The sequence below is a fragment of the Nitratireductor sp. StC3 genome (assembly GCF_003015025.1).
GTDB classification, from domain to species: domain Bacteria; phylum Pseudomonadota; class Alphaproteobacteria; order Rhizobiales; family Rhizobiaceae; genus Mangrovimarina; species Mangrovimarina alexandrii.
Genome location: NZ_PYBP01000018.1, coordinates 1 through 42,690 on the forward strand (window position 1 = coordinate 1; position 42,690 = coordinate 42,690).

Annotated in this window: 40 protein-coding genes; 24 read left to right on the forward strand and 16 right to left on the reverse strand. The window is 59.5% G+C overall.

The genetic code is table 11. The features are described 5' to 3' along the window. Positions 1 to 377: 377 nt before the first annotated feature. Complete coding sequence (locus tag C7T96_RS22475; RefSeq protein ID WP_106573498.1) at positions 378 to 2,879, reverse strand: heavy metal translocating P-type ATPase; 2,502 nt, start codon at positions 2,877 to 2,879, stop codon at positions 378 to 380. A gap of 158 nt (positions 2,880 to 3,037) precedes the next feature. Next, positions 3,038 to 3,505 (reverse strand): Fur family transcriptional regulator, encoded by a 468-nt coding sequence (locus C7T96_RS22480; RefSeq protein ID WP_106573499.1) that lies wholly within the window; start codon positions 3,503 to 3,505, stop codon positions 3,038 to 3,040. Between the two features lie 356 nt (positions 3,506 to 3,861). Between C7T96_RS22480 and C7T96_RS22485 the strand changes: the two genes are divergently transcribed. Further along, positions 3,862 to 5,166 (forward strand): cytochrome b N-terminal domain-containing protein, encoded by a 1,305-nt coding sequence (locus tag C7T96_RS22485; RefSeq protein WP_106573500.1) that lies wholly within the window; start codon positions 3,862 to 3,864, stop codon positions 5,164 to 5,166. Between the two features lie 112 nt (positions 5,167 to 5,278). Continuing rightward, the gene (locus C7T96_RS22490) at positions 5,279 to 6,007 is read left to right on the forward strand and encodes a universal stress protein (RefSeq protein WP_245414221.1); all 729 of its coding nucleotides are present in this window, start codon (positions 5,279 to 5,281) and stop codon (positions 6,005 to 6,007) included. Positions 6,008 to 6,084: 77 nt separating this feature from the next. Here the strand turns inward: C7T96_RS22490 and lspA are convergent, their stop codons facing one another. Beyond that, positions 6,085 to 6,582 (reverse strand): signal peptidase II, encoded by a 498-nt coding sequence (gene lspA, locus C7T96_RS22495; protein WP_106573532.1) that lies wholly within the window; start codon positions 6,580 to 6,582, stop codon positions 6,085 to 6,087. A 201-nt stretch (positions 6,583 to 6,783) separates the two neighbouring features. On the opposite strand from lspA, the gene C7T96_RS22500 reads away from it, so the two are divergent. After that, positions 6,784 to 7,386: a transglutaminase-like cysteine peptidase gene (locus C7T96_RS22500; RefSeq protein ID WP_106573501.1), complete on the forward strand. Its 603-nt coding sequence runs from the start codon at positions 6,784 to 6,786 to the stop codon at positions 7,384 to 7,386. Here C7T96_RS22500 and lnt read toward each other — a convergent pair. After that, entirely contained in the window at positions 7,370 to 8,884 is a 1,515-nt protein-coding gene (gene lnt / locus C7T96_RS22505; RefSeq protein ID WP_106573502.1) for an apolipoprotein N-acyltransferase, read from the reverse strand. The two genes, C7T96_RS22500 and lnt, sit on opposite strands and share 17 nt — an antisense overlap. A gap of 97 nt (positions 8,885 to 8,981) precedes the next feature. Beyond that, complete coding sequence (locus C7T96_RS22510) at positions 8,982 to 9,710, reverse strand: cytochrome c biogenesis protein CcdA (RefSeq protein WP_106573503.1); 729 nt, start codon at positions 9,708 to 9,710, stop codon at positions 8,982 to 8,984. Between the two features lie 202 nt (positions 9,711 to 9,912). Here C7T96_RS22510 and C7T96_RS22515 point away from each other — a divergent pair, with 202 nt between their 5' ends. The 7 genes from C7T96_RS22515 (at position 9,913) to C7T96_RS22545 (ending at position 15,172) form a co-directional block, all read left to right on the forward strand. Next, positions 9,913 to 11,064: a cell wall hydrolase gene (locus C7T96_RS22515; protein WP_106573504.1), complete on the forward strand. Its 1,152-nt coding sequence runs from the start codon at positions 9,913 to 9,915 to the stop codon at positions 11,062 to 11,064. A 4-nt stretch (positions 11,065 to 11,068) separates the two neighbouring features. Next, on the forward strand, positions 11,069 to 11,689 hold the full coding sequence (locus tag C7T96_RS22520; RefSeq protein ID WP_146149226.1) for an isoprenylcysteine carboxylmethyltransferase family protein: 621 nt from the start codon (positions 11,069 to 11,071) through the stop codon (positions 11,687 to 11,689). Between the two features lie 304 nt (positions 11,690 to 11,993). Next, positions 11,994 to 12,554, forward strand: coding sequence for a manganese efflux pump MntP family protein (locus C7T96_RS22525; protein WP_106573506.1), 561 nt, complete (start codon positions 11,994 to 11,996; stop codon positions 12,552 to 12,554). Positions 12,555 to 12,708: 154 nt separating this feature from the next. Beyond that, positions 12,709 to 13,068 (forward strand): zf-TFIIB domain-containing protein, encoded by a 360-nt coding sequence (locus tag C7T96_RS22530; protein ID WP_106573507.1) that lies wholly within the window; start codon positions 12,709 to 12,711, stop codon positions 13,066 to 13,068. A gap of 21 nt (positions 13,069 to 13,089) precedes the next feature. Further along, positions 13,090 to 13,833: a DsbA family protein gene (locus C7T96_RS22535; protein ID WP_106573508.1), complete on the forward strand. Its 744-nt coding sequence runs from the start codon at positions 13,090 to 13,092 to the stop codon at positions 13,831 to 13,833. A 174-nt stretch (positions 13,834 to 14,007) separates the two neighbouring features. Beyond that, the gene (locus C7T96_RS22540; protein WP_245414222.1) at positions 14,008 to 14,697 is read left to right on the forward strand and encodes an rRNA adenine N-6-methyltransferase family protein; all 690 of its coding nucleotides are present in this window, start codon (positions 14,008 to 14,010) and stop codon (positions 14,695 to 14,697) included. A gap of 19 nt (positions 14,698 to 14,716) precedes the next feature. Further along, the gene (locus C7T96_RS22545; RefSeq protein ID WP_106573510.1) at positions 14,717 to 15,172 is read left to right on the forward strand and encodes a pseudoazurin; all 456 of its coding nucleotides are present in this window, start codon (positions 14,717 to 14,719) and stop codon (positions 15,170 to 15,172) included. Positions 15,173 to 15,300: 128 nt separating this feature from the next. Here the strand turns inward: C7T96_RS22545 and C7T96_RS22550 are convergent, their stop codons facing one another. The 9 genes from C7T96_RS22550 to C7T96_RS22590 all read right to left on the reverse strand — a co-directional run bounded on the left by C7T96_RS22550 (position 15,301) and on the right by C7T96_RS22590 (position 23,834). Continuing rightward, complete coding sequence (locus C7T96_RS22550; RefSeq protein ID WP_245414226.1) at positions 15,301 to 16,341, reverse strand: NAD(P)-binding domain-containing protein; 1,041 nt, start codon at positions 16,339 to 16,341, stop codon at positions 15,301 to 15,303. Positions 16,342 to 16,358: 17 nt separating this feature from the next. Beyond that, on the reverse strand, positions 16,359 to 16,967 hold the full coding sequence (locus C7T96_RS22555; protein ID WP_245414223.1) for a L,D-transpeptidase: 609 nt from the start codon (positions 16,965 to 16,967) through the stop codon (positions 16,359 to 16,361). Beyond that, complete coding sequence (locus tag C7T96_RS22560) at positions 16,957 to 17,832, reverse strand: peptidylprolyl isomerase (protein ID WP_106573512.1); 876 nt, start codon at positions 17,830 to 17,832, stop codon at positions 16,957 to 16,959. Before C7T96_RS22560 ends, C7T96_RS22555 begins: the two co-directional genes overlap by 11 nt. Before the next feature lie 10 nt (positions 17,833 to 17,842). Then, positions 17,843 to 18,475: a DsbA family protein gene (locus C7T96_RS22565; RefSeq protein ID WP_106573513.1), complete on the reverse strand. Its 633-nt coding sequence runs from the start codon at positions 18,473 to 18,475 to the stop codon at positions 17,843 to 17,845. A 65-nt stretch (positions 18,476 to 18,540) separates the two neighbouring features. Continuing rightward, positions 18,541 to 19,257 (reverse strand): L,D-transpeptidase, encoded by a 717-nt coding sequence (locus C7T96_RS22570; protein ID WP_106573514.1) that lies wholly within the window; start codon positions 19,255 to 19,257, stop codon positions 18,541 to 18,543. 452 nt (positions 19,258 to 19,709) lie between these two features. Further along, entirely contained in the window at positions 19,710 to 20,717 is a 1,008-nt protein-coding gene (locus C7T96_RS22575; protein ID WP_199190556.1) for a murein L,D-transpeptidase family protein, read from the reverse strand. A gap of 525 nt (positions 20,718 to 21,242) precedes the next feature. Further along, positions 21,243 to 22,354 (reverse strand): IS3 family transposase gene (locus tag C7T96_RS22580; protein ID WP_106573515.1). Its coding sequence is split into 2 segments (ribosomal slippage): positions 21,243 to 22,102 and positions 22,102 to 22,354, totalling 1,113 coding nucleotides; the frame shifts between segments, so codons are not numbered across the junction. Between the two features lie 163 nt (positions 22,355 to 22,517). Continuing rightward, positions 22,518 to 23,174, reverse strand: coding sequence for a transglutaminase-like cysteine peptidase (locus tag C7T96_RS22585; protein ID WP_106573516.1), 657 nt, complete (start codon positions 23,172 to 23,174; stop codon positions 22,518 to 22,520). Positions 23,175 to 23,321: 147 nt separating this feature from the next. Next, a complete protein-coding gene (locus C7T96_RS22590; RefSeq protein ID WP_245414227.1) occupies positions 23,322 to 23,834 on the reverse strand; it encodes a copper chaperone PCu(A)C in 513 nt (170 codons plus the stop codon). A 147-nt stretch (positions 23,835 to 23,981) separates the two neighbouring features. Between C7T96_RS22590 and C7T96_RS22595 the strand changes: the two genes are divergently transcribed. Together C7T96_RS22595 and C7T96_RS22600 are read left to right on the forward strand one after the other, a co-directional pair. Continuing rightward, a complete protein-coding gene (locus C7T96_RS22595; protein ID WP_106573518.1) occupies positions 23,982 to 24,395 on the forward strand; it encodes a helix-turn-helix domain-containing protein in 414 nt (137 codons plus the stop codon). 149 nt (positions 24,396 to 24,544) lie between these two features. Next, positions 24,545 to 25,891 carry an Nramp family divalent metal transporter gene (locus C7T96_RS22600; protein ID WP_106573519.1) on the forward strand — a complete coding sequence of 449 codons (1,347 nt, stop codon included), beginning with the start codon at positions 24,545 to 24,547 and terminating at the stop codon, positions 25,889 to 25,891. Between the two features lie 11 nt (positions 25,892 to 25,902). Here the strand turns inward: C7T96_RS22600 and C7T96_RS22605 are convergent, their stop codons facing one another. Together C7T96_RS22605 and C7T96_RS22610 are read right to left on the reverse strand one after the other, a co-directional pair. Continuing rightward, entirely contained in the window at positions 25,903 to 26,400 is a 498-nt protein-coding gene (locus C7T96_RS22605; protein ID WP_106573520.1) for a hypothetical protein, read from the reverse strand. A gap of 70 nt (positions 26,401 to 26,470) precedes the next feature. After that, positions 26,471 to 27,451 (reverse strand): endonuclease/exonuclease/phosphatase family protein, encoded by a 981-nt coding sequence (locus C7T96_RS22610; protein ID WP_106573521.1) that lies wholly within the window; start codon positions 27,449 to 27,451, stop codon positions 26,471 to 26,473. Positions 27,452 to 27,668: 217 nt separating this feature from the next. Here C7T96_RS22610 and C7T96_RS22615 point away from each other — a divergent pair, with 217 nt between their 5' ends. The 12 genes from C7T96_RS22615 to C7T96_RS22670 all read left to right on the forward strand — a co-directional run bounded on the left by C7T96_RS22615 (position 27,669) and on the right by C7T96_RS22670 (position 41,925). After that, the gene (locus tag C7T96_RS22615) at positions 27,669 to 28,397 is read left to right on the forward strand and encodes a response regulator (protein WP_199190557.1); all 729 of its coding nucleotides are present in this window, start codon (positions 27,669 to 27,671) and stop codon (positions 28,395 to 28,397) included. Further along, complete coding sequence (locus tag C7T96_RS22620; RefSeq protein WP_106573522.1) at positions 28,394 to 29,830, forward strand: ATP-binding protein; 1,437 nt, start codon at positions 28,394 to 28,396, stop codon at positions 29,828 to 29,830. The genes C7T96_RS22615 and C7T96_RS22620 overlap by 4 nt, the downstream gene beginning before the upstream one ends. A gap of 348 nt (positions 29,831 to 30,178) precedes the next feature. Further along, positions 30,179 to 31,726: an FtsH protease activity modulator HflK gene (gene hflK / locus C7T96_RS22625; RefSeq protein ID WP_106573523.1), complete on the forward strand. Its 1,548-nt coding sequence runs from the start codon at positions 30,179 to 30,181 to the stop codon at positions 31,724 to 31,726. A gap of 23 nt (positions 31,727 to 31,749) precedes the next feature. Next, the gene (locus C7T96_RS22630; protein ID WP_106573524.1) at positions 31,750 to 32,712 is read left to right on the forward strand and encodes a protease modulator HflC; all 963 of its coding nucleotides are present in this window, start codon (positions 31,750 to 31,752) and stop codon (positions 32,710 to 32,712) included. Beyond that, positions 32,709 to 33,836: an FtsH protease activity modulator HflK gene (gene hflK / locus C7T96_RS22635; protein WP_106573525.1), complete on the forward strand. Its 1,128-nt coding sequence runs from the start codon at positions 32,709 to 32,711 to the stop codon at positions 33,834 to 33,836. The genes C7T96_RS22630 and hflK (C7T96_RS22635) overlap by 4 nt, the downstream gene beginning before the upstream one ends. Positions 33,837 to 33,838: 2 nt before the next feature. Next, on the forward strand, positions 33,839 to 36,016 hold the full coding sequence (locus C7T96_RS22640; protein ID WP_245414224.1) for a peptidylprolyl isomerase: 2,178 nt from the start codon (positions 33,839 to 33,841) through the stop codon (positions 36,014 to 36,016). An 81-nt stretch (positions 36,017 to 36,097) separates the two neighbouring features. Continuing rightward, entirely contained in the window at positions 36,098 to 38,776 is a 2,679-nt protein-coding gene (locus tag C7T96_RS22645; RefSeq protein ID WP_106573527.1) for a heavy metal translocating P-type ATPase, read from the forward strand. A gap of 89 nt (positions 38,777 to 38,865) precedes the next feature. Then, entirely contained in the window at positions 38,866 to 39,372 is a 507-nt protein-coding gene (locus C7T96_RS22650; RefSeq protein WP_245414225.1) for a copper chaperone PCu(A)C, read from the forward strand. After that, complete coding sequence (locus C7T96_RS22655; protein WP_106573528.1) at positions 39,369 to 39,989, forward strand: SCO family protein; 621 nt, start codon at positions 39,369 to 39,371, stop codon at positions 39,987 to 39,989. Before C7T96_RS22650 ends, C7T96_RS22655 begins: the two co-directional genes overlap by 4 nt. A 3-nt stretch (positions 39,990 to 39,992) precedes the next feature. Further along, complete coding sequence (locus tag C7T96_RS22660) at positions 39,993 to 40,442, forward strand: disulfide bond formation protein B (protein ID WP_106573529.1); 450 nt, start codon at positions 39,993 to 39,995, stop codon at positions 40,440 to 40,442. Beyond that, positions 40,439 to 41,095, forward strand: a complete 657-nt coding sequence (locus tag C7T96_RS22665) for a thioredoxin domain-containing protein (RefSeq protein WP_106573530.1) — start codon at positions 40,439 to 40,441, stop codon at positions 41,093 to 41,095. Before C7T96_RS22660 ends, C7T96_RS22665 begins: the two co-directional genes overlap by 4 nt. 95 nt (positions 41,096 to 41,190) lie before the next feature. Then, complete coding sequence (locus C7T96_RS22670) at positions 41,191 to 41,925, forward strand: heparan-alpha-glucosaminide N-acetyltransferase (RefSeq protein WP_106573531.1); 735 nt, start codon at positions 41,191 to 41,193, stop codon at positions 41,923 to 41,925. Positions 41,926 to 42,690: the final 765 nt, after the last annotated feature.

Genomic DNA, 42,690 nt, shown 5'->3' on the forward strand with positions numbered 1-42,690 from the left:
AGGCCACAGGCAAAAAGAAGGAGAAAGCCGCGCCCTTGACCACAACCTGAGACCCAAACCATACATGAAGGCGGGTCACTTCTCGACGAAAATCCCGGGTCAGCTCTCAGCGGAAATCAACATCCCTTCATTTGATCGTTACCTGCTGGGGAGATGAGACAAACTTGACCTTTCCGGACCATCTCACAGTACGATCCGCCCGGAAGCAGACCGGCAATGACGATCACGAGAATGGCAAGCCGAAACACCAGGCTACCCCAAGCCCTCCGTGTCATACGCCTTCTTCCACGTGTCCGGCGGCACCCGCGAGCGTTCCAGCCCCGCACTGACTACCGGCATCACCGGCCGTCGAAAGAGGTGCGCCGCATCTTTGGGGTCTAAGCCGCCGCTCGATAGGGATCACGATAAGCGAGCAGCCGCAAGGCGTTGAAGACCACGAGAAGGGTTGAGCCTTCGTGCACCGCAACGGCCGCGCCAATGCTCAATCCGAAAATCGTCGCTGGTACGAGCACGGCGACGATGCCCAGGCTGACGACGACGTTCTGGAGGATGATCGAGCGGGTCTGGCGGCTGAGCCCGACTGCGAAGGGCAGGTGCGACAGGTCATCAGCCATCAGCGCCACATCGGCTGTCTCCAGCGCCACATCGGAGCCGGCCGCGCCCATGGCAATGCCGACCGTGGCGCTCGCCATCGCCGGTGCGTCGTTGACGCCGTCGCCGACCATGGCGACCTTGCCTTCAGACCTGAGCTTCTTGATCGCCTCCACCTTGTCTTCGGGCATCAGGTCGCCCCAGGCCTCGTCGAGCCCGACGTCCTTCGCGATCGCGTCGGCGACCTTCTGATTGTCCCCCGAGATCATGATCATGCGCGTGATGCCGATCTCGTGCAGCTTCTTCAGCGTCTCGCGCGCCGCGGCGCGCGGCGTGTCCATCAGGCCGATCGCGCCGAGATCGCGGTCGCCCTGGCGGACCACCATCGTCGTCCGGCCGCCGTCCCTCAGACGCGCGACGGCCCCGGTCATGGCGGCGCTGAGAGCCGGGACGCCGTCGCTTCCGAACATCTCGGCTTTGCCGATCCACACCGTCTGCCCGTCGAGCGTCGCCGTCACGCCCTTTCCGGTGAGGCTTTTGAGATCGGACGCGTCGTCGACGACCTTTCCGCTCAACTTTTCCCTGCCGTCGCGCACGATCGCCTCGGCCAGCGGATGGTCGCTCAGGCTCTCCACGGCGATAGCCACCTCCAGCAGTTCCTGCTCGGTGACGCCGTCGGCGGCGACGATATCGGTGATGCGGGGCCTGCCCTCCGTCAGCGTCCCGGTCTTGTCGAAGGCAATCGCCGTCAGCGAGCCCAGGTTCTCGAGCGGTCCGCCACCTTTGACCAAGACACCGCCGCGTGCCGCACGAGCGACACCCGACAGGACGGCGCTTGGCGTCGCGATCGCGAGCGCGCAGGGGCTGGCAGCCACCAGCACGGCCATCGCCCGATAGAAGCTGTCGCGGAACGGCTCGTCTATGACGACCCAACCGAACAGCATCAGGATCGCGAGCACCAGGACCGCTGGCACGAAGATTCGCTCGAACTTCTCGGTGAAACGCTGCGTCGGCGACTTCTGCGCTTCCGCTTCGCTCACCATCTTGACGACCTTGGCAAGCGCACTTTCGGTCGATTTTCGCGTCACCTCGATCTCGATCGCACCCGCACCATTGATCGTGCCGGCAAAGACGCGCGAAGCGCCGTCAACGGAATCAGGCCGCGCACGCGCCGCTGCGACATCGGCAACCGGACGCTTGTCGACCGGGATACTCTCCCCTGTCACCGGCGCCTGATTGACGCTGGTCGTACCCTTGCTAAGGAAGCCGTCGGCGGGAAGACGCTCATTCGGGCGAACAACGACGATGTCGCCGACCACGAGCTCCTCAACCGGAATTTCTGCCGTCTCGCCCTCGCGCCTGACGGTCGCGACCGATGGAGCAAGCTCCGCCAAAGCCTCGATGGCGCGCTTGGCGCGGCCCATGGCGTAGTGTTCAAGCGCATGGCCTAGGCTGAACAGGAAAAGCAGTAGAGCGCCTTCTGCGAACGCGCCGAGCGCGGCCGCGCCAGCGGCCGCGACCAGCATCAACGTGTCGATCTCAAATCGCTTGAGGCGGAGATTGTCGATAGCCTCGCGCAAGGTGAAGAAGCCGCCGAAGAAGTAGGCCGCGATGTAGCAGGCGGTGGGGAGCCACCCTGGCGCGCCTGACACCAACTTCTCGATCGCGTAACCGATCCCCAACAGCGCACCGCATGTGAGCGCAAAGATCAGTTCCGTGTTGGGCCCGAGGAATTCACCGTGCGAATGATCATGGCCATTACCTTCGGAGTGTCGCTCCCCAGGCCCATGATCATGGCCGGCATGTGGATCCTGTTTTCTCGCCAACGCCGGCGAGGCGTCGCCCACCCGCTTGACGCCCAAGTCGCGCATTGAAGACGCGATTCTGTCTTCAGAGATCGTGCTGCGATCGAATTCGATATGCACAATGCCGGCAGCACTCGCCTCGGCTTCGAGAATTCCGTCCAAAGACCGCAGCTTTTCAGTGACGGTGCGGGCCCGACGTTCGTGACCGATCCCGGAGACATTCCAGGTCAGATGCCCGAAGCGAGCCGAAATCTGCACTCCGGCCGTCCGAGCGATCTCGCGGATCCGGGCCAGCGGCAGGATCTCCGGGTCGTAATGGAGGCATAGTTTCGCAGGCTCCGCGCCTTCACCTGCCACGATGTGGACTCTCTCGACACCCGGTCGAACCTCAAGGTCATCAGTCAGACGCTTGACGCAAGCATCTGCAACGTCGTCGATCTCAGGGAGCAGGACCGGAATGTCCAGACGAAGCTTGCTTGTCATCTAGAAATGCTCCCATGTAAAATATTCCGTGTCCGGCCAGCCGATGACATCCCCAGACTGTTCAGTAGTCGTAGCTTCGCCCCTAACACTGAAACCTGCTTGTTGAGGGGCCTTTGCGTAGCCCAACCAATACTGAAGATTGCGAGAGTGTCGAACGCTTATTTGCTCCGGTCGCGACCTCGCGGCGCCTCTTCAGGTTTCCGCTTTCGCGCTTTCGCCGGTTTTACATAGATTTCCAGCCTGTGGCTGATGATCTCAAAACCGTGCTCCTGCGCAATTTGTTGCTGAAGCTGCTCAATCTGATCAGAACGAAACTCGACCACCCGGCCTGACTCGACATCGATGAAATGGTCATGGTGTTCAGCGTCGGCACGCTCGAAGCGAGCAGGCCCGCTGCCGAAAGTGTGCCTCTCAAGGATTCCTTTCTCCTCGAGAAGGCTGAGTGTTCGGTATATCGTTGAAAGCGCTATCCGTGGATCGACTTTCGTCGCACGCCGATGAAGTTCCAAAGCGTCGGGATGGTCCCTCGCTTGCTGAAGAACCTCGACGATCACGCGCCGCTGGCCTGTCAAGCGAAGACCGCATTCTTTGCAGATCTTGACGATATCAATTGGATCGATCTGCATCGCAATCAGCCAATCCTGCCGGATATCATTCTATACACCAGCTCCCAAACCCCTCATTTCCCCGCCCCGTGATGTCGATCGTTCCAAAATAGCACAAGTTCAGACTCATCTGCCAACGCATGGCCTGATCGACGCTGCGGCTTCCTTATCTGGTTGAAATCGTCGCCCTCGCCGATGACAAGGCGCCTAGCGGGTCGAACGGGCTACGCTCAGCGACCATGAATGCGTCGGACATCGACACTTCTGCATGTCCTTTTGTCGCATCGAAACGGGAATGTCGGCGCTTGAACCTCAAGCAACCTGAGATGTTACCGACGAAGAAAACCTACGCCATCTGACCGTCGAGAGGGAAGTAGATGTCGCGATCGCCGTCAGCGTATAGCCCCAAAACGCGCCTCGGACGATGGATCGATGCGCGGATGCCACTTCCCCGGTTGGTCCACGATTCCTTTGTCTCCTATCCAGTTCCCCGCAATCTCAATTATCTCTACACGTTTGGTGGCATCCTGACGCTGATGCTCGGCCTCCAGATCCTCACTGGAGTCGTGCTCGCCATGCACTACAGCACGAATACGGCGACCGCATTCAACTCCGTTGAGAAGATCATGCGCGACGTCAATTCGGGGTGGCTGCTCCGGTATCTCCATTCAAATGGCGCATCGTTCTTCTTTATCGCAGTCTACATCCACATATTCCGAGGGCTATACTACGGGTCATACAAAGCCCCCCGTGAGCTTCTCTGGATATTGGGATGCATTATTTACCTGCTGATGATGGCGGCGGCGTTCATGGGGTACGTGCTTCCATGGGGCCAGATGAGTTTCTGGGGCGCGACCGTCATCACCGGCTTCTTCACGGCGATACCCCTTGTGGGGGAGTGGATACAGCAGCTGCTTCTCGGCGGTTTTGCCGTCGACAATCCCACACTGAACCGATTTTTCGCACTGCATTATCTGCTTCCATTTATGATTGCAGGTGTTGTGGTGCTCCATGTCTGGGCATTGCACGTCACGGGTCAAACCAACCCGACAGGCATCGAAGTCAAGCACGAGACAGACACCCTGCCATTTACACCATACGCAACCGTGAAGGACGCATTTGGAGCCATAGTGTTCCTACTCGTATTCGCATACTTCGTCTTTTACATACCGAATTACTTGGGCCACCCAGACAACTACGTTGAGGCTGACTCTCTTAAGACGCCGGCGAAGATCGTCCCGGAATGGTACTTTCTTCCATTCTATGCGATCCTCCGCGCCGTGACGTTCAACATCGGACCGATCGACTCGAAGCTGGGGGGCGTCCTGGCAATGTTTGGCGCGATCGCGGTGCTCTTCTTCGTGCCATGGCTCGATACATCGAAAGTGCGATCCGCAGTGTATCGCCCGTGGTATAAAGTGTTCTTTTGGTTGTTTGCCGCAAACGCTCTTTTCCTGGGATGGCTCGGGGCCAAACCGGCGGATGGCATTTATGTGGTGCTGATGCAGATCTCGACGGTCATCTATTTCGCTTTCTTTTTGGTGGCGATGCCTGTGCTGGGCTTGGTCGAGACGCCTCGACGGTTGCCCAACTCGATAACCGAAGCGGTGTTGTCCGCCGCTGCGCGGAACCGTGGCGGCACTTCCAGGCAGGGTGGGGAACGCAAGTCCGCAGAACAATAAGTATATTGTTTGAACAGGCCATAGGAGTTCTACCGTGACTGACTTCCGCTAAATCGTTGTCGATGCATGTCCGCGGAGCAACCTAACCAGGACCCTCGAATTCGCCCGCGAGATGGCCAAGGCGTTCGACGCAAGAATCTCCGTCGCTTCCTACGCATGGCCGAAAACGTCGATGAAGGACGTCTTAGCTCCGAACGTTTTCTGGGCCGAAGAGCAGACCAGATTGATGGAACGCGCGTTGGCGTCCAGTCGGAGCATCGTCGACAAGGTCTTTGGCGCCGATTCTGACAAGGTCCACTGGTGTTCGGGAATTGGCGAACCAACCGCTGCAATGCGGGCGCACCTCCTGACCGCAGACTTGCTGATCACGGATTCATCCGATGAAGACGAAAGCGTGTTGCCAAATCCGGCTCACGTCGCCCTTGGTTCCGGCGTGCCCGTGCTGCGCCTAGGGCGCTCGGTTGCAAACGCTCGCTTCCCCCGCATTCTGGTCGCTTGGAAGGACACCGCGCAAGCCCGACGCGCGGCTCATGATGCCCTCCCTCTGCTTGTCCGCGCCGAAAGTGTTTCCGTCGTCGGGGTCGGCGATGAGGTTTCGAGCGAACGGCTCGATGCTGTTGCGACGCACCTGCGTTCCCATGGCGCAAAAGCGCAGTATTTGCACGTTCCAAACACCGCAGGAGACGCCAGCTCGAGCTTGCTTGAGCAGGCCGGTCGGGAGGGATCCGACCTGATTGTGACTGGCGTTTTCGGACGCAATTCACTCGCCGAACGCATCTTTGGGGGCGTAACCACAGAAATGCTGAAGAGCACCGAAATCGGCTGGTTCATGGCGCACTGACTTTGCGTTCACTGACCATCGAGGATGGTGTGAGCTATCGAACAAGCGCTCGATCCGGATCGTAGTGCGCAACGGCATCATCCAGCAGGGTGCCCAGGCTTGGAGCGGAAAGAATCAGCAATCAAGATTGCCGCTCCAACGACAATAGCTATATCAGCAATATTGAATGTCGGCCAATGCCAGGCACCTAAATGAAAGTCGATGAAATCAGTAACAGCGCCTTGCCGCATTCGGTCGTAGATATTCCCGCTCGCACCTCCCGCTATCAGTCCCAGCGCCATTGCTTGGCCACTGGTCTTTGTATTAAGCATCCAAACAAACAAAAATCCGACTACGACTGACGTCATGAATGACAGCGAAGAAGGGGCGCTGGAAAAATAATCGGAAAGGATTCCGAAGCTGATCCCCGTATTGTAAGAAAGCGCAATATTGAGAAATGCAGTTATATAAATATCTCTTGGCGGTTGCATGATAATCTCGACGACTGCAAACTTGGACAGTTGATCGATCGAAAACGCGAACGCCACGCAAGCGAGACCGAGGAGCACTCGAGTTGAATTTGCGGATCGCTTCACGGTCATCCTCCGTCACGTTCGGGGATGAGAGCTTCGTCGCTCTAGCTGCTTGAGCTTCAATCGCCGGCCGGCAGCTTCCTGTGGAAAGCTAGGGGCATGGATCGACACTTCACGAAGTCGTGGCCCGCCCGTAATGGACGCGGACCGCACGAGCCGTTAAGGGATCGGTAATATCGGTTAAAATCGACGGGGGATCGGGGAGTGACCACTCGAAAGTCGATCGCTGCTTTGTGTGCGGTGGCCGCTTGGACGTTTGGCGCCGGCAGTGCATGGGCCCATCCGTCCGCGATGATGACAGGAAGCCTCACATCGCAACCGATCGGACACTATGAGTTCTGCAAGCGCAACGCTTCAGAATGCTCAATTCGCACCCGCGACGTGACGCCGCTGAAGATGTCGACGGAGCTCCTCGGGCGTCTGGAGAAGCTCACGGTCACCGTGAATCAGGCCATTCAGCCGAAAAGCGACCTCGAGCTGTATGGCAAGGAAGAATACTGGACCTATCCCGTAGATGCGGGGGACTGCGAGGACTATGCGCTGGCGAAGCGCCGCGTCCTGATGGAAGACGGCATCTCAGCATCCAACCTGCTCCTGACTGTGCTGCGACGCCCGAACGGCGATGGGCATGCGGTGCTGACCGTTCGAACCGATGGGGGAGACATTGTTCTCGACAATCTCACGGACACGGTTTTGAACTGGGATGAAACCGGATACACCTACCTGAAGCGACAAGCGATCGATCATACCGGTCGATGGGTTTCGATACGAGACGGGGACACGCCGCTGGTCAGCTCCGTCCACTAGGGGCCACAGCAACTCCTGGGGTTTGCCGTGATCGTCGTCGGGTGACCGCGCCAGCGGCAATGAGCAGCGCTATGGACACCACGACCGGAATGTTTCCGGCCCGGCGGAACAATGTCTCAGTAGGCGCTGGTGCGGGCAATGGACCATCAATGACCCCGCTGACGTTCAGGGGAAGTATCTCCGTCACCCGACCATAGCTGTCGACGATCGCGCTGACACCGCTGTTGGCCGCCCGGATGAGCGGCAGACCCGCCTCAAGCGTTCTCGCTCGCGCGGCAAGGAAATGCTGGTAGGGTCCCGCGGACATGCCAAACCACGCGTCATTCGTGATGTTCAGGATCCACCCTGCTTGGTCGTCGCCCGAACGTGGAAATATCGCCTCATAGCAGATTAAGACCCTCGCGGCGGGCAATCCGACAAGCTGAATCGGCGCGCTGCTCTCACCCGGAATGTAGTCGATATCGCCGACAGTCATTTTCATGGCGCCGAGAACCCACTTGAATGGGGTGAACTCACCGAAGGGCACCAATCGCCTCTTGTCGTAGGCTGCAACGACGCCTCCCATCTCATCGAGTGCGAGAACGCTGTTCAGTAGGGCAGGATCATCAGCGCGACGCGCAGGAGCTTCCCTGACCGCCCCGAAGAGAAGCAGGCCCCCAGTCGGTACGCTGGCGGTGAGGGCTGGATGGATGTTGCGACCAGCTTCAAACAGGACAGGATACGCCGTCTCGGGCCAGACTACGTAGCGTGGCCGATCGCTTTCACCGGACGTACTGAGCGCCAGAAGTTTGTCGAGGATTGCGTTCGCTTGGCCGGCCTCCCATTTCTGGTTTTGCGGGATGTTCGGCTGGACGATCCGAACGCGCTGTCCATTTTCCCCGATGTCGGCTGCGGCCAGGCGTATCGCCCCGCCAGTCCATAGAGCGGCGAAAGCGATCGTTGGCACCAGGATCAGAAGGAGTGCCGCGGACCGACGGCCCAGCTTGCACTTCTCGGTGATCAGGAGTGGCAAGACCGCCAGGAGAACTGTCAGAAGCCCGAGGCCATAGATGCCCGTGACCGAAATGGCCTGAAGAACTTCATCGCTGAATCCCCAGGCGTATCCAGTGAGGTTCCAGGGGAATCCCGTCAGTATGGCGCCGCGGGCCATCTCCGCGATGGACCACGTGGCCGGGAGGACGATGAGCGCACCCGGCCCCGATCCGCCGAGACAACGAGCAGCCATCGCCGCGGATGCCGGGAACAAGGCCAGCAATGCCGAAAGAGCGGTCACCGCGGGCCAGGCCAGCATTCCAAATCGTTCGGCTTCGACCGCAAAGCTTTCGGTTATCCAGCTCAGGCCAACGATGAACTGACCCAGGCCGAAGGCCCATCCGGCGACGAATGCAGCCAGGACGCTTTGGCTATGACGTGTCAGAGAGGCGAACGCGGCAAGGCCCAAATATGCGAGAGGAAAGACGAAATAGGGTGCGAACCCCAGGCCGCTCAGGCCGCCCATCGTGACTGCAATGGGGACGCAGTGACGATAGCGTTGGCGCGACTTGATCCGCGAAATTGAATCGGCCCCCGTTCTTCGTGGATCACGCCGCACCGCGCTAGCCGATGTAGCCCAGTCCCGGAAAGCGCTCGAGCAGCCAGAATGCGATCAGCGTAAGACGGCCTGTCATCATCAATATTCCCATGGCGATCATGATGCAGCCGGCAAGGACGTTGAGGATATGGCCGGCATATCGCATGCGCTTGAACCCGGCCGCGATGCTGCTGAAGGCGACCGCAACTATCAGAAAGGGGATTCCCAACCCGACGCTATAGGCTGCAAGGAGAACCGCACCGCTTCCGGCAGACACCGCCGCAAGGGTGAGGATCGAGCCGAGCACCGGGCCAATGCACGGCGTCCATCCAAAAGCGAATGTAAGTCCAAGCGTATACGCTCCGGCTGGTCCCGATATGGTCTGCGGCCCAGGCAGTCTGAAATCTCTGAGCAGCGCCGGTATCTTGATCAGTCCTGTCATCACAAGGCCGAAACAAACGAGCAGCGCCCCGCCAAGGAGATTTGCCTCGACATTGTACCGCAGGAGAATGCCGCCGAACGCCTGCGCGCCAAGCCCAAGAATCACGAAGACGGTAGAGAACCCGGCTATGAAAAAAAGCGCTGACCAGACGACCCTGATACGATCGGCAAGCTGCCTGGACGCAGGATCGACGCCGCTGGACACGAACGAAAGATAGCCCGGCACAAGCGGGAGAACGCATGGGGAAACGAATGATATGGCACCCGCCACAATGGCCGTGAGAAGTCCGACGGCTGAGACATCGATCGCCAAGGCTGTCGTCCTTCCTCTGTCGACTGCAATCCCCGATTCACCCCATTTGTGTGTCGGTCTAAATGCTCAAGCGACATGAGGTTCAATGGGAGCCTGGATAAGCCTGCCGTGACATTGCGACGCGCAGTCGCAGTAGTGTTAACTTTCCATCAAGGTTAACAATCGATTCTCCTTCTGCGTGGGGCATCCGGAGAATGAGATATTGCGGTCCAAACCGAAAGCCGCTTTCGAGCGACGATCATCGAACGGCCATCGGCGTGTGCTCGCGATTCTCGGCGCAAGTTGGTTCGTGTTCGGCTTCGCATCGCCCACGGGGATCCAGGGCACCAAATCCGAGTTGGGAATCGCTCCCGGGCCGGATCGCTGGGCGGTATATGTCGAGCAGGCCGACACCTGCTCTCATCTGAAGGAGCTCCGGCTGCCCAGTGCCGCTATTCCTGGCGATGACGAAAACCTGGATCTGGTGCTCGGCGGTCAACGGGTCAATTTGCGGGCGGATCGAGAGGTTTCTTCCACGTCCCAGCGGGTGGTTGAAGAAGCGAAGAAACCACGTCTGGTCAGCGTGGCGTATCGGAAAAACCTGGAGACCCCCGTTGGAGAGCAGGCGTTGACTTCGCGGCTACTTTCGTCGGGGACCGACGCGTCATACTTTCTGCGGGGCTTTTCAAAACAGGCAGATCCCGAAATGGTGGCGGGCCTGTCTACGTTTCATAGCCCGGCGGACGACCGTCTGGCCGGTGTGCCGGCGGCGCTCGCCGACCTGGTCAGCAACGATGGCGCCGACATCCTGGCCACGGCCTACGCCCCAAAGGATGAGTTCCACGCCTCCTCCAATGCCTTCGCGGCTTTGCTCGGCACCGACGAGACAGCCGGTCGCTTCGTTCCGCCCACGATGGAAGGTGACCACGATTGGATGAAGCAGCCTCTACCGGAATCCGTCTTCTCGACAGCCGAGCAAAAGTGCCTTGCCACCGCAATTTATTTCGAGGCTCGGGGCGAGGAGGTGAGGGGGCAGGCCGCGGTCGCGCAGGTCATTCTCAATCGGGTGCGCAACCCTGCATATCCAGCAAGCGTCTGCGACGTAGTTTATCAAAATGACAGCTGGATCAACAAATGCCAGTTTTCCTTTGCCTGCGACGGCATTCCGGATGTCATTGCAGATCGGCGCGCGTATCGTCTGGCAAAGGACGTGGCCATGGCAGTCACCGGCGGGAAGATATTCTTACCCGAAGTCGCGTCATCGACCCATTACAATGCCACCTACGTCAGCCCGCGTTGGGCTCGCTCCATGGAGCGCATGACCCAGATCGGTTCCCATATATTCTACCGCACATTCGGCGGGGGGTGGAGTTAGATCGTTGTTAGGGACTATTGGTACGAAATCCCCGGTCGAACGCAGGAGGACTTTTGTAACCTGGCTGTTGGCCCCAGCCTGGCTTGCGATGCTTGTCGCTACGCAGCCGGAAGGCTTCGAAACGTTGGGCTACAGCCTGATCGAGTTTCTCGGATTCTTCCTGGTGTTTGCTGCCGTTCTCGGAAGGCTCTGGTGCACTCTGTATATCGGAGGTCGGAAGGATCTGGATCTCTGCCAAAGCGGTCCGTATTCCCTTACCCGCAATCCTCTCTATTTCTTCTCCTTTCTCGGGCTCGTCGGCGTCTGCCTTGCGGCTCAGAACATTGTCTTGATGATCATAAGCGCGGTCGCATTCCTGGTTTACTATCGACCGGTAATCAGAAATGAGGAAAAGCGGTTGCTGTCCCTCTTTGGGCCGGATTACCTGCTATACATGGCGAGAGTTCCTCGCTTCTTTCCTCGCCTCGATTTGCCGGAAAGCGAAGACACCGTCATTGTCCACTCTCGGGCATTTGTACGGTCGTTGACGGAAGTCATGTGGTTCCTTGTCGCCATCGTCGGAATTGAAGTGCTTGAAGAACTGCGCCAAGCGGCGGTGATCTCTGGCTGGCAACTCCCCTTGTAGGCTGGCCCGCTCCGTGTAGTGCTGCGTCGGCGACGCCACGCTTCACGCGAAGTCCGGCCAGATGCAAATGAGTATCAAGTGCTCATCTAGCTGAATTAATTTGACTTTTTGGATTCACGTTCCTATCTCCCGGCCAATCAGGGAGTAGTCACCGCGCCCGCGCGGGACCGTGTCAACAGGCTTGCGCGCATGCGCATGGCGCGGTCAGCCGATTCAACGGCCCGACAAGACTGTGGCGCCACTTCTCCTATGCGGACGAGCAGAGGTTGGCGCCCCGGTAGATGTCCGTCGGGATCGCTGTCCAATGTCGCCCTACACCACTGCCGTGCTCGCCCTGAGCATGTCGATCGATGCCTTTGCTGTCTCTGTCGGACGAGGGGCCGCCATCGGCTCGCCGCCCCTGAGAGATGCGTTACGGACAGGTTTGATCTTCGGTATTGTCGAGGCGACAACACCCATTCTCGGTTGGATCGCCGGCGTTGCAGCCAGCCGCTTTGTCCAAGCTGTCGATCATTGGATCGCCTTCGCCCTCCTCGCGGGCGTCGGCATTCATATGCTCTGCGCGGCAATCTGGGGTTCTATTGATAACCCGTCCAAGGGAAGATCGCTCGCCGCCCTGATGGCGACCGCTGTCGGAACCAGCATCGACGCCATGGCAGTGGGTATCTCTCTCGCATTTCTTCAGGTCAACATCGTCATCGTCGCGGTAGCAATAGGGCTTGCCACCTTCGTGATGTCCTCGGGCGGCCTGCTTGTCGGGAGGCTGGTTGGCCATCGCCTCGGCAGACTAGCCGAACTGATTGCAGGTCTTGCACTTTGCGGCTTGGGGACGATGATCCTGCTCGAACACCTGTCGCCGATGTGAAAAGACGTTTGAAATCGTGGCCGCGCAACAGTTTAGCGGCGTCGCTTTCCAAAAGGGAGCTGCGACATTTGAACACTTGAACCTCAGCCTGCTCGAGGTCCTACCTTTCCGTTAGCGGGGTGCTTTGGTGCACTCAAATAGGTTGGATATCGCGATGTCAGGAACGCTTCTCAACTCGCTAGGACCAGGCGACAAAGCCACCGGGGCTCTTTGTCCACATTGCAGGGTCGACCTCGTTATGAGCGAGCGTCAGGGTATCGAAATCGACTACTGCCCGAAATGTCGCGGCGTGTGGCTGGATCGCGGCGAACTCGACAAGATTATCGAACGGAGCGCGGCGGAGGAGGCCCAGTACGCCCAGGGGCAAGCCGGTCGCGGCCGTGCGCAAGCAGCCTCACGCAATACATCGAACGACTGCCGCGAAGATCACCGCCGCGATTATAGCGACCATGATCGTCATGGCGGACACCATGGTCGAAGGCACGGTTCGTTCCTCGGCCGATTGTTCGACTGACACCCCACCAGGAGCGGAACCATGAAGGCTGCGCGCATTGGTCGGCTAGGGTGGTACGCCATTGCCGTGTTGACAACGGCCTCGCCGACCTATGCCCAATCGATCGATCGGGCGGAGGTCGAGAAGATCGTCCGCGAATACATCATGCAAAACCCGGAGATCATCGAGGAAGCACTTGCGGAGCTTGAGAAGCGGAACCAAACAGCTCAGGCCGAGGCCAGGTCACAAGCGATAGCGGCCGAGACTGATGCGTTGCTCCGATCGAGCGACGATGTGATCCTGGGAAATCCGGACGGGGATGCTACGCTCGTTGAATTCTTCGACTTCAACTGCGGCTATTGCAAGCGGGCGGCGCCTGACGTCAAGGCACTTGTCGCCGAGGATCCCAAGCTGCGGATCGTGCTGAAGGAGTTTCCCATTCTTGGGCCGGGCTCGGTCGAGGCCGCGAAAGTGGCCCTGTCCGTGAGGCGCGTTGCTGGCGCCGCCGCTGCGCGTGATTTCCATGTCAGATTGATGGAAATGCAAGGGCAGATAAACGCTAGCCGGGCCTTGGACCTGACCGAAGAGATGGGACTCGACCGCAAAAAGCTGTCGGATGAAATGGCTACTCCCGCGGTCGAGGCCATCATCGCGGCAAACCTCGCGCTGGCGCAGCGGCTCGGCCTGACAGGAACGCCCTCGTTCGTCGTTGGAGATCAAATCATCGAGGGCGCCGTTGGAAAGGAACCGCTTGCCGATGCAATCGAAGCGGTCCGCCAGAAATGAGCCCTCTGGAGACCAATCCTCTGCCTCTTTGGACAGCAAACCTAGCATCCGATTTCGGTACCTTGGATTGAAGCATCTCGCCAACCCAGCCTCACTGTCGCGCCCGACGATCAGCGGCAACCGGCACGCCATGCCACATCGCTTGGCAAGAAAGGTTGGCGCTGGATGCCTCAGATGCCGCAGCGTTTGACATTCCTGCGCCAGTGGCTCGCCAACCCCCTGAGGGTAGGGGCGGTGCTCCCCTCAGGTACGTCTCTTGCCCACTTGATGACAAAGGCAATCGACCGCAACACGGGGTCAGTTCTCGAACTTGGACCCGGCACCGGCGTCTTCACCGAGGCTCTCCTCAAACGTGGCTTGGTGTCGGAACAACTGACTCTGGTCGAACTGGACGAGAGATTTGCCTATTTGCTCTCGCGCCGGTTTCCGGGCGCTCGAATTGTCCAGGGCAGTGCGGCTCGCTTGTCAGGGGCGGGCGTCGGGAGAGATGTCGCATACGGTGCGGTTATCAGCGGGTTGCCACTCCTTTCGATGCCCTCCCGCACGGTATTTCGCATCGTCGAGGGCGTAGCGCGCAGGCTCGGGCCCAGCGGCAATCTCTATCAATTCACCTATGGCGCTCGGTGCCCCGTTGCGCACGCCATACTTGAGAGGCTGGGCCTGGAAGCGAGTTTGCTTGGGACCGTCATGTGGAACCTGCCGCCGGCGTCGGTCTATCGGATTTCACATACGCGGGTTGATCCGAAGGTGGCATCAGCCTCCGAACCGCATGTGGTGGCAGACGCCCACGCCCATACAGCTCTCATCCATAGGCAAAACCCGGCCGCTATGTGCTGGGAAGGGGAACGGGTTTCCAGTCAATAGAAAGAGCAAGGAGCTCGATATGTTCACGAGACGCGAGATGCTGGCCGGCACAACGGCTTTTGCAGCCCTGGCGGCACTGCCCGCGCGAGCACAGACCGGGGTCAACCATAAGGTCCAGATGCTGAACAAAGGGAAGAAGGGCGCAATGGTGTACGAGCCGGACTTCGTGGCTGCTTCCCCCGGCGATACCATAACCTTCATTCCAACCGACAAGTCCCACAACGCAGAGAGCATAAAAGGGATGCTGCCTGAAAACGCGCTCCCTTTCAAAGGCAAGCTGAATGAACAGATCACCATCACCATAGAGAAAGAAGGCGTCTATGGCGTAAAATGTGTGCCGCACTACGGAATGGGGATGGTGATGCTTATCGCCGTCGGGGCGCCAAGCAACCTGGATGAAGCCAGGGCAGTCAAGCATCCGCCAAAAGCAAAAAAGCTGTTTGACGAGCTGCTTGCCGACGTTCCTGCGGCTTGATCCATTCCGGATTGCGCCAGGCAACTGTGCCTGGCAGCAGGCGACCATCCGGAGACGACTTGCAAGCTCCCATCTCTAGGAAGAAAAGCGTCGAAGCACCTTGAAAGCGGTGTTTCGACGCTTGATGACTATGGCTTTGCCCTGTCCGACAGCAATCGTTGGACAATAATTTCTCCGTCCGACCCGGCTCCCATGATCAACGCCGATGCTCGATTGCGTTGCCATGGCCGGCCGACAAAGTAGATGCCTTTCACCGCCGAGATACCGGCTTCGTACAGGAAAGCTCCGTCAGGCCCCTTCGCATCTTCGATATCGAGCCAGGTTGTGTCGTCCCGATAGCCGACAGCCCATATAACAGTCCGGACGTCCGCCGTCGCGCCGTCGGCAAACCGGGCCGCTTCGCCGCTTGCTTCAATGAGACGTGGCAGCACCCGGATGCCGCGCTTCGCGAGGCTCTCGATGCTCCGGTCACGGTCAGGAAACGCATCGGATTGTCTAAGCTTTCTGCCAATCCGCGACTCCGCGGGGGCTCTCAGTACGCCAAACAGGTTGAGCCACCACCAGATCGACTTGCCAAGCACTCGCTCGGGAAAGAGCTTGCGAGGCTTGCCCGTCGCCAGCATGGCGGGCTGCCTTTGTTGCACTTCCACAGCGATATCCCGCCCGCTTGCTCCATCTCCGACCACCAGGACCGGACCGTCGGGCAGCTGGTTCGGATTGCGGTAGGTTTCGGTGGTCAGCTGGAGCACCTCGTGTCCGAACTGCGCCGCGACCTTCGGCACAAGCGCGACCTGGAACGCTCCGGACGCGACGATCACCTCGCTGGCTCTGATACGCGATCCATCGTCCAACGCAGCTTCAAATTCACCGTCTCCAGCCTTCGAGAGGCGGATCAGACGTCGACCAAGCTGGATCGGCAGTCGGAAACGTGTCGCATATGCTTCAAGATAGTCGGCGAACTCGTCGCGGCTCGCATAAAGTTCCCGGTTGCCCGCCAGGTCCAGTCCCGGCAGGGCGCTGAACTGGCGTGGCGTGAACAGAGTGAGCGAGTCGTAGCGCACCCGCCAGTTGTCTCCCACCCGACGATGACTGTCGATGATGACAAACGGCACGCGGGCATTCTTCAGGTGATACCCGGCTGCGAGCCCCCCCTGTCCGGCTCCGATCACCAAGACAGGTCTTTCCATCAGACAACGACGACTTGGGCTCCTACGGGCACACGCTCGTAAAGATCCTCAACATGCTCGTTCACCATCCTGATGCAGCCGTTGGAAACAGCCTTGCCGATGGTCCAAGGCTCGGTCGTTCCGTGAATACGGTAGAGCGTGTCGCGGCCGTTACGATAAAGGTAGAGAGCCCGTGACCCCAATGGGTTGTTCGGCCCCCCTGGCACGCCGCCAGCATAGCGGGCATATTTCTTGGGATCGCGGCGGATCATGTTGTCGGTCGGACGCCATGACGGCCATTTTGCCTTCCTGCCGATGATCGCCGAACCCGAAAACGCCAGGCCTGCCTTGCCGACACCGATGCCATAGCGACGCGCAAAGCCCGCACCGTCGACCAGATAGAGAAATCTCTCGCGCGGAACCACGACGATCGTTCCGGCCAGATAGTCATAGGGTGTCCTTACGACCTGCGGAAGGAAGCGCTCCTCGAGGACGAACTTGCGTTGCGCCCCGTTCGCCAAGGCCTGCCCGGGTGCCGCCAGCAAGGTGAACATGCCAAGGATAAAAGTCCGTCGACCAATCCCGAGAGGCGACCGAACATCCCCGATTTCCTCGGAACTAATGCTCATGGCCATCGTCTCCCTCTGGCGGCGCGACATCCGGAACAAGCTTCTCCACCTTCGCGGCCGCCCGAAGCTCGGAAATGATCCGTCTTTCCTCCGTGGCTTCGAGTGCTTGCCGAACCTGCGCTGCGACGGCCTCGAAAGCTGGGGCAGGCCGATTGCGTGTCTCCTCAACCAGAACGACGTGGAAGCCGAAGGCGCTCGCAACGGGTGACTGCGTGAATTCTCCGGGCTGCAGTTTCGCCGCCGCCGCGTCGACCTCGGGTACGACCTGGCCTTCCGCCACGAAGCCGAGGTCTCCGCCCTTAACCTTGGAGACCTCGTCGGCCGAGCGTTCCTGCGCCAGCTCCGCGAAGGCCTTGCCCCCCTTCAGGGCCTCAATGACCTCGACGGCATCGCTCTCGCTTCGAAGCAATATGTGACGAAGTCGGCGCTCAAGAACGGGCGGGATTTTCCCAACCTGGTCGTCATAGGCCGCCTTCACCGCCTCATCCGTCACCGCCGCGGCGACGCGCTGCTCGAGGAAGAGCGAGCGCAAACTCTGCGCCTCGAAGAAGGCCAGTTGCCGCTTGTAGGCTTCCTGGTCGGCGACGTTGGCCTTGAGCGCGGCTTCGGCGACAATCCTGAGCTCGATCAGGGCGTCCACCAGCATCGAGCGCTTCGCATCTTCGGGCATCTGTCCGAGCTGCTGGGAATACATCTGCTCGGCAATGGCAAGATCATCTGCAGTGATGTCCTGGCCGTTGACGCGGCCGACAACACTCGCGTCCTGCGCCCCGGCGACCGAGCCGAGCAACAGCGACAGCGAAACGATCGTCGTGCCGATCAAAATCCCGCTCTCCCGGTACCTGTTCTTGGTCCAACCCATCATGAGAACCTCCCTATTGCCTGGCGGCGGCTACCAGCGGATCGATGATCTCGCTGAAGCGCTCGATGCTGAGCGCGCCCTTTTGCATTTGGCCGTTGATGAAGAAGGTGGGCGTGGAATCGACGCCGAAGGATCGGCCCCCCTCGGCAACGGCTGTGACTTTCTCGAGCAGAGCCTGGTCTTGAAGGCATTTCTCGAAGTCGGCGGTGCCCATCCCGGTCATGCCCATGACGGATTTGAGCGCGGCCGTGCCGTCTGACACCCGCGCCCAATTGTCCTGGGTCCGATAGAGCAGGTCGATGGTGGGGTACCATTTGTCGTCGCTGACGCACCGCGCAAGCATGAAGCCGGCCGAGGACCGGGGATCAAAGGGAAACTCCCGCATGATGAAGCGGACCTGACCCGTATCGACATACTTTTTCTTGAGCTCGGGCCACACGTTCACATGAAAAGTGCGGCAATGGGGGCAGGTCAGCGACGCGTATTCGATGATGGTGACAGGCGCGTCCTCGGGCCCGAAACTCTTCTCCGGCAGCGGTCCCGGCGCCAGCAGGGCCTCCGGCGTAGGCTGGGCCGAAAGCAGGGCTGGATATGTGGCAGACATACCGACGGCAGCCATGCCGAAAATCAAACTGCGACGTTTCATCTTGGGTCCTTTCGCGAGGACAGGGTTGTGCAAGCTCTAGCCCCTTGAGAGGCAAGGGGGCTTTTTCATACAAATGCGCGGGTACCACCCCGCACAATGATGGGGGTCGGCGTCGCGACGCGGTCGTACAAGTCGATGATGTCCTGGTTCATCAACCGGACGCAGCCGCTGGAAACGGCCTTGCCGATGGTCCAGTATTCGGGCGTGCCGTGAAGACGATAAAGCGTGTCTTCACCGTTCTGGAAAATGTAAAGGGCTCTGGCACCGAGAGGGTTGTCGAGTCCGGGTGGCTGGCCTCCATTGTCCGCGCTCCACTTTTCAAGCTCGGGCTGCCGGGCAATCATTTCCGCCGGCGGCGTCCATTTTGGCCACCTCTGCTTCCATTGGATGACACCCTCGCCGGACCAGGTGAATCCCTGCCGACCGAGCCCCACCCCATACCGCATTGCCTTGCCGCCTGGCCGGACGAGGTACAGAAAGTACGATCTCGTATCGACAACGACTGTGCCGGGTCGTTCACCCGTGGGATCGTCGACAAGCTGCCTGTAGAAGCGCTTGTCGACCTTGGTAAGGTCGACCGCCGGTATCGGGAAATCTTCCTCCGGCATCGCCCGGTACATCGAGACATAGGATGGGTCGGTGGCGGGCTTTTCCGGTGCCGGTACCGCAGTCGGGTCCCCCGTAGTCGAGCAGGCGGGCAAGGCCAGTCCGCCTGCGGCCGCCGCAGCCAAACTTAGAAATTGTCGCCGGGATGGTGTCGTTCGAACGTCTTTTGAGGTCACTGTTCCGCTCGCAATAGGTCATCGAAAATCCAGCGCTTGCTGGGCAAGCGAAGCCGAAAGGCAAGAAACACGCATCACGCTGTCGGGTCTGGCGCATGTCCAGCTCGGCGCAACGCTCGCGCGCTCTCGGTTCGAGACGTTATCGGGGCGGTGGGGAATCTAAGGAGATGAGGCCGGGAGGGATCGCTCGCGTGCGCCTCTCGGGAAGCGATTGAGGTACTCCACCGACGGCAGGTACATGCCACTCCGCAAGCCAGCTGCACCCGTCATGGCACTTCGCTGCCGCGTCGGGCGAAACAGGTGCGGCGGCGTCATCGTCGCCCTCCACTGCATCCCCCGCGACTAGCGACACGATCGTGACGGACTGCTCGCCGGCCGTAGCCGTCGGCAGCGCAGCATGAAGGCTGACGAAACATAGCATCAGGAGAGCGAGCAGTGTCCGTCCCATCGCGTCACTCATCTGGCGAGTGAGGGTCGGCCAGTGCAGCGTCGGGACGGCTGATCGGCACTGATGTCAGCGAGGTCCGCTTGGCGAGAGCGGACTGACCGCCGCGTTCCAGCAACTTGCGGAAGCTCGGATGCATGCCTCCGTCGGCATAGGCATGTGCCGAAAGCACGCTGCCGGTCGAAAGAAGATCGTCCATAGCGACGCGATCGGATTGCTGCCGTCCGGCGACCAACGGATCAGCAGCGTTCAGTGCTGGCGGACATGACGCCAAAGGATCCCGTGGCTCTCCACCTTCGAACTCCCTGTCGAAGACGTAGCGTCCTTCGCAATAGGAAACCTTCGGTTGCCGGCGTGTGACCTCGAAAATGTCGTAGCCCAGCTTCAGGTCCGACCAGAATGCAAAGTTCGGGTCGTTCCGGTTCTTCGCCATGTTCTGAGGCGTCATCCGGAACGGAAACGCCTGGACCTGGAACGACCCTTGGCCGCCCTTCAGGGCCTCGCGCGAGACGGCATAGATCTCGGCAACGCCTTCGTCCGTTAGTGCGAAACAGCCGGACGACGAGCAGGCGCCATGGACCATAAGCGCCTCTCCCGTGTAGCCGAGAGCCGCTTCCAGCCTGTTCGGATAGCCGAGGTTGAACGACAGGTAGTATTGAGAGTTGGCGTTCAGCATCCCGGCGGACACATGGTAGAAGCCCTCGGGAGCCTGACGATCGCCATTCTGCCTCTTGGGGCCGAGCTTTCCGGACCAGCGGCACATCGGGTAGGTCTTGAGCAGGGCGAACTTGCCGCTGCGATCGCGCTTCCAGACCTCCAGCTCGCTTTCCTGCTTGAAGATCCGGACGAGGACAGGTGCCGAGGGAGACATGGATTTGCGCGACATATCCGCCACGAGGGCGGCGGGAATCGGCTGAGTTGCCTTCCCGTCAACGTCGAGAACAGTGGAAACACATGCGCTCAAAAAGAGCGCAAGCGCTGCAATTCCCCCCATCCTGACGGCCGTAAGTATCATCTAGAACCATATGTGTCGGCGCCCACCCCTTCCGGCGGCTTGTCCGAAAGTTCGCGTATCATAGTTAAGATGACGTTTCCGCCCACAAATTCGCGAGCGTCAAAAAACCGCAGCAAATAGACTATGCCGCTGTGCCGAAGATCAACTAGGTAAGAGCAGGACCAAGTGCCCCAGGAGAGAGACCCAGCCACGCCATGCCGGAAGGATCTGAACACCTCACCCTAGACGAGTCCAAGACACTTGCACGGCGCAGGCGACGCATGAATTGGGTGATCTGCGGGCTCCTGGTGGCCTTCGTCGTTGCCGTATACTGGATAAGTTTCAGCCACGTTCGGACTGAGACGAACGAAACTCAGTCATCCTCCGAACTGGATAACGGTCCAATCACCCACGCTTGAGTGGCCGATCGCCCTTGTCGGTGAGAAAGTGGACCGACCTAAGTCCAGTTCGGTCCATCTCTCGATGATTTTGCGCTTGGCCTGCTTTGCGTTGGTCGCACTGACCTGCTCCCCTTGATGTACCCATTCATAGGCTAGCCCTGTTCACGTTGTGGTCCATTCTCGACCGGGTTGCAAACTCGTTCGGGGTGAGCCCGTCGAGGCTCGTGTGGGGTCGGTTCAGATTGTAGTCGATCCTCCATCTCTCGATGACCTCACGGGCATGGCGGTAGCTGCGGAACAGATGCTCGTTGAGGCATTCGTCCCTGAGCCGACCGTTGAAGCTTTCCACGAAGCCGTTCTGCATCGGCTTGCCAGGCGCGATGTAGTGCCATTCGACACTCCTGTCCTGCTGCCATTTGAGCATGGCATTCGAGGTCAGTTCCGTGCCGTTGTCGGAGACGATCATGCAGGGAAAGCCGCGCCGTTCGGCGATCCGGTCGAGTTCGCGGGCAACCCGCTCGCCCGAGATCGAGTTGTCGACGACGGTCGCCAGGCATTCCCGGCTGAAGTCGTCGATCACGCACAGGATGCGGAAGCGGCGGCCGTCGACCAACGTGTCCGACACGAAGTCGAGGCTCCATCTCTGGTTCGGATCCTGCGGGATGGCCATCGGTGCTCTTGTGCCCAGAGCCCGTTTGCGACCACCGCGTTTTCGAACCGTCAGCCGCTCTTCCTTGTAGAGGCGATACAGCTTCTTCCAGTTCACCGCCATGCCCTCCCGCCTCAAGAGCAGGTGCAGGCGGCGGTAGCCGAAGCGCCGGCGCTCCGCCGCCAGCTCGCGCAGCCGCTGGCGCAGGCCGACATCGTCCGGCCGCGATGAGCGATAGCGGTAGACGCGCGGCGCAATGCCAACCAGGGCGCAGGCCCGCCGTTGCGAGTACTTCTTCTTTTCGACTGCCCAACTCACGGCATTCCTCCTCGAGCCGGGCGTCAGAAGTTTTTTGTCAGCATCTCGCGCAGCGTCGATACATCCATCATCGACTCCGCCAGAAGCTTCTTCAGGCGCGCATTCTCCTCCTCCAGCGCCTTCAGCCGCTTGGCCTCCGACACCTCCATGCCGCCATACTTCTTGCGCCAGGTGTAGAAGGTCGCATCCGAGATGCCATGCTTGCGGCACAACTCGCTGGCCGTCATGCCGGCCTGATGCTCCTTCAAAACCCCGATGATCTGTTCTTCCGAGAACCGTGATCGCTTCATTGCCTGTCTCCTTTGTCGAGGAACAGGCTAACCCAAAATCGGGAACATCTCAGGGGAGCAGGTCAGCACCGATAGCCTACCTAGCATTGGCCACGTTGTTCGGGATGGTGTGCGTCGGGCTCGGGCACAACACCATTGAGATGCTGTACGGCGGGACCGCTGTCTATCTTTTGACACTCGCCGCCGCTGTGGAAGGCGCTTGGCTCCTGCCCGACGAGATTAGAAGGTCTTCCTCATTCACCAGGCTGACCCAGCGATTCAGGTCATCTCCTGACTGACGCTTCAGATAGTAGATTTCCGTGTCCTTCCACAGGAGGACCTTCTGCTCCAGATTGTCCAGGATGAAGTCGCCGAGGTCAGTGACCACCGTCAGAACGGCGTGTCCACCGCCCTTGGCATCACGGGCGACCGTCAACAAGAGGGCTCCCAAGGGATAGCCCCTCTCGTTCAGGCGCTTGCGTTTCTCAAGGGCGTAGTCCTCGCAGTCCCCCACCGTCGTCGGGTACTCCCATCGCTCCTCAACTCCGAAAATCTCCATATCGGTCAACGGCGCAACCGCGGCATTGACCTCAGCGTTGACCGAGACGATTTCGCGCCACCGAGGCTCGGTAAGCTTGATCATCATCCCCTCCGGTCCGCGCGCGCACTCCTTTCGGTAGCGACGACAATATTCGTAGTATCCCACCGGCATGGTTGTCGCGCCGTACGTGAGCATATTGCGCGCATTGGTCGGTTGGGTCGGATTGAAATGAAAGGCGTTGGCCGAAGCTACGACGCAGGACAACCCGAGAGCCAGGGCGCAAACAACAAAGCGTATCATTGAACCGTCTCCCCGTAGTGTTGGGAAACAGATACAATACAAGCCTCAAAACGATGGAAAATCAGTGAGTTAAATTAAGGGAGAACTATCCGAAAATTTTATGCGCCGCTTCAATGTTTGATTCACCGATGGGGACCGCATACGCGATCAGTCAACGGCGACGTCTCCCTGGCCGTGATGATGTACCGTCAACTGATCGCGAGATTGGACGACATTGGCGGTAACTTCCAGTTCCTGGCCACCTTCGAAGACCAGCGTAAGGCGGCTGTCGGCCAACCAGTCAGTTCGGGGCAGGGGATCCTCCAGGAGCAAGCGAATGCCGCTAGGGCGCATCGTCAATTCGGCGTGACCCGGCACAGGAACAATTCCTTCCACTGGCCCGGTGCTGGTCCGGCCCGAACTCATTTCGGTTCGCAAGATGGAGATTTTGCCGAATGCATCGCTTCGGATCGCCTCCAGGCTGATCTGCTGATTGGTGCCATTCCAGATTGTGAGATAGCCTTCAGCGCTGTCGTCCTCGTTGTCTGCCACTAGAATCTCCGCGTGCTCGACCGTCAAAATCGGCGGCGGCTTGCCATGATCTTGTACGGCGTTGGATGCGTCCAGCTGCGTGGCCAAGACGAAGATTGCCAGCGCCGCTGTCAAAAGTGCTCTATTCACAAGCAATTGTTCCCTCTCCAGTGCCTGCCCCTTAGTTGAGCACAATCTGGGCAAACCTGTGTTCAATGCTGCCGGACAATGCGGCAATTGAACGCGTTTGCAGGGAGAAATCCTAAGCCATAATAACTATAGATACTGGAGGAACACATGCTGACGATTGGAGAACTGTCGCGGGCAACCGGCGTCAAAATTCCTACGATACGGTACTATGAACAGATGGGATTGATGGCTGCTGCCGAACGCTCCGGGGGCAACCAGCGGCGATATGAATCACATGATCGAGAGCGCCTGTCGTTTATCAAGCATGCTCGGGATCTGGGGTTCACAATCGAGGCCATCAGGGAGCTCCTGGAACTAAGCGCCCATCCCGACCGTCCTTGCGTGGATGCCGATGAAATCGCCGTTCGGCAGCTTCAAGCCGTTCGCAACAAGATCGCCAAGCTCCGTCTTCTCGAGAAGGAGCTTGATCGCATGACGTCCCGCAACCACGACGACCAGATCAAACACTGCTACGTCCTGCGGTCTCTCGCCAACCACGACATGTGCGTGAGCGAACACTAGCGACCTTAGCGAGAATCCAAACGTCGGCTTCTCGCACGATCCCAGAAAGATTTCTGAATTGCGGCGCGACGTCAGCCAGCGCCTCTTGCAAAAAGCGCTTTCCTAGCTTTAAATGCAAATAAGTCGCAACTGCAAGACATGAGATCAATATGACCGATCCGACGTCGGACGTCGCCAACGGCTGGAAGGGCAGGTCGAGCGCCCCTTCGATGTCCGATGTGCACCGGTCAGTGCCCGTGCAGGGCATGCACTCGTCTTGGCGCCGGGCCGCCGCCTTCATCGGCCCGGGCTATCTTGTCGCTGTCGGCTACATGGACCCGGGCAACTGGGCGACGTCGATCGCAGGCGGATCGCGCTTCGGATACACCCTGCTCGTGGTGGCCCTGATCTCAAACATCATGGCGATCATCCTCCAATCCCTTTGCGCGCGGCTCGCCATCGCGTCCGGTAGGGACTTGGCGCAGGCTTGCAAGGATGCGTATCCAAAGTCCGTGTCGCGTACCCTGTGGGTGCTGGCCGAGATCGCGATCATCGCGACCGACATCGCCGAGGTCATCGGAACGGCCATCGGCTTGAACCTGCTCTTCGGCATCCCGCTGGAAATTGGCGTCGTGATCACCGCGCTTGACGTCTTCCTCATTCTCTATCTGCAAAGACTTGGCTTCCGCTGGGTCGAAGCATTGGTGATCGCGCTGCTGGCCGTAATTGCCGTCTGCTTCGTGCTTCAGATTGCCCTGGCGGATCCGAACTGGGGCGACGTCATCCGCGGGTTCGCCCCGACCACCGAGATCGTCACCAATCCCGAAATGCTCTACCTCGCCCTTGGCATCCTCGGCGCGACGGTGATGCCGCATAACCTCTATCTCCACTCCGGGATCGTGCAGACGAGGAATTATGGCGACAGCCTGCCGGAAAAGCGCGAAGCGCTGAAGTTCGCCACGATCGACTCCACGGTCGCACTGATGTTCGCGCTCTGCGTGAATGCGTCGATCCTCATCCTTGCTGCCGCCACGTTCAACACGACCGGGAGGACGGAAATCGCCGAATTGGGCGAGGCCCACAGCTTGCTGGCACCGATGCTGGGCGCGGCCATCGCGCCGACCTTGTTCGGAATCGCGCTCCTGTGCTGTGGCATAAACTCGACGGTGACGGCGACCCTGGCGGGACAGATCGTCATGGAAGGGTTCCTCGATATCAAGCTGCCACCCTGGCTTCGCCGGCTCATCACGCGGGCGATCGCCATCATTCCGGCCGCGGCGATCACCATCTGGTACGGAGAGAGCGGCACCGCCCAGCTCCTGATCTTGACCCAGGTGATCCTCAGCCTTCAGCTGTCTTTCGCGGTGTTTCCCCTGGTGATGTTCACGGCCGACCGGAAAAAGATGGGTGAACTGGTGGCGCCCCGTGCGCTGGTCGCCATCGCCTTCTTTATCGCCTTTGCCATCGCTGCCCTGAACGTCAAGCTGCTCTTCGACTTTCTTGCGTCTGCGGCTTGATCCCGGCGTCCTCACGCCTCCGTGTTGTCCTCGAACCGGCAGAAATAGGTCACCCTATCGGCGGCGCCATTGGATGAAGGAACGTTGCGCAGAATGACCTTGACGACCGAGCTGCCCGCAGGCGCAATGATATTCCCGGCAATCGTCACCGTCGGATGGTCATCGGGGATGAGCTCGAAGGCGGTCTCGTCCCCGCGGGTCTGGCCGAAACGGACCGACCCCGTATCGTAGTCGCCCTCCGCGGCATAGGTCGTCTCCATCCTCCTTTGATCCAGGAACAGATAGTATTCCATGTCCGAACCGAACGGCACTCGGCCCCAAAGCAATGCGTCGGCCTTCTCACGGGACGGCCTGATGCGCCGCACGAGCGCATCACAGTCCGCGGAGGAAGGTACTGCTCCTTGCTCTGGGAACCACAGGAACGCGCCCGTCGGCGGTTCTGCCAAAGCCGGTAGAACGCCGGCAAGCGATGCCGCAAGCAAAACGCCGATTGTCTGCCTTAGCCGCATGCTCGCCTTCCGATCCGCGCGTCTTGATGCATCCGTTCACCGTGCCTGAAGTTGGGATCGATGGCCTGACCTATGGAAGTGTGAGCCTCGCAATGACTGGAAGGTGATTTGAGCCGAATTTTGGCCCCGTCGCCAAACTGTCCAATCCCACCGCTGGCGACAGCACGATGCGATCAATTGGTGTCCCGAGCTGCGTCCACGATCCGAACCTTATGCTGAATCGGGTCGGCAGGGGCCACCATCGGGATTCAGTCGTCCTGTAACCCGTGGAGGACAACAGGTCTTTGAAGAAGGGAGACCACGAGCCGGTGTTCCAGTCACCCGCGACGACAACGGGAGTGTCCTGGCGTTCGGACATGAGCGCCCGTGCAAGATCACGCAGATAGGCCGACCGCTCGCGCCACATGCGCGGACTTCTCGGCGTCTGCGGATGAACCGCATAGACGATGAGGGTCCGGCCTCCCACACGCAGTTCATAACGGACGGCAAACCTGCCGCCCGTGTCGGCGCTTTCGGGAGACACGGTTCTCGCGGTCAGGATCGGAAATCGGCTGAACAGCTTCATGTCCGTGTTGGCGTGTAGGTCGCGACTGCTTTCGAATGGCCAGATGCCGCTGGCTGCCAACGCGTCCTGCCATCGCGGCGTCATCTCCTGGAGCACCAGGATGTCGGCGGCCGCGATTGATGGAAGCGAGAGAAAGTCCGCCGGATCGGGGTTATCGACATAGACATTGGCGGTCACCACCGTAAGCGGCGCGCCGATCTGCGAAGAAGCAGGCGGTGGTAGGAAAAAGAACGGGAATACACCGCTCAGCAGCGCTAGTGTCCCGAAAAGTGCCGCGACGAGGTGGCGGAAGGCCAGGCCAAGAACAAACAGGCACGTCGCAGTGAGCAGAAGATGCGGGCGCAGGAAGTTAGCGAGATCAGCAATCCAGATGGTGGTCGCGAGAACCATCGATCCCAACGATGCTGCGGAAAACCCTATGCACAGGGCTGCCATCGCGACGATGCCCGCCCTATGTAGACTACTTGGTGAAAGCGTATCGAGCATTCTGCAGCCGCAAGACGGTCGGGACGCATGAACGAATAGTCCCTCCTCCTCGCTCTTGCCAGTGAGTCAAACTAACGCGGCGACCTACGTCAGAACCCTCTTGAATCTCTAGCAGCTTGAGATTGTACGCTAGGCTGGAGCGAGACTTATCGATCGGCTGAGACAGGAAGCCCGCAAACGTCGCTCACCCTGTGGTAGCGATCAGGGAGTGACCTGTGTGTCAGTGGATGTTTTGAACGGACATATCCTGGTGGTTGATGACCATCAGGACATTCGAGACCTGGTCGCCGGGCTGCTCGCCAAAGAAGGATACCGTGTCAGCGCAGCCGCGGATGGACGACAAATGCGTCGGCAGCTCATCGAAAGCAGCGTCGACCTTGTCGTTCTCGATCTCATGTTGCCAGGAGAGGACGGGCTCACCCTTTGTCGCGATCTCAGAGCCACGACCAACATTCCAGTTGTCATGCTCACCGCGAAAGGCGACGAATTTGATCGTGTCCTCGGTCTCGAGATGGGCGCTGACGACTATCTGACAAAGCCTTTCGGCGGCAGGGAACTCGTGGCCCGAATCCGCGCGGTTCTCAGAAGGACGCGATCCGTTCCCGCAGGAACGCGAAGCAAAACTGCGTGCTTGTGGCGGTTCGACCGCTGGACATTCGACACGGCGACACGCTCTCTGAAGTCGATAGATGATGCGTTGCTTTCCTTGAGCACTGCCGAATTTAACCTGCTGAAAGTATTCGTTGAGCGGCCGCAGATCGTGCTCACGCGGGATCAACTCCTCGATTTGACCCGGGGCCGTGAGTCCGAATTCATTGATCGCAGCATCGACACCCGGATCAGCAGGTTGCGGCGGAAGATCGAGGAGGATCCCCAAAACCCACAAATCCTCAAGACCGTGTGGGGCGACGGCTATGTATTTGCAGCCGACGTGTCGCGTGGATGATCGGTTTGCTCCCGAAAAGCCTGAGCGGCCGGACAGTTGTCATTCTTGTGACGGGCCTTATTGCGACGCATATCGTCACCCTGCTCGTACTGTCAGAAGATCGAGTTGAGTCGTTGACGCGCACAGAAGAGCAACACATCGCCCAGCATATTGCGTCTATTGCGAATATTGTTTCAAACGTTCCAAGCGAATGGAGGGATCGGATCGTTCGTTCCTCTGATGGCCACCTGTTCAACGTCAGAATAACGCAGGACGACACCAACAACACGCTTCAACCTATTGGCACCAGCAACAGCACGCTGGCCGACCTGTTGTTACGACAGGTTCGACCGGGCACGGGCGAACCGATATCGGTGGACATAAGCGACGCTAACCCCGGCAATACGCCGCTTGCGCCAGATAGCTGGCGCCGGTGGCTGGGTTCGCGGATCAGTCGCCTCGCCTATGGGCACGACCGCGACCAGGCTGTGCTGGTCTCGGTTCCGCTGTCAGAGGGTCAAAGGCTCAATTTCTCGACATCGATGCCGCTGGCTTCGGCGCCTGGATGGGAGCGACAGCTGGCGGTTACCGGGACGTTCTTGGTCATCGTATTGGCGCTTTCCCTGTGGGCCATCAGGAAGATGTCGAGCCCTTTGGCACTGTTTGCGCACGCCGCCACCACTTTCGCTCGGAATGTCTATGCGCCGTCCTTGCCCGAGACAGGTCCGAGTGAAGTCCGGGAAGCCGCCCGGGCGTTCAACAACATGCAGAAGCGGGTCCTTCAGACGATCGAAGGGCGTGCCCAAATGCTCGCGGCCATCTCACACGATTTGCGTACGCCGCTGACGACAATTCGTCTTCGGGCGGAGAGTTTGGGCGATTCCGAGGTCCGGCAGCGGATCCTCGCGGCGATCGAGGAGATGGACGCGATGCTTGCTTCCACGCTAGCTTTTGCCAGGGAGGGCACCGCGCAGGAGGAGCCGCAGGCAACGGATATCGGATCGCTGTTGGAGGCGATCTGCAGCGATTTTTCGGACATCGGGCACGACGTCAGCTTTGTGCCTTGCGGCACAATAGTCGCTGCATGCCGCCCACTGGCTTTGAAGCGAGCATTGTCCAATCTCATCGACAACGCGGTCAAATATGGGGAGCGCGCTCATGTGGTTGCCAAGATCAGGGAAGGGATGATCGACATCAGCATCACCGATCAAGGTCCCGGAGTCCCGAATGAAGAGTTGGAGCGCATATTCCAACCGTTCTACCGCATTGAAAGCTCAAGGAACCGCAACACCGGTGGCGCCGGCCTTGGACTGGCCATCGCCCAGATGGCTCTGGATATGCACGGCGGATCTATCCAACTGGAAAACCGCGGCGAAGCTGGCGGTCTTTGCGTACGGGTCCTGATGCCAGTAGGGACAAACGTCGCCAATCGCGGGGCCGCCCCAAGGCATTGATCTCGCCAGCCACGCAAGTAGCCGGCGTCAATGCGCCGGTGACCGACGGACCGGAATGATCGCTTCCACGTCAGCTGAGGGCGACGCTTCAGAAAAGTGTTGCAGAATGTGTCAGAAGTCCTGTGCTGACGAATTCCGCCATGTCCGGGCGAGGTTGCGACGAACTCCTGTAAATTCTGTCGTGTATGTGCAGCGTAGCACCGTGGCTCTCCGTTCGGTTGTGAACAGAGGGAGATGTCGTCAGCCGCTCGCCGCCGCTGTTGACCCAGCCCCCTTTGTCTCGCCGTTTCCCCCGAAGGAGCGTCGCGGCCGCCGAAGCTGTTTCCATTTCGCGAGAGTCGACAGCCGATGGATCGTAAAGAGCGCACCGTATTCGTTACGATCCTCATCAACGGACTTCTGATCCTTTTCAAGTTCTGGTTGTCAGCAGCTTCCGGAAGCCTGGCGCTCCGGTCCAGCGCCATTCATTCCCTCGCGGATCTTGCGATCGGCGTATTCGTTCTGATTGGTCTGTTCCTGAGCCGTACGAAGCTGGCGGCAGCCGCGCAAAACGGGGCTCGCGCCGTGGAAAATTGGGTGGCGCTCCTTGTTTCGGCAGCGATCTTCTATGTCGGGCTGGACATTGTCGGGGAGGTCCTTGCAGGCGAGCCTCCCGATTTGAGGAACCTTGGGCCTATCACCCTGGCCTCTCTCGTTACCGTCGTGGTCGCCTACGTCATTGCCCGCTACAAGCTCTATGTGGGCCGCCAGACAGATTCCCCGGCATTGATTGCCAGCGGCTACCACTCTCAAGTCGACATATATGCGTCGATTGTCGTTGTCGCCGGCTTGGGAGGCGCCGCTCTCGGCCTGGAGAACCTGGACACGGCTGCAGCGGCCATCGTCGTCGTCATGATTTTTCTCTCTGGATTCGAGATCGCCGCTGCTGCGATCACTGCGCTGCGCCATCGTGAGCAGCTGCAAGTGGAAGCCGAGGACGCACACGGTCACCTCCATAGCCGCGGCTGGTTTCGCATTTATGCTCCTATCGCATCGCTCGCCTTGATAGCTCTCTATTTCTTGACCGGCATCTACACGGTCCAGCCCGGGGAAGTGGCGGTGGTGAGGCGCTTCGGAAAGGTGATCGAAGAGGCCGGGCCTGGAATGCACTATCGCTGGCCAAGCCCGATGGAGACCGTCGACGTGGTTGCGCTCGATCTGGTGAGACGAATCGAGACCGGCCCTCTCCAGATGCTGACGGGCGACGAGAACCTCATCTCTGTCCGGGCGAGCGTTCACTTCTCAGTTGGCGACGCTTCGGCATTCGTTCTCAATGTATCCGCGCCGGACGACCTCGTCCTCCAGGCCGGCGTGGGAGCCCTGCGCCAGAGCGTTGGTGAGGACGCGGTTGACGCTGTCCTCACGGTCGACAAGACCGCCATACAGGACAAAGCCGCGAAGGCTGCCCAGGCGTCGCTCGACCGGAGTGCTGCGGGGATCCGGATCGTCGGCGTGCAATTGCTCGAGAGTGCGCCGCCTCCCGAAGTGGCTGATGCATTTCGCGACGTCGCGAGCGCGCGGGAAGATCGCAACACCTTCGTCAACGAGGCGCTCGCCTACCGCAACGAGGTTCTTCCGACCGCACGCGGCGATGCCGACACCGCGCGGCAGGCCGCGCGAGCCTATGCCGCTGAAAAGCTCGCCACATCCGCTGGAGATGCCGCGAACTTCGAATCGCGGCGACAAGCCTACGCGGCGGCGCCGGAGATCACCCGCCAGCGCCTTTACCTCGAGGCCGTGGAGAAATCGCTAGCCGGCGCCAAGAAATTCGTGATGGACCCGACGATCATTCCGCAATCGACGGATCTTTGGATAACGCAACCGGGCAAGGCTCAACTGCTGCCCCCAATGCAATAGGGACGGGCGAGGACCACTACGACATGAAACCAGTTCGAATTGCCGCTCTTGGCGTCTTGGGCCTTGGCTTCCTGGGAGCAACATTGACCCTCTATCAGGTCGACACCACCGAGTACGCGATCGTGACGCAGTTTGGACGGCCCGTCCGCGTGCTCAGTGACCCTGGTCTCTATATCAAAGCGCCCGACCCCATTCAAAGCGTTCTAAAAATCAGCAAGCAAATTCAAGTCTACAACCTACCGAAAACGGAATTCCTAAGTAGCGACAAGAAGAACATTATGGTGGAGGCCTACGCCACCTGGCAAGTAACGGACGCGCTGGCGTTTCTGAAGAACGTCAACAGCCTGCGCGGCGCCAGCACACAGCTCAACGATATTATTAAAGCTGAGCTCGGAGCGGCATTGGGCCAGGTCGAGCTCGGAAATCTCGTCACAGTCGATACCTCACAGGCGAGCCTTCCAGACACCTTGAACGCCGTTAAGGAGCGGGCTGCAGCCCGCACGGGTGCTTATGGCTTCACGGTCACAGATATCCAGCTCAAGGAGCTCACGTTCCCGGAGGCCAACCTCACAAGCGTTTTCCAGCGCATGCGCTCGGAGCGCGAGGCGATCGCACGCCAGTTTCGCTCGGAAGGCGCGGAAGAAGCAGCCAGCATACGAGCGGAAGCCGATACCGAGAAGGCGAAGATTCTCGCCACCGCGAGCCGCGAATCCGCCGAGATCCGTGGGACAGCCGATGCGGAAGCGATTGCGATCTATGCGGGCTCCTTCGGCAGGGACAAGGATTTTTACCGCTTCTCCAGAACGCTAGAAGCCTACGACAAGTTCATTGATGAAGGCACGACGTTGATTTTGCCCGCCGATTCCGAACTGCTTCAGTATCTGGATCCACGAAACGCTCTGAAACTTCCTCCATCGTCGACCGCGACTGCCGGATCGCCGGCCGGATCGCCCAAGGTGACCGCGGATTCGGAGCGCGACAGATGATGGACGAGGATGTGGCAGAATCACCAAAGTCCCCGTCGACGGCGGACGATGGCAGCGGAAAAATTGCCCGCGACGTCGCGATCAAATCGAAGCTCCTTGTTCGCGCCATTGCGGAGGGTGGGCGGTTCGCATTTGCAGACTTCAAGGTCGCTCTCGGCCACCTAAGGCCCGGCCCTCTGCTTGCGGGTGCGGTGATGCTGATCGCTATCGGCTATGCTTTGACCGGCGTCTATTCGGTCGCGCCTGGAGAAGCCGCGGTTGTGCGCCGCTTTGGTGCGATTGTCCAACCCAGTGTTGAACCGGGACTCCACTATCGGCTACCGTGGCCAGTCGACCGCGTGGATATCGTCGATGTTACCAGTGTCCGACGTGAGCAAGTAGGCATAAGCGCTCCCGAGGAAGAGCACATACATCCTGAACCTCCGGCGAAACTTCAGGCGCTCTCCGGCGATACCAATGTTGTCGATGTAGAAGTGATCGTGCAGTATCAGGTGCGCGAGCCAGCCAACTACATACTCAACGTCGAATACGCTCCATATCGCATCGTCCGAGACGCCCTCCGGGCATCGGTCACCAGGCTGGTAACACGTCTGCCGGTTGATGCATTGCTAACCAGCGGACGGCAGTCCTTGCAACAAGCGATCCGCGAGGAGACGCAATCGCGTCTGGATCAGTATCGGACCGGCCTCGTTATCGTCGGCGTTGATCTGCAGAAAGCGTTCCCTCCTGCCAACGTCGCGGATGCCTTCACAGCCGTCAATACCGCGCGCGAGGAAAAGGCCCGTCTGATCAATGAGGCACGAGGATATGCGAACAGCCTCGTCCCGGAAGCCAGGGGTCAGGCACAGCAGCTGAAGGCGCAGGCTGCCGCTTATCGATCCGCCGTTCTGGCGCGCGCAAGCGGAACGGCACGCGCGTTCGATCTTCTTTGGGACGAGTATCGAAAGAACGCGGAAGCTTACGGCGAAGATGTGACCCGATATCGGATGTATCTTGAGACCATCGAGAAAATCATGCCTCGCGTGCAGGTTTATGCTCTGGATACCGCGAAAGGCGGCAGCTTCAACCTGAGACTTTATGGCGCTCAGAATGGCGCACCAACAAACGGTGAGGCAGAGCGCTAGCCATGGCCGATGGTTGGCGTCAGATCTGGTCCGATTTTCGCGATAGCCTCAGAGGAAAGCCATCGAATCCGGACAGCGATCGCACGGTCGAACCTCCAGAATCGGCTGACAGTCACGCTACCATCGCACCCGGTCCACAAATTGCGACTGCCTCGCCAGAACCTCCTGCGTCCGATCCGGCCGCAGCGGATTCCATGCCCGATGACTCGGAGCAGCTCACCCGCCAGCCCACGGAAAGCCCACCGTCGGAGGCAGAATCGACGGCAGACTCAGATCAGGCTCAGCCGGCGCCAGCACGGCGACCGACACTGGGTCAGTATGTGGCGAGCATTTTCGCGATCACGACCATTCCCGCCGCGCTCGTCTTCTTCACGTCGGACTATTTCGCCGACATGGCGCTCCCATCTCCTCCGGCCCCCAACGTCGTCGCGACATTCGAGGGGGGACAGATAACCCTTGAAGACATCGAATCTCACCTGAATGTGCTCTCCTCGTCCACCAGCAGCCCTGGTCCCATGTCGCAAGAAGCGCTTCTTGAGACGGTTGAAGATCTCGTATCCGATCAACTAATTCTCCGATGGGCGGCAAATCGAAAGCCGGAAGCCGACGAGAGCTTCCAACATGCGATCAAACACATAAATGAAAATCTCAATCTCGAATCCTTCGCGGACCAGCTTCATACCGAGCGCATCTCAATCTCCGAGAGCAGCATGCGTGAATACTACGATAAGAACAAAGCACGCTATGAAGGACGTAGCTTTACCGAAGTGCGCGATGAGATACGGCGGACCCTGGTTGCCGAGCAGGAACCCGCTTTTGTCGAAGATTATTTGGAGAAGCTGCGAACGAGCGGATCGATCACTCGCAGTTTCGATCTCCTGGATGTACCTGCTCCGAGCGAGGAGGAGCTTGAGACCTACTACCGACAGAACATCGACCAATTCAAATTGCCACGCCGCGCCATCGTTGATGAACTGGAGTTTAGTGCATCACAATTCGGCCCGAAGGCCCAACAAGAGGCGGCCAGCGCCTTACTGAGCATCCAGGGCGGTGCAACATTCCAGGCGACAGCAGAGCGATTCTCGAAGGCACGTTTTTCATCCCGGGCGGAGGTGCCCGAAGGCAGCAAGAACCCCGATTGGGACAAAAACGTCTTTGCACTGGTTCCCGGGGAACTGGCGAGCGTGTTTCAGGCAGGCGGATCGTATTACGTCGTCCACCTTCAGGAGGTCATGCCCGCGGGCGCAAAGAGCTTAGCCGAAGTCCGCCCGACGATCATGACAACCGTACGCACGCAAAAGGAACAGCGATGGTTCGCGGATAACGGCGAAAAGACGCTCTTCACGATCAAGGGACAGCGCTACAGCCTTCGCGATTTCTACAAGGAATACGAGGAAGCGTCACTTCGCGACCAGTTCGAAGGAGCAGAGGGTCTCAAACGTTTGGCAGACGCGCTGATTGATCGCATGCTCCTGGTATCGGACACCTATGACAGGTTGCTCGACGTCGCAAACAAACCCCTTGCCGACGAAACGCGACTTCGTCTGCTGCGGCAAATGATGGAGCAGGAAGAGGTGGACGACCGGATCGACGTCACCGACGAGCAAATTCAAGCATTCTACTCCGACAATCGCGATCGCCTTGTGAGTCCTCCGAAGTCGAGAATCCGTTATGTCCGTATCGGTCTTGGATCGAGCGAGGCGGACGCGAGTCGTGCACGCGAACGTTCAGACGAAGCCTTTCGGAAGCTGACCGGAGCTGTCCCGGGGGCGGACTTTGCCTCGGTGGCGCAAGAGTATTCCGAGGATGTCGAAACAGCTTCAAAGGGTGGCGAGTTCCCTGATTGGATCGGCGAAAGCGGGGATCCACTAGGCGAACTGATGAGCCACCCATTCCATGAAGCGATTCAAGACATGGAGCCGGGAAAAGTTGGCAAACCTTTCGAGTTGGGAGGCAGCATCTACATCGTGGAAGTGACGGAACGAACCTCGCCGCAGCAGTTAACTCTTGACGAGGCAAAACCCTTTATCGAAGAGTACCTGACCAACCAACAGCATCGCTCTATGGCCGAGGAATTGCAGAGGCGGCAACTCCAAGAAGCCAAGGTGCAATTGTATCCGCAGGTTCTGGAAAAATATCTCACGCGCTCGGCCTCTCGCGACCAACCGCCATCGCAGTAGCGAAGAATCTCTCAAAGCCCCTTGACCCTCTAGCTGCTATAGGTCCTATGACGTAGTCCCTGCGAGACAGGAGACATTGAGATGACCGCTGCAGCACGCCGCACCCGCTTTCGGGTTGAAGGCATGGATTGCGCAAGTTGCGCCGCCAAGATCGACAAAGCGGTCCGACGAATACCGGATGTCAGAGATGTGAACGTGTCGGTTGTTGCTGGCACCATGAGCGTTGAACACGGAGACAAGCTCGATCTCGACACACTGGCCCAAAAGGTCAACCGGCTAGGCTATAAGGCCACACGCCTTGGTGCGGTGAAAAAGTCGAAGGCTGCGGAGCCCGCCCACGGTCAAGACCGGAGGTCCGACCATTCGGACCACGACCACGATCACGATCATTCTGACCATGACCATGCCGGGCATGTTCACGGGCCGGATTGCAAGCACGACCATGCTGATCGCTATCACGCGGGGGACAGTCATTCAGGCGAAGATCGCGCTGCGAGTGGTTCCATCGAGGAGACTACGTCGGCAGGCGCTCATCAGACCCGCTTTCGCGTCGCCGGCATGGATTGCGCGAGCTGTGCGGCAAAGATCGACACGGCAGTGCGCCGCATGCCGGATGTCACCGATGTGAAGGTTTCAGTTGTTGCTGGCACCATGACCGTCACGCACGGGAGCAAGGCTGACCTCGACGGACTTGCCCGCAAGGTCACCAGCCTTGGCTACAAAGCCGCGCCGATAGGCCCTGCCGGACAAAAGCCGGCCACCGTCCCCGCAAACCATGTCCATCGGCCGGACGGTAGGCATGACCAAGCACTGACAGGAAGCGGGATCGCTACCGAGGCGCCTGATGCCCTGGAAGGCATGCACGGCCACGATCACGGGCCGCAGGACGGACCCTGGTGGAAAACCTCTAAAGCGCAATTGACGATCATCTGCGGCATCGCGCTGGCCGTCGCCTTTGGGCTTTCGCAGGTTCTTCCGCAGACCCAGCCGTGGGGCTTCATCATTGCCATGGCCGTCGGGCTCATACCAATTGCGCGACGCGCCTTGCTCGGTGCTGCAAACGGGAGCCCGTTCACAATCGAGACGTTGATGACGGTCGCGGCAGTCGGAGCCGTCATCATCAATGCGGCCGAAGAGGCCGCCGTCGTCGTCTTCCTGTTTCTTGTCGGTGAGCTACTTGAAGGGATAGCGACAGGCCGGGCTCGCGCCTCAATACGGGCGCTCGCAACACTGATGCCGAAGACTGCGCTCCTTGAGCGCGACGGCACCACGCAGACCGTTCCCGCTGAAAGCCTGACGGTAGATGCTGTGGTGCTCGTTCGGCCCGGCGACCGTGTGCCGGCCGACGGCGTCGTGCTCTCCGGTGAAAGCGCGGTCGACGAGGCGCCGGTGACCGGCGAGTCCGTGCCGAAGCGCAAGGAACCCGATGACAAGGTCTTCGCGGGCACTGTGAACCAGGAAGGCGTGCTCCGGGTGCGCGTAACGGCAGCAGCGGCCGACAACACCATTTCCCGCATCATCGCATTGGTCGAGGAGGCCCAGGAGTCCAAGGCGCCGACCGAACGCTTTATTGATCGCTTCTCGAAATATTATACCCCGGGCGTCATGGTGGTGGCTGCACTGATCGCGATCTTGCCGCCGCTGCTGGCCGGCGCGGAATGGAACACCTGGATCTATCGTGGCCTCGCAGTTCTGCTGATCGGATGCCCCTGCGCGCTGGTCATCTCCACGCCTGCGGCGATCGCCGCGGCGCTATCCGCCGGCGCACGCCGTGGTCTCCTGATGAAGGGCGGAGCGGTGCTGGAGAATCTGGGCAAAGTCAACTACGTCGCGCTCGACAAAACGGGGACGCTTACCGAAGGCAAGCCGAAGGTCACCGACATCATCGGTGTGGCACGCGACGAGCGTGAGGTATTGCGGCTCGCAGCGGCCCTCGAGGCCGGATCGAGCCATCCGCTGGCTGTGGCCATCCTGGCAAGGGCGGAGGCTGACAAGGTTCGTGTCGTCGCCGCTACCGATGCCGGCGCTGTTGGCGGCAAGGGTGTGGTGGGGACAGTGGATGCGGTGAAGCTCTTTCTGGCTTCACCGCGCGCTGCGGCCGAAAAGGTCACATTGGACCAAGGGCTGCTATCGCAAATCGCCGCCCTGAACGACGAAGGCAAGACTGTCTCGGTGCTGCTTGCCGGAACGGAGGTGGCGGGCCTCCTCGCAATACGCGACGAGCCGCGAGAGGACGCCAAGACCGGTATAGCCGCACTACGCGCTCTTGGAGCCGAAACCGTCATGCTGACGGGCGACAATGAGCGGACAGCGAAAGCCATAGCCTCGTCGCTCGGCATGGAAACACGCGCTGAACTGATGCCGCAGGACAAACAGAAGATCGTCGGCGAGATGCGCGCGAAGGGCAAGTTCGTGGCCAAGGTCGGTGACGGGATCAACGATGCCCCGGCGCTCGCAGCTGCTGACATCGGCATTGCCATGGGCAGCGGCACGGACGTTGCTCTGGAAACAGCCGATGCGGCCGTCTTGCATGGCCGTGTCAAGGACGTCGCCAATATGGTGGTGTTGTCTCGCCTCACCATGCGTAACATCCTCCAGAATATCACCCTCTCGCTTGGCCTGAAGGCCGTGTTCCTCGTAACCACGGTTCTTGGCGTGACCGGGCTGTGGCCCGCCATTCTTGCCGATACCGGCGCGACGGTATTGGTCACCGCCAATGCCATGCGCCTGCTCGCCTGGAAAGGGCTTCGTGAAACATGATGGCAGGCCTATGCGGCGAAGTGCGTAGTGGTCCCTGTGACACGAAAGGGCGACAAAGCTGCGACAGAAAAATAGTTGGAGGAAACCCATTGTCTTCCGGGTTCAAGCTGACAGTAAAGCCCATTTGCATGTTGGCCGCGATGCTGCTTTCTACGTCAGCTTTTGCGCACCAATTCTCGCAAGGTGATATCAAGATTGGCCATCCGTGGTCACGGGTCACGCCGTCCGCTGCCCCGGTCGCCGGAGCCTATCTGACGGTGACAAATTCAGGTTCACAGCCCGACAGACTGACCGGCGGTTCGACACCGATAGCTGATCGGATCGAAGTCCATCAGATGACCATGGATGACGGCATAGCCCGGATGCGTCCACTTCCCGATGGAATCGAGATCGCTGCAGGAGCCTCGGTCGAGCTGGCGCCAGGCGGCATCCACCTTATGCTCATCAAACCCAACCAGCAGCTGATCGAAGGGAGCAGCTTCAAGGCGACATTGGAGTTCGCCCGGGCCGGAACCGTAGAGATCGAGTTTGTCGTGCAGAGAAACCCCACGGTGGAAACGGGCAGCGGCAATGAGCACGGCGGTCATACGCCGTGAGCGGACTGCGGGCCTTCCGGCTCACGGTGTGGGCCGCCATCGTGGTGCTCGGCATGTTCGTGATCGTGTCGACGCAACTATCCGGTGGCAGTCCCACCGGCGAGACTTCAACTGGCACCGCGAAAGTTGGTGGGCCTTTCTCCTTGGTGTCGCATACCGGCGAACGCGTCGACAATCAGTCGCTGGTCGGTCGACCCTATCTAGTCTTCTTCGGATTTACCTACTGTCCCGACATTTGTCCGACGACGCTGTTCGAGCTAACGGACCTTATGACGGAACTGGGACCTGTAGCCGACGGTTTCGAGGTTCTATTCATCACGGTCGATCCGGAGCGCGATACCCAAGAAGCCTTGGCAAGTTACATGACATCGTTCGACAGCCGGATCCTGGCGCTTCGCGGTACGGCTGCCGAGACAGATGCCGCGCTCAAGGCTTTTTCCGCCTACGCGAAAAAGGTCCCTTTGGAGGCCGGCGAGTACACGATGGACCACACTGCCGGCGTGTTCCTCATGAAATCGGATGGCAGCTTTGGCGGTATGATGGATATGCACGAGCCACGCGAGACGCGGTTGGAAAAGCTTCGTCGCATAGCAAGAGATCAAGTCACGGGTTCTTGATGAATGTTGAACAAATTGTCCAACGACGTGGTGGAGGAGCGCAATGGCTTATGGCTATTGTTCGCTTGGATGATCGCGGTAGCAGCAACGCTCACTGCCTTGTTCATTGGAGAGATCGTTGGGCAGACACCATGCAATCTCTGCTGGTTCCAGAGGATATTTATGTTTCCTCTCGCAATTATCTTGGGAATCGCGGCATTTCGGTCTGATTCCAGCATCAAATTCTATGCATTGCCGCTCGTTGGATTGGGCGCGGCGATCGCCTTGCTTCACACATTGATCTACTTCGGGCTTTTAGAAGAAGCGATAGTCCCGTGCACGCGCGCCGGGCCATCTTGCGCTGGAGAAGCTATGACCATTCTGGGCAGCGTGCCCTTGCCGCTCGCCTCGCTGATTGCCTTTGCGGCAATCGGCGGGCTCCTTTTCCTGTGCCGCCCCGGAGTTTATCGATGAACCGTCGACAGGTGATAGTCGTCTCCGCTGCCGTCGTCTCCACCATCCTCTTCGCGGGGTCTGTGTTCTACTATGACCGTGTTGGTGGAAGCAGTGCTGAGGCGATCTCCGACAATGCCAGCCTCGTCAGAGACTACTCGCCAGTCATCGGACCGGCCAGCGCCCCTGTCACCATCGTGGAGTTCTTCGATCCGTCCTGCGAAGCCTGCCGCGCCTTCTATCCCATCGTAAAGAATATCCTTGCACAATATCCTCAGGACGTCCGACTCGTTCTACGATACGCCGCATTCCACGACGGTTCGGACCAGGCAGTAGGAATCCTTGAAGCCGCACGAAAGCAAGATCTCTTCGAACCCGTCTTGGAAGCTCTCCTGGCCGCGCAGCCGGAATGGGCCCCGCATAGCGGGCCGGTCCTTGACAAGGCATGGCAGGCCGCCGCCGCTGCCGGGTTGGACCTCGAGCGCGCGCGGCAAGACGCCTCTTCACCGGACGTGACAGCAGTCCTCGATCAGGAATCGAAGGACATCGATACGTGGCGGGTTGAGCAGACCCCGACGTTCTTCGTCAACGGCAAGAGCATGCAAACCTTTGGGCCGCAACAGCTCGTCGATCTTGTCGAGAGCGAAGTCAAGCTCGCTCAAGGGACTCAATGAGCCGCACGCGTGGAGCGATGCCCACCCGTTAGCCAAGGCCGGAGCGCCGCGTGAGAGGATCTGCGAATCCACTGCGCAGAGAAGAGGCAAAGACATTGGCCCACGGCCAGCGCGTTGTAGCGATTGACGTCGCACGGGGACTGGCGATCGCAGGCGTCGTCCTGTTTCATATTGTGTGGGATCTGGAATTCACCGGCATGATCAGCGGTGTAGCACGACATCCCGTCTGGCTTGCTTTCGGACGAAGCCTTGCCGGAACATTCATGTTTCTCGTGGGTGTCAGTCTGGTGCTCGCACATCGCGAAACCGTTCACGTGAGATCCTTTACCCGCCGCCTTTTCACCATCATCGCTTACGCGATGGTCATCACGCTGATCACCTGGTTCGTTTTTCCGGACAGCTTCATCTTTTTCGGTATTCTCCACGCGATCGCGGCTGCCACGCTGCTTGGTATACTGTTCTTGCGCGCTAGCGCCTTAGTCTGTTTGGGCGCGGCGACAATAGTGCTGATGCTGCCATTCGTTGTGGATGCACCGGCATTCAACACGCGGTGGCTGGCTTGGATCGGATTTGCAGAACACCCTCCACCCAGCAACGATTTCGTCCCCATTTTTCCGTGGGTCGGCGTCACGCTTCTGGGCATGGCAAGCGCAAAGCTGTTCGCATCTCGACGTGATCGGAGTTCTCTGGGCGACCACACGCAGCAAGGATGGCTTACGAGGATTTTGGTCTGGATGGGAAATCGCAGCTTGCTGATCTATCTCATACATCAACCGATACTGCTTGCGATTATCATTCCACTCTCGTGGGCACTCACCACGCAAAGCTGATTGGGCCATCCGTTCGAGACATGCAGGCAAACTCTTCGGGGCACGGCGTCGCCGGATCGCCGCGGCGATCCCAACGAAGGTCTGGTGTGCCAACGCGACCGATGATGGTCGAGGTGCCATCGGGGAATCTGGTGATCCCCGGACATAAATTGAATGACGATTTGAGTGCAGGACTGGTTTGGGAAAATCGAAATCGGCGACCGCTGGGCGCGATGGACCGGATCGATCGGAGATAGTGATCTGCACCACCACTTCTGCGCTCAAGCGATTTTCACGGCGCACTCGATAACCGTGTTCGATGCGAACAACCGGCCAGTGTCGGGACAATGCATCCTCGTCGAACCGCTCACCCCCCATCGCATCGAAAAAAGGCGGAGACGCCGACATGGTTTTCCTTGAACCGCCCTCGGTCCCTGCAGCCATGGAAGGTCCGTTGCGGGAAAGACTCGCGCAGCAGAAGGCGATTATTGTACTGGACGCGGGGCGGAGGACTAATTTTTGGACACAATGGATGCAAAAGGGTGACGTCGCACCGGCAGTCATCGACTCTCGCGTAGCCTCGGCGGTCGCCGAAATCAATGCACGACTCTGTGAAGGCGTTGCTCGCCTGCCGGATTTCGCCGCATTCGCCGGACTGTCTCCGTGTTGATTTCCGCCGAGAACTGACCCGGGATTGAGGGATTTTTCCATCGAGAAGTGACCCATGTTTGAACCCACCCCTGCTTGATGATCGCAGGGGACATTGGAGTGATAGACATGGCGTTA

Excerpts from the sequence above, each read along its gene's own strand:
- C7T96_RS22475 (WP_106573498.1), bottom strand. The coding sequence starts at position 2,879 with ATGACAAGCAAGCTTCGTCTGGACATTCCGGTCCTGCTCCCTGAGATC.
- C7T96_RS22480 (WP_106573499.1), bottom strand. The coding sequence starts at position 3,505 with ATGCAGATCGATCCAATTGATATCGTCAAGATCTGCAAAGAATGCGGT.
- C7T96_RS22485 (WP_106573500.1), top strand. The coding sequence starts at position 3,862 with ATGTCGCGATCGCCGTCAGCGTATAGCCCCAAAACGCGCCTCGGACGA.
- C7T96_RS22490 (WP_245414221.1), top strand. The coding sequence starts at position 5,279 with ATGGCCAAGGCGTTCGACGCAAGAATCTCCGTCGCTTCCTACGCATGG.
- lnt (WP_106573502.1), bottom strand. The coding sequence starts at position 8,884 with ATGGGCGGCCTGAGCGGCCTGGGGTTCGCACCCTATTTCGTCTTTCCT.
- C7T96_RS22525 (WP_106573506.1), top strand. The coding sequence starts at position 11,994 with ATGTCGCCCTACACCACTGCCGTGCTCGCCCTGAGCATGTCGATCGAT.
- C7T96_RS22530 (WP_106573507.1), top strand. The coding sequence starts at position 12,709 with ATGTCAGGAACGCTTCTCAACTCGCTAGGACCAGGCGACAAAGCCACC.
- C7T96_RS22535 (WP_106573508.1), top strand. The coding sequence starts at position 13,090 with ATGAAGGCTGCGCGCATTGGTCGGCTAGGGTGGTACGCCATTGCCGTG.
- C7T96_RS22540 (WP_245414222.1), top strand. The coding sequence starts at position 14,008 with ATGCCGCAGCGTTTGACATTCCTGCGCCAGTGGCTCGCCAACCCCCTG.
- C7T96_RS22545 (WP_106573510.1), top strand. The coding sequence starts at position 14,717 with ATGTTCACGAGACGCGAGATGCTGGCCGGCACAACGGCTTTTGCAGCC.
- C7T96_RS22555 (WP_245414223.1), bottom strand. The coding sequence starts at position 16,967 with ATGAGCATTAGTTCCGAGGAAATCGGGGATGTTCGGTCGCCTCTCGGG.
- C7T96_RS22560 (WP_106573512.1), bottom strand. The coding sequence starts at position 17,832 with ATGATGGGTTGGACCAAGAACAGGTACCGGGAGAGCGGGATTTTGATC.
- C7T96_RS22565 (WP_106573513.1), bottom strand. The coding sequence starts at position 18,475 with ATGAAACGTCGCAGTTTGATTTTCGGCATGGCTGCCGTCGGTATGTCT.
- C7T96_RS22575 (WP_199190556.1), bottom strand. The coding sequence starts at position 20,717 with ATGATACTTACGGCCGTCAGGATGGGGGGAATTGCAGCGCTTGCGCTC.
- C7T96_RS22585 (WP_106573516.1), bottom strand. The coding sequence starts at position 23,174 with ATGATACGCTTTGTTGTTTGCGCCCTGGCTCTCGGGTTGTCCTGCGTC.
- C7T96_RS22595 (WP_106573518.1), top strand. The coding sequence starts at position 23,982 with ATGCTGACGATTGGAGAACTGTCGCGGGCAACCGGCGTCAAAATTCCT.
- C7T96_RS22600 (WP_106573519.1), top strand. The coding sequence starts at position 24,545 with ATGACCGATCCGACGTCGGACGTCGCCAACGGCTGGAAGGGCAGGTCG.
- C7T96_RS22605 (WP_106573520.1), bottom strand. The coding sequence starts at position 26,400 with ATGCGGCTAAGGCAGACAATCGGCGTTTTGCTTGCGGCATCGCTTGCC.
- C7T96_RS22610 (WP_106573521.1), bottom strand. The coding sequence starts at position 27,451 with ATGCTCGATACGCTTTCACCAAGTAGTCTACATAGGGCGGGCATCGTC.
- C7T96_RS22620 (WP_106573522.1), top strand. The coding sequence starts at position 28,394 with ATGATCGGTTTGCTCCCGAAAAGCCTGAGCGGCCGGACAGTTGTCATT.
- hflK (WP_106573523.1), top strand. The coding sequence starts at position 30,179 with ATGGATCGTAAAGAGCGCACCGTATTCGTTACGATCCTCATCAACGGA.
- C7T96_RS22630 (WP_106573524.1), top strand. The coding sequence starts at position 31,750 with ATGAAACCAGTTCGAATTGCCGCTCTTGGCGTCTTGGGCCTTGGCTTC.
- hflK (WP_106573525.1), top strand. The coding sequence starts at position 32,709 with ATGATGGACGAGGATGTGGCAGAATCACCAAAGTCCCCGTCGACGGCG.
- C7T96_RS22640 (WP_245414224.1), top strand. The coding sequence starts at position 33,839 with ATGGCCGATGGTTGGCGTCAGATCTGGTCCGATTTTCGCGATAGCCTC.
- C7T96_RS22645 (WP_106573527.1), top strand. The coding sequence starts at position 36,098 with ATGACCGCTGCAGCACGCCGCACCCGCTTTCGGGTTGAAGGCATGGAT.
- C7T96_RS22660 (WP_106573529.1), top strand. The coding sequence starts at position 39,993 with ATGTTGAACAAATTGTCCAACGACGTGGTGGAGGAGCGCAATGGCTTA.
- C7T96_RS22665 (WP_106573530.1), top strand. The coding sequence starts at position 40,439 with ATGAACCGTCGACAGGTGATAGTCGTCTCCGCTGCCGTCGTCTCCACC.